General features: G+C 49.2%; 44 protein-coding genes and 1 tRNA gene (2 of these 45 only partly in view). 6 read left to right on the forward strand and 39 right to left on the reverse strand.

The window, feature by feature from the left end:
• The 3 genes in view from C7E00_RS12105 to C7E00_RS12115 are tightly spaced (at most 40 nt apart) and all read right to left on the reverse strand, a layout consistent with a single transcriptional unit that may run on beyond the window.
• On the reverse strand, positions 1 to 1,899 hold the 5' portion of the coding sequence (locus C7E00_RS12105; protein ID WP_105304507.1) for a hydratase. The gene continues 351 nt to the left of window position 1, outside the view; 1,899 of the gene's 2,250 nt are visible here — the first part of the coding sequence; it begins with the start codon at positions 1,897 to 1,899; its stop codon lies off the left edge, out of view.
• A complete protein-coding gene (locus C7E00_RS12110) occupies positions 1,896 to 2,900 on the reverse strand; it encodes an isocitrate/isopropylmalate dehydrogenase family protein (protein ID WP_105304508.1) in 1,005 nt (334 codons plus the stop codon). Before C7E00_RS12110 ends, C7E00_RS12105 begins: the two co-directional genes overlap by 4 nt.
• 40 nt (positions 2,901 to 2,940) lie before the next feature.
• Positions 2,941 to 3,399, reverse strand: coding sequence for a hypothetical protein (locus tag C7E00_RS12115; protein WP_105304509.1), 459 nt, complete (start codon positions 3,397 to 3,399; stop codon positions 2,941 to 2,943).
• Positions 3,400 to 3,509: 110 nt separating this feature from the next.
• Between C7E00_RS12115 and C7E00_RS12120 the strand changes: the two genes are divergently transcribed.
• Positions 3,510 to 4,889, forward strand: a complete 1,380-nt coding sequence (locus C7E00_RS12120; RefSeq protein ID WP_105304510.1) for a citrate synthase — start codon at positions 3,510 to 3,512, stop codon at positions 4,887 to 4,889.
• Between the two features lie 280 nt (positions 4,890 to 5,169).
• Positions 5,170 to 6,168: a tryptophan--tRNA ligase gene (trpS, locus tag C7E00_RS12125; RefSeq protein WP_105304511.1), complete on the forward strand. Its 999-nt coding sequence runs from the start codon at positions 5,170 to 5,172 to the stop codon at positions 6,166 to 6,168.
• Between the two features lie 201 nt (positions 6,169 to 6,369).
• Here trpS and C7E00_RS12130 read toward each other — a convergent pair whose 3' ends face one another.
• Positions 6,370 to 7,626, reverse strand: coding sequence for an RNA-guided endonuclease TnpB family protein (locus C7E00_RS12130; RefSeq protein WP_105304512.1), 1,257 nt, complete (start codon positions 7,624 to 7,626; stop codon positions 6,370 to 6,372).
• A gap of 79 nt (positions 7,627 to 7,705) precedes the next feature.
• On the opposite strand from C7E00_RS12130, the gene tnpA reads away from it, so the two are divergent.
• Positions 7,706 to 8,032, forward strand: a complete 327-nt coding sequence (gene tnpA, locus C7E00_RS12135; RefSeq protein WP_204378622.1) for an IS200/IS605 family transposase — start codon at positions 7,706 to 7,708, stop codon at positions 8,030 to 8,032.
• 467 nt (positions 8,033 to 8,499) lie between these two features.
• Here the strand turns inward: tnpA and C7E00_RS12140 are convergent, their stop codons facing one another.
• Positions 8,500 to 9,627, reverse strand: a complete 1,128-nt coding sequence (locus C7E00_RS12140; protein ID WP_105304513.1) for an IS110 family RNA-guided transposase — start codon at positions 9,625 to 9,627, stop codon at positions 8,500 to 8,502.
• Between the two features lie 290 nt (positions 9,628 to 9,917).
• On the opposite strand from C7E00_RS12140, the gene C7E00_RS12145 reads away from it, so the two are divergent.
• On the forward strand, positions 9,918 to 10,895 hold the full coding sequence (locus C7E00_RS12145) for an alpha/beta hydrolase family protein (protein ID WP_167836586.1): 978 nt from the start codon (positions 9,918 to 9,920) through the stop codon (positions 10,893 to 10,895).
• 137 nt (positions 10,896 to 11,032) lie between these two features.
• Here C7E00_RS12145 and C7E00_RS12150 read toward each other — a convergent pair.
• From C7E00_RS12150 to C7E00_RS12165, 4 genes are all read right to left on the reverse strand, one after another.
• Positions 11,033 to 11,107 (reverse strand) — tRNA-Gln (locus tag C7E00_RS12150).
• Between the two features lie 38 nt (positions 11,108 to 11,145).
• A complete protein-coding gene (locus tag C7E00_RS12155; protein ID WP_167836587.1) occupies positions 11,146 to 11,985 on the reverse strand; it encodes an HAD family hydrolase in 840 nt (279 codons plus the stop codon).
• Positions 11,982 to 12,758 carry an SDR family NAD(P)-dependent oxidoreductase gene (locus C7E00_RS12160; protein ID WP_105304516.1) on the reverse strand — a complete coding sequence of 259 codons (777 nt, stop codon included), beginning with the start codon at positions 12,756 to 12,758 and terminating at the stop codon, positions 11,982 to 11,984. The genes C7E00_RS12155 and C7E00_RS12160 overlap by 4 nt, the downstream gene beginning before the upstream one ends.
• A 51-nt stretch (positions 12,759 to 12,809) precedes the next feature.
• On the reverse strand, positions 12,810 to 14,741 hold the full coding sequence (locus C7E00_RS12165) for a hypothetical protein (protein ID WP_135358223.1): 1,932 nt from the start codon (positions 14,739 to 14,741) through the stop codon (positions 12,810 to 12,812).
• Positions 14,742 to 14,883: 142 nt separating this feature from the next.
• Between C7E00_RS12165 and C7E00_RS12170 the strand changes: the two genes are divergently transcribed.
• Positions 14,884 to 15,687 carry an aldo/keto reductase gene (locus tag C7E00_RS12170; RefSeq protein WP_167836588.1) on the forward strand — a complete coding sequence of 268 codons (804 nt, stop codon included), beginning with the start codon at positions 14,884 to 14,886 and terminating at the stop codon, positions 15,685 to 15,687.
• 49 nt (positions 15,688 to 15,736) lie between these two features.
• Here the strand turns inward: C7E00_RS12170 and C7E00_RS12175 are convergent, their stop codons facing one another.
• From C7E00_RS12175 to C7E00_RS12225, 11 genes are all read right to left on the reverse strand, one after another.
• Positions 15,737 to 16,465: a response regulator transcription factor gene (locus tag C7E00_RS12175; RefSeq protein ID WP_105304519.1), complete on the reverse strand. Its 729-nt coding sequence runs from the start codon at positions 16,463 to 16,465 to the stop codon at positions 15,737 to 15,739.
• Between the two features lie 20 nt (positions 16,466 to 16,485).
• Positions 16,486 to 17,343 (reverse strand): carbohydrate ABC transporter permease, encoded by an 858-nt coding sequence (locus C7E00_RS12180; RefSeq protein WP_105304520.1) that lies wholly within the window; start codon positions 17,341 to 17,343, stop codon positions 16,486 to 16,488.
• Between the two features lies 1 nt (position 17,344).
• Positions 17,345 to 18,229, reverse strand: coding sequence for a carbohydrate ABC transporter permease (locus C7E00_RS12185; protein WP_204378623.1), 885 nt, complete (start codon positions 18,227 to 18,229; stop codon positions 17,345 to 17,347).
• Positions 18,230 to 18,348: 119 nt separating this feature from the next.
• Complete coding sequence (locus tag C7E00_RS12190; protein ID WP_154505801.1) at positions 18,349 to 19,707, reverse strand: ABC transporter substrate-binding protein; 1,359 nt, start codon at positions 19,705 to 19,707, stop codon at positions 18,349 to 18,351.
• A gap of 153 nt (positions 19,708 to 19,860) precedes the next feature.
• Positions 19,861 to 21,570, reverse strand: coding sequence for a sensor histidine kinase (locus C7E00_RS12195; RefSeq protein ID WP_167836589.1), 1,710 nt, complete (start codon positions 21,568 to 21,570; stop codon positions 19,861 to 19,863).
• 78 nt (positions 21,571 to 21,648) lie between these two features.
• Positions 21,649 to 23,070: a phosphohexomutase domain-containing protein gene (locus tag C7E00_RS12200; RefSeq protein WP_105304522.1), complete on the reverse strand. Its 1,422-nt coding sequence runs from the start codon at positions 23,068 to 23,070 to the stop codon at positions 21,649 to 21,651.
• Between the two features lies 1 nt (position 23,071).
• Entirely contained in the window at positions 23,072 to 25,477 is a 2,406-nt protein-coding gene (locus C7E00_RS12205; RefSeq protein ID WP_105304523.1) for a glycoside hydrolase family 94 protein, read from the reverse strand.
• A 120-nt stretch (positions 25,478 to 25,597) separates the two neighbouring features.
• Positions 25,598 to 26,092 (reverse strand): nitroreductase family protein, encoded by a 495-nt coding sequence (locus C7E00_RS12210; protein WP_105304524.1) that lies wholly within the window; start codon positions 26,090 to 26,092, stop codon positions 25,598 to 25,600.
• A gap of 55 nt (positions 26,093 to 26,147) precedes the next feature.
• A complete protein-coding gene (locus C7E00_RS12215; RefSeq protein WP_105304525.1) occupies positions 26,148 to 27,521 on the reverse strand; it encodes an MATE family efflux transporter in 1,374 nt (457 codons plus the stop codon).
• 248 nt (positions 27,522 to 27,769) lie between these two features.
• The gene (locus C7E00_RS16640; protein WP_167836590.1) at positions 27,770 to 29,164 is read right to left on the reverse strand and encodes a collagen-binding domain-containing protein; all 1,395 of its coding nucleotides are present in this window, start codon (positions 29,162 to 29,164) and stop codon (positions 27,770 to 27,772) included.
• A gap of 193 nt (positions 29,165 to 29,357) precedes the next feature.
• On the reverse strand, positions 29,358 to 30,053 hold the full coding sequence (locus C7E00_RS12225; RefSeq protein ID WP_167836591.1) for a FadR/GntR family transcriptional regulator: 696 nt from the start codon (positions 30,051 to 30,053) through the stop codon (positions 29,358 to 29,360).
• Positions 30,054 to 30,703: 650 nt separating this feature from the next.
• Here C7E00_RS12225 and C7E00_RS12230 point away from each other — a divergent pair.
• Positions 30,704 to 31,207, forward strand: coding sequence for a PTS sugar transporter subunit IIA (locus C7E00_RS12230; RefSeq protein ID WP_105304528.1), 504 nt, complete (start codon positions 30,704 to 30,706; stop codon positions 31,205 to 31,207).
• On the opposite strand, the gene C7E00_RS12235 is transcribed toward C7E00_RS12230, so the two are convergent.
• The 19 genes from C7E00_RS12235 to C7E00_RS12335 all read right to left on the reverse strand — a co-directional run.
• Complete coding sequence (locus C7E00_RS12235) at positions 31,193 to 31,735, reverse strand: sortase family protein (protein WP_105304529.1); 543 nt, start codon at positions 31,733 to 31,735, stop codon at positions 31,193 to 31,195. The two genes, C7E00_RS12230 and C7E00_RS12235, sit on opposite strands and share 15 nt — an antisense overlap.
• 39 nt (positions 31,736 to 31,774) lie before the next feature.
• On the reverse strand, positions 31,775 to 32,920 hold the full coding sequence (locus C7E00_RS16375; protein WP_204378624.1) for a Cna B-type domain-containing protein: 1,146 nt from the start codon (positions 32,918 to 32,920) through the stop codon (positions 31,775 to 31,777).
• A gap of 6 nt (positions 32,921 to 32,926) precedes the next feature.
• Positions 32,927 to 33,754, reverse strand: a complete 828-nt coding sequence (locus C7E00_RS12245; protein WP_105304530.1) for a class C sortase — start codon at positions 33,752 to 33,754, stop codon at positions 32,927 to 32,929.
• A gap of 80 nt (positions 33,755 to 33,834) precedes the next feature.
• Positions 33,835 to 35,325 (reverse strand): isopeptide-forming domain-containing fimbrial protein, encoded by a 1,491-nt coding sequence (locus C7E00_RS12250; protein WP_105304531.1) that lies wholly within the window; start codon positions 35,323 to 35,325, stop codon positions 33,835 to 33,837.
• Between the two features lie 273 nt (positions 35,326 to 35,598).
• A complete protein-coding gene (locus tag C7E00_RS12260) occupies positions 35,599 to 42,168 on the reverse strand; it encodes a hypothetical protein (protein ID WP_135358225.1) in 6,570 nt (2,189 codons plus the stop codon).
• Between the two features lie 40 nt (positions 42,169 to 42,208).
• Positions 42,209 to 42,799 carry a signal peptidase I gene (gene lepB, locus C7E00_RS12270; RefSeq protein WP_105304535.1) on the reverse strand — a complete coding sequence of 197 codons (591 nt, stop codon included), beginning with the start codon at positions 42,797 to 42,799 and terminating at the stop codon, positions 42,209 to 42,211.
• A gap of 415 nt (positions 42,800 to 43,214) precedes the next feature.
• A complete protein-coding gene (locus C7E00_RS12275; RefSeq protein ID WP_105304536.1) occupies positions 43,215 to 43,631 on the reverse strand; it encodes an HD domain-containing protein in 417 nt (138 codons plus the stop codon).
• 170 nt (positions 43,632 to 43,801) lie between these two features.
• A complete protein-coding gene (locus tag C7E00_RS12280; RefSeq protein ID WP_105304537.1) occupies positions 43,802 to 44,524 on the reverse strand; it encodes an SWIM zinc finger family protein in 723 nt (240 codons plus the stop codon).
• A 1-nt stretch (position 44,525) separates the two neighbouring features.
• Positions 44,526 to 47,117, reverse strand: coding sequence for a DEAD/DEAH box helicase (locus C7E00_RS12285; protein ID WP_105304538.1), 2,592 nt, complete (start codon positions 47,115 to 47,117; stop codon positions 44,526 to 44,528).
• A gap of 642 nt (positions 47,118 to 47,759) precedes the next feature.
• Positions 47,760 to 48,131, reverse strand: a complete 372-nt coding sequence (locus C7E00_RS12290; RefSeq protein WP_105304539.1) for a hypothetical protein — start codon at positions 48,129 to 48,131, stop codon at positions 47,760 to 47,762.
• Positions 48,132 to 48,387: 256 nt separating this feature from the next.
• Positions 48,388 to 48,768 (reverse strand): hydrogenase maturation nickel metallochaperone HypA, encoded by a 381-nt coding sequence (locus C7E00_RS12295; protein ID WP_239928569.1) that lies wholly within the window; start codon positions 48,766 to 48,768, stop codon positions 48,388 to 48,390.
• A 1-nt stretch (position 48,769) separates the two neighbouring features.
• Entirely contained in the window at positions 48,770 to 51,553 is a 2,784-nt protein-coding gene (locus tag C7E00_RS12300; protein ID WP_204378625.1) for an FAD-dependent oxidoreductase, read from the reverse strand.
• A 3-nt stretch (positions 51,554 to 51,556) separates the two neighbouring features.
• Positions 51,557 to 52,222 (reverse strand): hydrogenase nickel incorporation protein HypB, encoded by a 666-nt coding sequence (hypB, locus tag C7E00_RS12305; protein ID WP_105304541.1) that lies wholly within the window; start codon positions 52,220 to 52,222, stop codon positions 51,557 to 51,559.
• On the reverse strand, positions 52,219 to 52,893 hold the full coding sequence (hypB, locus tag C7E00_RS12310; RefSeq protein WP_105304542.1) for a hydrogenase nickel incorporation protein HypB: 675 nt from the start codon (positions 52,891 to 52,893) through the stop codon (positions 52,219 to 52,221). The genes hypB (C7E00_RS12305) and hypB (C7E00_RS12310) overlap by 4 nt, the downstream gene beginning before the upstream one ends.
• Positions 52,894 to 53,076: 183 nt before the next feature.
• On the reverse strand, positions 53,077 to 53,700 hold the full coding sequence (locus tag C7E00_RS12315) for a V-type ATP synthase subunit D (RefSeq protein ID WP_105304543.1): 624 nt from the start codon (positions 53,698 to 53,700) through the stop codon (positions 53,077 to 53,079).
• Positions 53,697 to 55,118: a V-type ATP synthase subunit B gene (locus C7E00_RS12320; protein ID WP_105304544.1), complete on the reverse strand. Its 1,422-nt coding sequence runs from the start codon at positions 55,116 to 55,118 to the stop codon at positions 53,697 to 53,699. The genes C7E00_RS12315 and C7E00_RS12320 overlap by 4 nt, the downstream gene beginning before the upstream one ends.
• A 16-nt stretch (positions 55,119 to 55,134) precedes the next feature.
• Positions 55,135 to 56,886 carry a V-type ATP synthase subunit A gene (locus C7E00_RS12325; protein WP_105304545.1) on the reverse strand — a complete coding sequence of 584 codons (1,752 nt, stop codon included), beginning with the start codon at positions 56,884 to 56,886 and terminating at the stop codon, positions 55,135 to 55,137.
• Positions 56,883 to 57,488: a V-type ATP synthase subunit E family protein gene (locus C7E00_RS12330; RefSeq protein WP_105304546.1), complete on the reverse strand. Its 606-nt coding sequence runs from the start codon at positions 57,486 to 57,488 to the stop codon at positions 56,883 to 56,885. The genes C7E00_RS12325 and C7E00_RS12330 overlap by 4 nt, the downstream gene beginning before the upstream one ends.
• Positions 57,489 to 57,501: 13 nt before the next feature.
• On the reverse strand, positions 57,502 to 57,671 hold the 3' portion of the coding sequence (locus C7E00_RS12335; RefSeq protein WP_105304547.1) for a V-type ATP synthase subunit F. Its footprint extends 139 nt past the window's final position; the window shows 170 of its 309 coding nt (coding positions 140-309); its start codon lies beyond the right edge, outside the window; the stop codon is at positions 57,502 to 57,504.

A 57,671-nucleotide genomic window follows, 5' to 3' on the forward strand; every position in this document is an offset into this window, starting at 1 on the left:
CTTGTTCGCAAAGATTGCAGAACCGAAGTTCGTATGCATAGGATCATTCGCAATGCCATGATCCGAAAGCTTCTGATATACCTGCTTCAGTTCTTCTGACAGAGTTCCTGCTTTCCGATCTGCATCTGCTTTCTGCACTGCTTCCGCCTTGCCTACATAAGCAGGATCCCGGCGGCTCAGCGTGAACTGCGCCAGACGCAGCGGATTGGAACGATAGCTCGAAGTTTCACCGGATGGAATCAGTTCATCCGTCGTCGTGACCGGATCGGTGATATAGCTGACAATCTTCACCAGCAGATCATCGCTGAGGGCAGGCTGTTCCGGCCAGTCCTTGATGTTCGGTCCGAACCGGAGCTCATAGTCCGGTTCCGGATGATTCCAGCCATCATAAACTCTTCTTGCATAGATGCCCGCATCAAAGTGATACGGAAGTGCCTGAAGCGGTTCTTCCACGATCTCATCTGCTGCCGTCAGAATGCCGCCGTTCCTTGCGGTTGCTGCAATGGAACGCGCATCCATCAATGCCACGCCAGCAATCTGTCCTTCCGTAGGCTTCGAGCCTTCCCGGTTCGGAAAGTTTCTCGTGCTGTGACGGATGGAAAGCTCGCCATTAGCAGGAGTATCGCCTGCTCCGAAACAAGGCCCGCAGAATGCTTCGCGGAATACTGCCCCAGCCGAAATCAGATCTGAAACTGCTCCGTTTTCCACCAGTGCCTTATAGGTAGGCATGGAATCCGGATACACACTCATCTTGAATTCGCCATTACCGCAGTCCTGCCCTTTCAGGATCTGTGCAGCCGCGCAGATATTCTCATAGGTTCCTCCGGAACATCCGGCAATGACACCCTGGTCTACATGAATTCTTCCGGATTCATCAATCTTGGAAACCAGGTTCATCGTCACCTTGCCGTTCAGCTGACGATTTGCCCGGTCTTCTGCTTCTTTCAGATACTTCTCAGGATCTTTCTGAAGCTCATGAATCGGCAGTGCATAGCTCGGATGCATCGGCAGCGCAATCATGCATGGAATCTCATCCAGATTCAGTTCCAGGCATGAATCATAATAAGCACCATCTTCCGGCTCCAGCTTCCGGTAATCATCCGGGCGCATATGCTTGGAGTAGTATTCCTCTGTAACTTCATCCGTCTCCCAGATTGAGCTGAGACAAGTCGTTTCCGTCGTCATGACATCGATGCCATTGCGCTCATCCTGGCTGAGACCATGCACACCAGGACCAGCAAACTCCAGCACCTTGTTCTTCACAAAGCCATCTGCATAGACTGCTCTGACTAAGGCCAGGGCAACGTCCTGAGGACCAACCCCGGACTTCAGTGCTCCAGTCACATGGACCAGGACGACTTCCGGTCTGGCCAGGTCATAGGTTCTGCCGACCAGCTGCTTAGCGAGTTCCCCGCCGCCTTCGCCAATGCCCATCGTTCCTAGCGCACCATAACGCGTATGTGAATCCGAACCGAGAATCATGCGGCCGCAGCCAGTCATCATCTCCCGGTTGTAGCTGTGAATGACAGCCAGGCATGGCGGCACATAGATGCCCCCGTATTTATGAGCAGCACTCAAAGCAAACTGATGATCATCTTCATTGATCGTTCCGCCGACTGCACAGAGACTGTTATGGCAGTTCGTCAGCACATACGGCATCGGAAATTTCTTCATGCCGGATGCCCGGGCAGTCTGAATGATGCCGACATACGTGATGTCATGGCTCGTCAGAGAATCAAACCGCAGGTGCAGATTTCCGGGATCCGTGCCCTGGTTATGAGCACTCAGAATCTTCCATGCCATGGTCTTCTTTCTGGCTTCTTCCGGTTTTTCTCCGGCAATATACTGAACCGTTCTTCCCTGCAGGTAAAAAACGCCGTGGCTGATCTTCTCAATCATTCTGCCGCCTCCAGTTCTGCAATGACCGCATCCGTGAATTCCCTGGTTCCGGCAGTTCCGCCGATGTCTCTCGTGGTGTGCTCGCCCTTGCGGATCACTTCATCGACCGCATGTTCCAGCGCATCTGCCTTTTCGCTCATGCCATGATCTCTTAACAGCATTCCCATGGCCAGCAGTAATGCAGAAGGATTTGCCAGATCCTTGCCGGCAATATCAGGAGCACTGCCATGAACTGCTTCATAGATGACCTGATGATCGCCGATATTTGCACTCGGCGCAAACCCAAGACCGCCGACTAATCCGGAACACAGATCACTTAAGATATCGCCATACAGATTCGGTGCCACAATCACATCGAACTGCGTCGGATCAATCACCAGCTTCATCGTCATCGCATCGACGATCACGGAATTATGCGCGATATCCGGATAAGACTCTGCCACATGATTGAATGCCTCCAGAAACAGGCCATCGGTATATTTCATGATGTTTGCCTTATGCACGCAGGTAACCAGATGTCTGCCATGCGCTCTTGCATATTCAAACGCAAAGCGGGCAATGCGCTCGCTCGCCTGGCGCGTGATCAGCTTGATGCCATGTGCCGTATCCGTACCGATCTTATACTCAAGACCCATGTACAGGTCTTCCGAATTCTCCCGGATCACGACCAGATCCACGTTCTCATATCTGCTTTTCACGCCGATTCTGGAATGAACCGGGCGTAGATTTGCATACGTACCAAACCGCTGACGCAGCTGGACATTGATGGAACGGAATCCCTTGCCGATCGGCGTTGCCGTCGGTCCCTTGAGGGCGATGCCATCCTGTTCGATCGCTTCGATCAGCCCCGGCTCGATCAGATTTCCGCTCTGCTCAAAATATTCTGCCCCGGCATGGAATTCTTCCCATTCGATGCCAGTATTCAGCACTGCCGATATCTGCTTTGCACTTTCTGATATTTCTTTTCCGATGCCATCGCCCGGAATCAGTACTGCTTTCATAAACCTGCCTCCAGTTCCATGCCTATAGAATAATCCTTTTTCAGACCGAAGGGATGTAGAGCACCTTCAGAGAATGATCCGAAACCCTCAGAATCCGATAAGCACCCGGATACTTCTTCCGCAGCTGCTTCTTCAATGCCTCCACCTGATCACCATGCAAGCCTTTCTCGGCATAGAACAGATACTCATAGCTGCCGCTCTCCCGGTCTCCCGACGAGCTGCTGACGGTCACTTGCTGCTTCAGCACCTGCTCTGCAATCGCAGCCAGTTCCTCTGCCGAGGCATGCGGAACCTCCGGCGTATCATCGAGCGGCATCGTCGTCTCATCCATCGGCAGCCCCGGGCCAGTGATGCCAGGCGCCGGCTTCAGCACGATTGCAAGGATCATGCCGGCCATTCCAAGCATGATCAGACCGATGCCAAGCATTCTGCTCATTTCCAGCATCGGAATTCCGGAAACAATGCAGAGCAGAGATAGAAGCTGATAGAACTTTTTCATCTGAAACACACTCCTGTTACCAGAAATCATATCATGCATGCACGAGGAAAGATCCGTGTGAGTTCAGATTGTCCTATAATGGGAACAAGATTGCTGGGAGGCTGACAGAAATGGATCGTTTTTATCCGAACGTAGCAGAACTTGCACCGGAAGATATGGAACTGCTCTGCAGGGAATTCCGGAAGAACAACCGAATCAATGTGGAGATCAGTGAAAAGCTCGGGGTAAAGCGCGGACTGCGCAATCCGGACGGGACCGGCGTGCTGGCCGGCCTGACCAATATCTGCGATGTCATCGGCTACGATCGCAAAGAAGACGGAACTATCACCCCGATTCCCGGCAAGCTCATCTACCGCGGCATCGACCTCAATGACATCGTCAATGAAGCCATCACGAAAGACCGTTTCCTGTTTGAGGAGGTTGTCTGGCTGCTGCTGTTCGGAACGCTTCCGAACAAAGATCATCTCGAACGCTTCTCCAGGATTCTCGAAAGCCACCGGGAACTGCCGGACGGCTTCCCGGAAACCATGATCATGAATGCACCATCTCCGAACATCATGAACAAGATGGCAAGATCCGTCCTGGCCATGTACAGCTATGATGATAAAGCAGACGATACCAGTCTTGAGAACATCATCAAGCAGTCCATCAACCTGATCGCCGAACTGCCGACCATGATGATCTATGCCTATGAGACCAAGCTTCATGTCTATGACCATAAGTCTCTGTACTTCCACTATCCGATTCCGGGGCTGAGCTCCGCCGAGCACATTCTGTCCATCTACCGTCCGGATCAGAAATTCACACATGAAGAAGCCAAGCTCCTGGATCTCTGCATGGTCGTCCATGCAGACCATGGCGGCGGCAACAACAGCACCTTCACGACCAGAGTGATCTCGTCGACCGGTACGGATACCTATTCATCGATTGCTGCTTCCATCGGTGCTCTGAAGGGCCCGAAACATGGCGGTGCAAATCTCAAGGTCATGCAGCAGCTCGACTATCTGATGAAAGAGCTGAATGACCCTTCTGATGACCAGGAAGTTCTGGATCTGCTCCGGAAGATGCTCCGCAAAGAAGCAGGCGATCATTCCGGTCTGATCTACGGCATCGGCCATGCCGTCTATACAATCAGCGATCCGCGTGCGCAGATCCTGAAGAAGCAGTCCCATGAACTTGCCTGCAAGAAAGGCTTCGAAAAGGAATGGAACCTTCTCTGCAGCATTGAGAAGCTTGCTCCGGAAGCCTTTGCACTTGAGAAAAAGAGCACCAGAAGAGTCTGTGCAAACGTCGATCTCTTCTCCGGTCTCATCTACCGCATGCTCAACATCGCAGAAGATCTCTATACCCCGTTATTCGCTATTGCCAGAGTTCCAGGCTGGTGCGCTCACCGCATGGAAGAAGTCGAATTTGCCGACCGCCTGATCCGCCCTGCCTACCGCTATGTCGGCAGCGATCAGCCATATATTTCTCTCGATGATCGCTCTTGAACTACCCGAAAGGATTGAATAGAATAGGGTCATGCATTGACCAGGTGAAAAGTACGGAATCTCCTGTTTCTAAAAGAAGAGAGGCAGATCAGGTGGAAGCTGCCGGAACAGTCCGTATGATGGAACCTGCGAGCACCTTCCGAACGGAAGCGGAACAGAACCGTTATTTCTGAAAGTGATCAGTTCATCAGAACTGATAAGCTGGGTGGCACCGCGCAGAAAGTTCTCTTTGCGTCCCTTCATAAGAAGAGACGCTTTTATTTTTCCGGAGGTAATGAGTATGAAAAAACGCATGTTAAGCGGCATCAAGCCGACAGGTCAGCTGCATCTTGGCAGCTATATCGGCGCATTGAAGCATTTCGTAGACTATCAGGATGAATACGAGGTATTCGCCTTCATCGCCAATCTGCATTGCATCACCGTTCCCCAGGACCCGGCAACCCTGCAGAAAAACCTGCGCGACTGCGTCGCCCTGTATCTTGCCTGCGGCCTGGATCCGAAGAAAGCAACCATCTTCCTGCAGACCGATGTGAAAGAACATGCTCAGCTCGGCTACATCATGTGCTGCCATACGTACATGGGTGAGCTCAACCGCATGACTCAGTTCAAGGATAAGCAGGCAAAGGGCGAAACCAACCTCTCCGGCGGCCTGTATACTTACCCTGCTCTGATGGCTGCTGACATTCTGCTCTATGACCCGGACTATGTACCAGTCGGAGACGACCAGAAACAGCACGTCGAACTGACCAGAGACGTTGCGATCCGCATGAACCACCGCTATGGCGAGCTGTTCAGAGTTCCTGAACCTCTGGTTGCTAAAGTCGGTGCCCGCATCATGAGCCTCGACGATCCGACCAGAAAGATGAGCAAATCTGATCACAACGACAAAGGCTGCGTCTATCTGCTCGATGATCTTGCCAAGGCAAAGAAGAAGATCATGAGCGCCAAGACGGATTCCATCGGCCACGTTCACTTCGACCCGGAGAACCAGGCAGGTGTCTCCAACCTGATGCAGATCTACAGCTGTCTCAATGACAATGAATCCTTCGAACAGATCGAAAAAGACTTCGAAGGAAAAGGCTATGGTGACTTCAAGAAGGCGGTTGCAGACTCCGTCTGCGATACTCTCTCAAAGATCCAGACCCGCTATCAGGAAGTCCTGTCTTCCGGTGAACTGGAAGAAGTTCTGACCGAAGGCGCTGCAAAAGCACGTCCGATTGCGGCCGCAAAACTCGACAAAGTTCAGCGGGCGATCGGCATGGAAATCATTGAGCACTGAATCCCCCAAGCGGCTTCACAGTCTTCTGTCAATTACCCCGTCCCGTAAAGGGCCGAGGCTTGTGACTGCCTCCACCAGTACAAGCGTGCTCATATAAGCCTCCTGGTTTCTGCTAGCGAGGATTATACCTCCTGTGGCGTCACATCGCCGGATGATTGACAACACCCGTTTGATAGCGCTCCGGTATACCGAAGCCTTAGCTTAATTTACTGATACTGATTCCGCAGGCTCGATCAGCTTAATCTTATCAAACTGCGGATTTTCATTTCCGCTGACCCAGAGCGTGCCAAGCGTGTAGATGTTCATTGCCCCGATACGATCGTCGTTGCTGGTATAGCCACATTGCCTGCACCTGTATAAGTGTTCGCTGTGATCACGGTTTCCCTTTACGACAGCACCGCATCTCGGACAGCGCTGAGAAGTGTACTGCGGGTTTACCTTCAGCACACTGGAGCCAGATTCATTTGCCTTATACGTCAGCTTTGTTTCAAGGTCATAGAATGACCAGTTCCGCAGGTCGTGTGTCTGCTTTGCGCCGTGCATGTTTTCTTCTTCAAAAGATACACCGGTTAGATCTTCCAGTACAAACAATGTTCCCGGACCGTATCGCCGGACGAGTGCCTTACTGATGCAGTGATTGACATCACTCATCCAACGGTTCTCTCGCCCGGAAATACGCGCCAGTCTGCGTTTGGCTGACCGTGTTCCTTTTGCCTGAAGCTGTGCACGTACAGCGTCAAATTTATCACGTTTGCGTAAAATCTCTTTGCCACTGAAAAACTGTGTTTTCTGCTGTTCGTCATAGACAGATGCCAGAAATCTAAGACCTCTGTCAATGCCCACAACATGCTTCACATCACCTCTTTCAAATTCATCAACGTTCTTTGTTACGGAAATATGCAGATACCAGATGCCATTCAGTTCCACAAGTTTCGCTGTGCCAAGCGTCCAGCTACTGTCAAAGAATCTCTGCATGGATTCGGGCAGTACAAAATCGCATACAGCCCGTTTGCCGAGCGTGTTGATGGAGAGCTGAATGTGGCCGTCAATTTTGTTATGTACAAAACTGTAATCACGGTTCCGTACCAGATCGCACTGCGGGCGGTTGAACGCAATTGGTTTCTGAAGCCATGTCATATCCCGATGAAAGCTGTAGTGTTTACCATCCGCGGTAAACCGGTACGGATTGTTTCTCATCTGCGTATCGACGGTCTGATATCTGGCAGTAACTGTTTTAATGCACGAGATAGCCATCTGTGCCTTTAGTCCAAACAGTTCACGCAGATCGTAATATACATGTTTCTGAACCTCATTGGAATTGATGCAGAAGTCATGTTGAAAGATCCATTCGGAGACAAAATTACATCCAAGCATATATTGATAAGCGGTCTGAAAAAACAGCAGATTAGTGCCACTCTCAGAAGTCAGACGTACTTTAATCGTTTCGCCTATCTGCATGTTGGACCTGCTCCTTTTCGTGAGAACACGATTTCACTATATAAATATTTTATAATATTTATAGTGAGAAGGTAAGCATATGAATCACATTTATCAGCACCGATGGCATAACAAGAATCTGCTCATGGTACATCTGATCTTTGCGGCAAAGTATCGCAAAGCCTTACTGTTCGGCACGTTCAGAACTGACGTTAAGCAATACATGTTTGATGCTTGCATCGAACATCACTGGTATATCAGGCGTATGGAGACAGATAAGGATCACATCCATATTCTTCTGCAATATAATCCTATGGATAGTATCACTGGTATCGTTTCGGTGTTCAAACAATACAGCACATATCAGGCGTGGAAAAATCATGGGCATATGCTGAAAAAACATTACTGGAAAGAAAAAATGTTATGATCAGATGGCTATTTTGCTGCATCGATAGGACAGGTATTTCAGGAAACCATTGAACATTATATTGAGAATCAGGGCTGTTATGTAAAAGCCAATGTCAAGTGTTAGTTTCAGATTGATTCAATATTTTTCCTTTGCTGTTGAAGGCATGAGGAAAGAGTCTCGGATTTTCAACAGTTCGCGGTATTTAGCCATTCTGTTATACGTGTATCAGGGACAACTGCTCTCCCACCCCACAGGCCAATGGTTTCGCCGCCAGCTCTGCTGTCTAAAATCGTGGATCACCATGGAAAGGTGCCATCATAGCCCCGCCGCAGATAGCTGAACCATCCAGTTCAAATCCGGGCTGCTCCTTCCTGATGCCTTCAATCTAATTCTTATCCTCCTCTTTGTTTTTAGGTCATTCAATGATTTCCTGATCTGAAGTGCTCAACGCAAGTCTTGACTGCCTGATAATCGATAGAATCATTTTAAGCAAGAACAGTATGAATATTGCCTGTCATCATTCCCCATATAAAGCATGCCAGCTCACGTGCTATGGCTACCGTTGCTTTGTTATGGTTCTTTCGATTGTGAAGCACAAGACGCATGTATCTCTTCCGGAGGCGTTCATTCGCTCTGTCCGCATATGCAATGACTTCAGGAGCGTTGCCTTCCTGCCGCTTCTTCAGTGCTTCACTTTTGCCAGATGATGCCCTTGAGAAAGATTGTGCACATTCGACAAGTAGTTTTCTCAAAAAGGTGTTTCCCTGTTTTGTTATTCCCGTCTGATTCTGATCATCGCTGCTGCTGAGTTCTCCTGCAACCAGGCCCAGAAATGCCGCAAAGTTCTTTGCTTTAACGAATCTGGTGAAATCTCCGATTTCCACAATCACAGCCAGAGCGGTAAGTACTTTCACTGACTTAAAGCAGATCAGCTTGTGAACTGCTTCCCGGTATTTATCCGTTTCAGCAATTTCTTCAATGCGTTTGTTCATTTGCTCAATTCGATCAGAAACTGTTTCATATGACAGCAGGTAAGAATCCAGTGTTTCCTTATTGATCCCCTCCAGAGGAAGCTCCTTAAGCCATTTCAGATGTTTCTTTGTCCAGTAATTCCTGCCATCCGTAAATTTGTATCCATGCCTGGTGGTAAACGCACAGATCTGCTGTTTGATCACTCTGAGCTGCTTCTTGTGATCCTGCTGCATACGGATGAAATCACGTACTGATTCATCTTCTTCATCGGGGGTATAGACTTCGCTGTATTCATGATTCTTCAGCGATCTGGCAATCGCTTCAGCATCCCGCTTGTCTGTTTTCTTCCTGCGCCGTCTGTTGATTTCTGTTCCGGTAATCGAAGCAGGGGCAAGGATCTTTACGGTAAGACCCTTCTCCTCAAGATCACGCTTCAGTTTAAACCCGAGGCAGCCCGCTTCATATCCGACAATGATCTCTGTATCATTTCCAATCTTTTTCCTGATCCCCTTGCAGTAGTTTACGATGTTAGAAACAGAAGGAGAATAGGCGTTGGTGTTCACAGGTGCTGCTGATCCTTCAAGATAAGTTGAGAGAGTGTAGTTTGTAGTGTGTGCATCAATTCCAACGTATGCTATCATGTAAAGGCCTTCCTTTCTTGGATGAGGCAACTTCCCCCATCTTTTTAATTAAGCCAATAACAAGTATGCGGGATGATCCTCGAACACACAAGTTAATGGAGGGCTTTTACATATTGTCTAAACAACGTAAAACCGCCCCGTAAAGGGGCGTGGCTTCTACCGAATGACATTTTGTGAAGCTTTTTTTCTGACTCATGATTCAGGATCGTTTTTATCTCTTCCCATGGAAGCCGTTTCTGATTATGTTAGAGATAGCAGCCGGATTCATTCCGGCACAGGGAGGAAAGATAATGAAGAAATTATCTGTTTTCATCGTCACATCAATGATCCTGTTTCCGCTGAGCGGATGCAGCAGCTCTTCAGCTGCAGCATCTCCTTCGCCATCACCATCTGCTGTTCCTTCTGCAGAACCCGCAGAATCTGCAGAACCATCAGCGAGCTCTGAAATCCAGGTCATGGATGTCCAGGTTGATTCAACGCGCGGCACGAAGATTCCGGGAACCGTCGTCATGCCTGCAGATGCCTCTGATGTTCCGTTTGTAGTGCTCTGCCATGGCCATGGCGGAAGCCGGCATGAAAACGGAGGCTTCGATGAGATTGCCGAAGCACTTGCAGAACAGGGCATCGCTACAATCCGGGTTGATTATCCAGGCTGCGGCGATTCCACCGAAGACTTCAGCGAAAACAATATGACCAATATGATCAGTGATACGAAGAGTGCCATCTCCTACCTGGAAGACAATTATCCGGTCAGCACTTCTGATTACGGAATCTTCGGTTATTCCATGGGCGGAAGAATCGCCCTGGAAATGCTGGCAGATCCGGACTACTCATTCTCGGCAGCAGTCATGCTCGCACCAGCAGCTGATACAGAAGATCTGAAGAATCTGTTCGGCGGTTCAGATAACTGGGAAACCCTGAAAGCAGATGCGGAAGCATCTCCAGATCAATGGGTCGAATTCACAACGATCTATGGCCAGGTACAGCACCTCGGCGTTCAATTCTTCAAAGACCTCGAGGCAAAGACCTTCAATGACCTCACCGATGCGGCAGCTTCTGCGTACCGCGGACCTTCCATGGTCATCTACGCGGTCGATGATACTGCAGTTTCTCCTTCGGTCAGCCAGGGTGTCGCTGACAAGCTCGGTGCTGAAGTCGTCAAGACTCCGGAAGACGGGCACTCCTATGGATTCTATGGCGGCCCTGCATACGTCAAACGAATCGTTGTAGAAAATACTGCCGACTTCTTTGCAGCAAATCTGAACTAGAAGGCCTCAATTCATACTGATCCTATTCAGCAGCAGAAATGCTGCTGTTTTCTCTGGCCTTGTGTGAACTTCCCGTCTATTGAGCCAGATGCATTCAAAAACCCGATTCTTTCTCAGAATCGGGTATCGGTTTCTCATGGCTGGGGTGGCGAGGTTCGAACTCGCGCATGAGGGAGTCAAAGTCCCTTGCCTTACCTCTTGGCTACACCCCAATGGCCTTGTTTATTTTACAACAAGAGCCCTCCTGATGTCAGCCGTTCAGGCCAAGCTTCATGAATGCATGGGCAAGCCCATCTTCCTCAATATCATCCGTAACCCAGTCAGCAGCCTCCTTGGCAGCTGCGGCACCATTGCCCATCGCAACTCCGACCCCTGCTGCCTTCAGCATTTCTGTATCATTTGCAGAATCCCCGAAGGCAATCGTATCAGACCGAGAGATGCCATAATACGCTGCAGCTTTCAGCATGCCGGTTCCTTTATGAATTCCCGGTGCAGTGATTTCTCCGCCCATCAGCGAATTCTCTGCCGTCGACAGCATCCCTGCCCAGCTGTATCTTCCTTCAAGTCCCTTCACAAACGAATCCCGATCGCTGTCTTTCCGGAAGAAGACATCGACCATATAGATCGGCTGTCCTTGATACGCCTTCTCATAAAGCTGAGGCAGCTTCGGCAGCTCTCCTTTTCTTCCGAGTTTCTTCCATTGCATGGCAAGTTCGGCAAACCATTCCCGATAGAACGCCAGTCCGCCGGTATTGGTGAAATTCTCATCGAGCCCATGCATCGAAAGATTCGCTCTGCACGCTTCGGCAAGTTCATTCAGATAGGCAGCACTTCCGTCTTCCAGAGGATGACGGAAAATCACCTTTCCTTCCGCCTCTGCATAAGCCCCGTCACAGCATACCTGGCCCTTGATCCAGTCCAGCCTCCGGAACTCTCCGGTCTGCAATGGCGATCTGCCAGAGCAGAGAAAGAGAATATGCCCCTGATCCTGAGCCCGCCGGCATGCTTCGGAAGCAGAATGCGGTATACTCCATGTCTTATGGGAATACAGCGTGCTGTCGATATCGAGAAAGATCATCTTCCGATTCATAGCCTGCTCCAGAGATCCATGATCGGCGTCATGATGCAATGTGGCACGAACTTCGCAAAGAAACGATCTGCCGTCGTCACGATGCCTGGCGTCCATACCCAGAGATTCATCTTCGCAGCCCTGATCGACTGCTTCACTACTGATGCACTGGTGCTCTTGAGCGGCTGATGCCGGTAGTACTTTGCCTGACTGCATGGATCTGCCGTCTTCATGAACTCCGTGTCCTTGACCCAGTAGGGGCAGATGCACGTCACATGAATCCCGGTTCCGATCAGTTCATAATGCAATGCTTTCGTATAACTCTGCAGAAATGCCTTGGAAGCCCCGTAAACCGCAAACGAAGGCATCGGCTGAAATGCCGCAATGCTGGAAATCTCAACGACATGCGACCCCTTCTTCAGATACGGAAGAGAGATCTTCGTCACATCGACTGCCGCCTGGCAGTTCAGCGAAATCATGAGATCATCATCCCTTCTGGACTGATCGCGGATTCTTCCGATCTTCCCAAGACCGGCAGCCGCAATCATCCACGTAATCACCGGCTGTTCTTCCTTCAGCATCGCTTCAAGCTTTTCCATGGATCCTTCTGCAGTCAGATCCATCGCAATGGCCTTCACCGGCTTCGTGCAATGCTCGGCCAGTTCCTTCAGCAATTCTTCTCTTCTGGCAATCACCCAGAATGTGTCAATGTCTTTTTCTCTGTCCAGCTGCATCACAAACTCTTTTCCGAGACCGCTGGAAGCCCCGGTCACAAGTGCAATCCGTTCTGTCATATCGATTAGAATAGCACCAGAACAGAAAATCGGGCAGTGCCCGATTCTCCGTCAGTTATAGAATCTGAATTCCGGATCATCCTCCAGATCTTCTTCCTCATATCCAAGCTCCCGGTACTTCTTCTCGGCAGCTTTTGCAAGCTTCTTGTTATTCACGGCCAGATAGACTTTCCGGATCGATTTCAGAAGATCGCCCGCCGAAAGATCATCATCTGCAATCGGTCCTTTCATGAACTGATCTGCAGCCCGCTTGGCATCCATCTTCTGATTTCTTCGCATCAGAAGATCCAAAATTGTCCGCTGAACCGTGCAGTTCATGCGCATCTTCTGCCATCCTTCCAGCAGGTGATCTGCTTTCTGGGTCTGGTCCAGCTCATCATTCAGCAGGATCTCATATCTCAGGTACATATCCTGATCATCCGGATCCGTGATCTCTATCGTCTGCTTCAGCTGTTCCAGCAGCTTCAGTGCCTTTTCTTCCTGATTCTGTTCAGACAAGGCATCCAGCAATGCAAAGATCGTCTCACCGAAGCAGATTCCCTTCTCAGTATATGCTTCACATAGCTGTCCATAATCCATCTGTTCTTCCTGGATATACTCAGTCAGCTCCGCAAAGAGCTCTTCTTCATGAGCTTCGTAATAAGAAACTGCTTCTTCGCTCCGGTTCTGCATCAGCAGATGTTCCAGCGTCATGATCCTCTCACTGAGACCGCTGAAACTCATCTCCTCCAGAAGCGCTTTCAGCGCCTCATCATCCAGATCCATCAGGTCATTCATTGCCTGCGGCAGCTCCGCCATCAGGTCGGATCCTTCCACAGGTTCATTGTGATCTGTCTTCTGCTGAGCACGGATCAGAAAGCCCAGGGCGATCAGCAGTCTGCTCTGCTCTTCAGAAAACCCGCGTTCCCGGAAATCCTTCAGTGCTTCTTCCGCTTCCGGAACCGGATTTGTTTCCAGCCCCTCTATCAGCATATCTCTCAGCGCCAGGATGGAATGATTCATCAAGGTCTTGCTGATGAGATCGGAAAGGTCAGAACCCTCCTCAGGATCGAGCTCAGGGACCGATTCCAGGAAATCAAGGATGTGTTCCGGGCAATTCAGTCTCCTGGCAGAATCCAGCAGACTCTCAGCTAACTCAGGCTCATCTTCGATATAATCTGAATAATCTCCGATAACCTTGTCCAGGATTTTTTCCGCCCGTTTCTTTGCCTGGTCTGTCCCGATCTGAACCAGATCATGAATCAGCACAGTCATCAGCTCCACATCATCCTCAACAAAAGGAACTCTGACCAGAATCGTCTCAGCTTCCTTCGGATTTCCGGACCGTAACAGTCCCTCGCCTTCTGAAGTCATGAGATCAGCCCGATCTTCCGGTTCCAGAAGTTCTTTTTCCTCGAATTCATCCAGCACCATGCGTGAAAACTCTGCAAGTTCCTGATTATGACCCGTCAGGACCAGATCATCCCGCAGAAGATCAATCAGATCCCAGGCATGTTCAAGCTCAGAATCATCTTCAGAACCCAGATGAGCCAGCGTCGAAACTGCCTCAAGCCGCTCCTCTTCAGAAAGCGCAAGATACCTTCCCGCCCCTTCATGCGGATTGTCAGGCTGATAATCTTCGCCTAAGTAATACAAGAGAAAACTGTTCAGCAGCTCACCTTCCGCATATGCTTCCCCCGAGGATGCTGCAGAAATCTGCTCCAGCTGCTCCTTCAGATCCTGAGCGGAATAATAACCTTTTGCAATTCTGCGCAGCTCATTCCGGTACAGCTGCAGCGAATTGACCGACTCGTCTTCTACCTCTTCACTAATGGAATTCAGCAGATGCAGCATCAGAATCCGGTGTGCCTCATCAGCAGAAAACCTCATCTGAATCAGCTTCTGAAAAGCCGGAATGACTTCTCTCGGATCATGGTCATTAAGCTGAATTCTGACCGCCGAAAGAAGTTCCAGATACAAGTTATCAGTAATCGGTTTGCTCATAATCATATCTCCTCTCCTCCTGCTTTCAGCCATCAGCAGGAATTCAGCCTTTCTCAAATTTTACCATGACTGAATGTTTTCTGCCTGCTCCTTCGGACACCGGTTTCTGGAGTATAATAATTCCCGGAGGACATTTAGCTCCATGCCCAAATTCAATGAAATGATCCGCCTGCATAACGGCATCGAAATGCCAAGCCTTGCGTTTGATACCTATGGTCTGACTGCCGGTACTGCTCATGATGCCGTTCTGCATCACCTGCAGTGCGGCGGCAGACATATCGATACTTCTGCTGATTTCGGCGTCGAGAAACAGATCGCTGCTGCCATCGCCGACAGCGGAATTCCGCGAAACGAACTATTTCTGACCGATGAGATTCCTGGCGGCGAAGCAAATCACGACGCTGCGGTGCGGGCCGTTGAAGTCAGCCTGAAACGTCTGGCCAGCGATTATGTAGACCTGCTGCTCATGGGATGGTGCGGCGGAACTTCCAAAGATGATCCTGATAACACAAAGGCAGATACTGCCTGGTCGGCGCTGGAAACCGTATATAAGAATGGCAATGCCCATTCCATCGGCATCCTGGACTTCCAGCCATGGCAGATCGAATACCTCCTGCAGCGCACCGAGATTGTTCCGATGGTAAGCCTGGTTCCGATCTATCCAGGCTACCCGAGCACCGCAAGCGTGAAGGCCAATAAGGAACATAACTTCTGCACCGTTGCCTATCTCCCGAGAAAGATCCGTCAAGTCCTGGATTCCACCGAGATTCATATCTTCGCCGAAAAATATCACACCGATCCGCTTGATATCGTGACCCAGTATGTGCGCCAGAAAGCAGATGCTCTGACCATCACCGTTCCATTCAATGAAGTCAAGGAAGAAAGTTTCCGCTTCAGTGAACCGGAACTCAAGTATCTCGATGTCATGAAAGACTACGGCGTATGAGCCATCCTATAGGATGGCTTTTCTATAAGAAAAAACTGCCCGAAGGCAGTCAGAGTAAATTCCGGTATTCAGAAGGAGACATTCCTTCGCTCTTGCGGAAAACCCTTGAGAACTGGGCAAGGTCTTCAATGCCTACCTGCCGGCTGATATCCGTCAGCAGCAGCGCAGGATCTTTCATCAGCTCTCTGGCATGTTCCATGCGGATCCGGTTGAGCAGATCCGAGAACGTCTCATGAAGCTCGCTGTTCAGCAGCTTGCTCAGATAGCATGGACTGATATAAACCTGTTCTGCCACATCCGCCAGGTGAATATGTTCCATATAGTGTCCCTCCATGTATTTCAGGGCATTGTTCACCAGGAACGACTTTGCCGCAGCAGGCTCCTGCTTCTTCTCTCTCGGATGTTCTTTCAAGGCAGCGGTCATGGCGGTGATTGCTTCATTGATCTCATCCATCTTGCTCGGCTTGAGCAGATATCTTCTCACCCCGAGCTGAATTGCTTTTCTAGCATACTCAAAATCCCGGTACCCGGTCAGAATGGCGATCTCCATGTCGGCATGTTCTGATTTCAGGCCGGCAATCATGGTCAGTCCATCGATGTTCGCCATCCGGATATCCGAGAACAGGATGTCCGGATCTGTCTTCTGAATCAGTTCCATTCCCGAAGAACCGGAATACGCAGTCCCCGCTACTTCGCAATCAAAAGACTTCCAGTCAACCATGCGCCGAAGTCCTTCGACGATCACCGGTTCATCATCGACAATCACTACTTTATACATATGAAATCTCTGTACTTATTCTATCCCTTCAGAGCCCCTGCTGTCATGCCTTTGATAATATACTTCTGCAGACAGATATACACGATGATCACTGGAATGACCACCAGCGTCACTGCACTTGCCATCAGGCCGTAGTTCGTTCCTTCCTGGGACGTCAGCTCATTCAGCAGTCTCGTGATCGCTCTCATCTCCGGCCTTCTGAGGAAGAACATCTGCGTGAACAGATCATTGTAAGACCAGAGAAACGAGAAGATCGCAACTGTCACAAAACTCGGCTTGGAAAGCGGCACGATGATCCGGAAGAAAATCCTCCAGGTACTTGCGCCTTCCAGATACGCCGCCTCTTCCAGCTCTACCGGCAAGCCCTTGATATAGCCCATCAGAACGATAATCGCAAAGCTCAGATTGCCGGCAATCTGCGGCAGGATGATCGACAGCATCGTGAGGCCCCAGCTGCTCGTATTCGTGATTCCCCAGGAAGCCTCCATACGGAAGACCGGAATGATCGTCGCAAATACCGGAAACATCATGCCGGCCACGACCAGGTTGTAAAGGAACTTCTTTCCCTTGAATTCATACCGGGTCAGTGCATACGCAGCTAATCCGGCAATGATCGTGACAGCCACGGCTGTGATTCCGGAAATGAAGATGCTGTTGCGGTAGGCACCGAAGATATTCAGATTCTTGAAAGCTTTGCGGTAATTAGCAAGTGTGAACAGATCGCCGATCGGCATACGGAACGATTCAGAAAGAATCTTGTCCTTTGCCTTGAAGCTGTTCTCCACAACCCAGAAGATCGGATAGATCGTCGTCAATGCCCAAAAGACCAGGGGAATATATACCCATCTCGGGGTATCGTCTCGTCTTGAACGTTTCATGCTAGTCCTCCCTCTGCCGGAACAGCTTTCCTGCGACTTGTGAAAGCACGATGCCAAGCACGACGATCAGCACTGCCAGCGCAGAACCATAGTCCACGTTCTTGGCTTCCATGGTCTGATAGTACATATACGTGCCAGTCAGGAAAGTCGTCTTCAGCGGCATGCCCTTGGGAAACATCGTCCACGGAAGATCGAACACCTTCAAGGCACCAGTCACTGCCAGGATGAGGCATGTGCATAGAACATTGCGGATCATCGGAAGGCTGATGTATTTCACGCGCTGCCATCTCGTTGCGCCATCAATCATTGCCGACTCATACAGTTCCTGATCGATGTTATTCAGTCCGGTCTCGAGAATCACGAAGTAGAATCCGACATACTGCCACATCACCGGCAGCATCATCGTGACTAGCGCATGCGATTCATCTTTCCAGTCGACAAGCGCTGTCGCCCCGAGCAGTTCCCGGAACTGGTTGACCATGCCCTTGTCATAGAGGAAGATCAGGTTGAACAGAAGTCCTAAGGCAGTTGCACTGATGACAATCGGGAAGAAATAGACTGTGCGGAAGAACTGCGTGCCGCGGTGGATGTTGTCCACCATCAATGCCAGCACCAGAGCCAGTCCGACCTGGCCGGCAATCGTGACCAGAATCATGATGCCGGTATTCTTCAGTGCAATCCCGACAACGGGATCATGAACCATTTCCGCATAGTTTGCATACCATGGGCTGTTCCAGTTTCCGCCTGCCTCGCCGAGCACCCGGATATTCTGGAAACTGCTGATGATATTCATGAAGAACGGATAGTAGAGATATACTGCCATGAACAGAAACGCAGGCAGCAGGAAAAACGGAAGTATTTTCTTATTTCGATAGATATTAGACATGATCAGCTCCTTGAGAAAAAGGAAGACCGGCAATTCTTGAAAGAAGCCGGCCAGTTCAGGAGGAAGCTCCCTGTCCTATGAACAGGAAGGACAGGGAGGAATCCGCTTGTTGATGCAGCTTACTGAGCTGCGTAATACGTATCCAGGCCTTCCTGGACTGCTTCTGCAATATCCTTTCTGCCTGTGACGATTTCCGGCATGCCATCAAACGTCGAGACTCTGCAGTCGCCATTGAAGAGATCCTGCACTGCTCCCGTCAGAGAAGTCACGCCGCTCATCATATCCATTGCCTTGACCTGCAGAGACTTGAAGTTCGAAAGATCTGTCTTCGGAGCATTCTTCAGAGCAGTTGCAGTATGCTGTGCAAACACCGGGACCACATCATCGCTGGTCATATATTCCACGAAGCTGACTGCCGCATCCCGCTTTGCCGGATCGTCCCATGCCTTCTTCGTGATGTAGTAGCCCATCGAAAGCCCGCCGATCAGATCCGTTGCCTTGCGGTCGCCATTGCCAGGCACATAAGTGACACTGAACTGATCCAGCTTATCCTGATCCAGAGTCGTCTCATCCTCCGGATCACTCTGGCATGCAGAGATGATGCCACCTACTTTCCAGGAACCATCGAGCAGGAAGGCAGCCTTGCCGTCCGTGAACATCGCGAACGTCTCATCATCGGTTGCACTCAGCGTATTTTCCGGGAAATAGCCTCTCTCATAGGCATCCTTGATATCGCCAAGACCAGCCACCCAGTCCTGGCCGATCTCATCGTCTGCAGACTGCGGGATCTCAAGATGATTCTCCGGAGACTCATGATTGAAGATGCTGTATTCCCACCAGTAATGGGGAATGTTGCCAAGCGCTGCTGCAATCGGCGTATAGCCGGCATTCTTGATCTTCTCGCAGTCATCCAGGAATTCCTCCCAGGTCGTATCTGCTCCTGGCACTTCCACGCCAGCATCTTCGAGAATCTTCGTATTCACGAATAACGCTTCCCAATAGCCATTGACCGGAACTGCATACTTCTTGCCATCGGCTGGCGAAGCAGCGATCAGATCATCATTCATGTTCGATGCATAGTCCGGATACTCTGCCCGGATATCATCGATAGAAACCACTTTGCCTGCCTTAACGAAATCATTGCTGTCAGAACCATTGAAGAAGAACAGGACATCCGGCTCTGAGCCAGTCTCGAAGTCCGTGACAACTCTGGTCTTGAACGTCTCATCCGAGGTCGCAGAAGTATCCGTGACCGTATTGCCCGTCTCGCTCTCCCAGGCAGAGACTGCATTTCTGAAGTTCTGGGCATTGCCATCTTCACCAGCAAATGTCGTGCATACCGTAAGCTCCACGCTGCCTGCTGCAGAAGCTGCTGGAGAAGCAGAAGTGCTGCTGCCAGCATCTGCGGTATCTGATCCGCAGCCAGCCAGTCCCGCAATCATCGATGCGGCAAGAATTCCAGTAAGAAACCGTTTCATTATTTTTCCCAAGCCTTTCTTTCCTTCTCGTAATTTCAGAACCATACTGTCTCTGATCAGAAGATATCCGGTTCCCTGGAAGCACTGCGCAATACTTCCGATTACTGACTTCAGCTTACTCGAAAGCGCTTTCTTTTAGAATTGCACAGATTGTCATTTTTTGATAAATATTGCAGACCTGGTATTGCCATGTCCATCCGGTCCGATCGTCAATCCGCTCTCTTCGCCATAGATCATCTTCAGTCTCCGGTTCACATTCCTGATACCGATATGGCTTGCATGCGTAAGCTCGGTATCATCATCACTCAGCAGAACCCGGATCTTCTCCATATCTTCCTTGGAAGGCTCACCTTTATTGAGAATCGTGATCAGAAGATCTGCCTGCTCATTCTCGCCGCCTTCAATGGTCAGCGATACTCTTCCTCTTCCGCTTTCATCTCTTCCATGTTCGACCGCATTCTCAATCACCGGCTGAATGATCAGCCGCGGAACAAGATAATTTCCGATTTCCTCCGGAACAGATATCGTGCACGTGAATGCATCTCCGAACCTGCATTGAATGATATACAGATACGCATCCACATATGACATCTCTTCCGACAGCGGAATGAGGGGCTTCCGGTCCCGATCTGCAGTCGCACTCATCATCGTCGAAAGCGCCTCAATCATCTCTGACACCTTGTCATTGCCTGCCATGCGTGCTTCCCAGTTGATGATCTCCAGTGTATTATTCAGGAAATGCGGATTGATCTGGGACTGCAGCGCATGGATATTCGCATCTCTGAGCGCGATCTCTTCCCCGTAGATCCGCTCGAACGCATCCTTGAGCTGCCTGGACATCGCATTGAAATTCTGATCCAGATCCGTGATTTCTCCGTTATTCTCATGGACCTTCACGACAACGCCATACTTTCCGTTCTGGATTTCCTGCGAAGCAGCCGCAAGCTCCTCCACCGGCTCCTGGACCCGCTTCTGAAAGAACCGGAACATGCGGATGATCAGCGGAATCAGAAACAGCAGCAGCATCGCAAAGAGCACCAGCGGCGTCCGGCTCTCTTCAGCAACGGCATTGCGATCAAACTTCACGATATACACAATCGGATGATCAGCGATATCAGAAGAGATATAAACCTCATTCCAGTTCCGGACATGGACCTGTCCATCCTGAATCAGGTCAGAAGGCATTGTCTCTTCTGCCTCCTTGGCTGCAGCAAGGAGCGTATCATTGCTGTAAACCGCAAAGCTTTCATACTGCCATACTGCTCTCAGCGATTCGAAGATCCGGTCGCGGTTCAGATCCATGAACAGCACGGCATACGGCTGAAAGCTGCGGTCCATGATATTTCTGACCAGATATACATGCATGCCATCTGCCACCAGCACGGTCCTGGTATCGATGGATTCTGCTTCTTCCAGAATGTGCTTCTTCGATACCTTATCAAAATAATTTCTCGAAGACCTCAGACTCTGATTGCCAGTGAAATAAACCGTATCCGGATCCTCCGTGAAATAAAGACCAGTCATCAGATAATCCTGGTTGAACTTGTACTTCTCTTCCAGCAGCACGCTGACATCCGCATAGAGGTCAGCGCGATTCCCGGTTTCCTTCCATCTCTGATAGATTTCCCTTAGCTGGCTGTTATAGGAAATCTCCTTGGATTGCGTGATGCAGTCGTTCAGCCGGAGATTGCAGATCTCCGCTGCTTTCTCCATCGTCGTGCTTACGGTCCGATTCATCTGTTCCGAGAGCCTGGCCTCGACAAAAACGCTGATAATCAGCGTGATGACGATAATCGGCAGCAGCCAGCTGGTGATGATCGTGTTCAGCATCGACCATTTCAATGATCTGCGCTTTCGTTTCATGATCCCTCTCTTCCCTATTATCCTTCCCCTCAGAAATGCAATCAAGCCATGCATGAGTGCTTCATGCATGGCCTGATCTCATTCTTCTTCGGAAAGGTTCAGAAAATCCCGGTAGATCCTGCAGATCTGTTCGGCTTCTGATTGTTCCTTCATCTCAGCAAATACTCTGAGCAATGGTTCTGTCCCGCTGAACCTCGCTGATACCCATCCGCCATTGCGGAAATAGAGCTTGCAGCCATCGAGATATGATACATGATCGATCTCCTCCGGCATCTGCGGAATCTCATGTGCCTTCATGATCCGATGCTGGAACTCTGCTTTCTGCTCCGAGCGGAAGCGGTAGCTGTGCTCTGCCATATATGCCGTTCCGGTCAGCTCATCGACTTCTTTCTTGATCTCTGACATCTTCTTTCCAGTCACCGCCAGCATCTCCGTAAGCAGTGCCGCCGCATAGACTCCGTCTTTTCCGCGGATTCTGCCGGTGATCGCCATTCCTCCGGAAGACTCGCCGCCGATGATCGCATGCGTTTCTTCCATCTTAGCGGACACCCACTTGAAGCCCACCGGCACTTCATAGCATTTCTCTCCGAACGATTCAGCCAGACGATCCAGGCGATGCGTCGTGCAGAGATTTCTCACGCATGGTCCATGCATGCCACGGTATTTCACGAGATACCAGTACAGCAGCACCAGGATATCATTCGGACTCAGATATGTTCCATGGTCATCCGTGACGCCGATCCGATCGGCATCTCCATCTGTCGCAACGCCGAGATCATAATGATGCTGCGCCACATATGTCCCGAGCGTCTTCATCGCTTCTGCATTCGGTGCCGGCAGGTGTCCTCCGAAGAGCGGATCGTGTCTGCCATGGATCGTATCCACTTCGCAGCGGGCAGTGATCAGAATGGTTCTGATGCTTGTTTCGCTGACCCCGTACATCGGATCCAGGGCAATATGCAGATCTGCCTTCCGGATCGCTTCCGTATTGATATCTGCCAGAATCGAATCGAGATATTCATTGATCGGCCAGATCACGTCAATCAGCTCCTCACGGACTCCTTCTTCATACTCGATGGTCTTCACCGGCAGCTTTACTTTGCTGAGATAGGATTCAATATCAGAGGTGGTTTCCAGATCTGCGTCTCTGCCTCCGGCAGTGAAGATCTTCACGCCATTGTAGATGGCCGGATTATGACTTGCCGTGACCATCATGCCATACGGAAGATTCCAGTTCTGCACGCAATACATCACTAACGGTGTCGGACATGAATGCAGCATCAGCTTGGTATGAATTCCTCTTGCGGCAAAGACCTCCGCCATCCACTGCATCGCTTCCTTTGACAGGAATCTGCGATCATAGCCGATGATCATTCCGGCCCGCTCCTGATGCTCTGCCTTCATCTTGTCTGCCATGCCCGCTGCTAAGATCTGCAGATTCTCTTTGGTAAATCCATCTCCGATGACTGCCCGCCATCCGCCTGTTCCGAAATGAATCATTCTAGTTCCTCCCCATGATTACCATTACCTGATGCACGGAACCAGGTTCAGCTGCTTCGACCGAAGCTGTCTCCTGTCCATCCACCATAATCTTCTTCACGCCATGAGAAACATGTTCCGGGTTCTTCACGGTAATCCGGTATTCTGCATTTCTCCAGATTCTGCTTATTTCAAATCCATCCCAGCTTTCCGGAATGCACGGATCTATCTTCAGTTCCCGGAAATCCGGACGGATACCGAGCATGTAATGCGTCGCTGCGTAGTATGCCCAGCCCCCGCTTCCGGTCATGAACGGATGATGGGCTCTGCCATAGGTGGAATGGGCTTTGCCGGATACAAACTGGCAATAGCTGTATGGCTCTGCCCATCTCACTTCAATCTGATCATTCTGGTAATAAGGCGTTAATGCATGGTAGTACTCCATAGCCCGATCGCCATGACCCAGCACACACTCTGCTGCCCATACCCATGGATTGGAATGTGAGAAGATCGAACTGTTCTCTTTCAGACCAGGATAGACCCTGGTGATAAATCCCACTTCATCATCCGGCTTCGTATAAGCAGGCGCATTGAGCAGGATGCCATACGGAGTAGCCAGATACTGATGCACCGACTCCATCGCCTCTTCTGCCCGGCCTTTCTCAGCAGCTCCGGATAATACTGCCCAGGCATTGGACTCCAGATGAATCTTTCCTTCTTCTGACGTTTCCGTTCCGATCGGTCTGCCGTTCTCCGTGAACCCGCGCAGATACCAGTGTCTGTCCCAGAGCACGTCATTGCATGTCTTCTTCAATGAAATCAACAGATCTGTATAGTGTCTGACATCCGCTGCCTGATTCTCATACAAAGCAATTTCAAGAAAGCAGTTCACTGCCTGAACAAGCAGGAACGACACCAGCGCTGACTCTCCTTTCCCGAGATTCAGACAGTCATTCCAGTCAGCTCTGAGTCCCCTGCAGATTCCATGTGTGCCGACTTCTTCCGAAGAGAAATCAATGATCTTCTTCAGATGCTCATATACGCTGCCGCTGCCGCCGTCTGCGTATCCGTAAATCTCATCCAGGAATCCGAACTCTCCGGTCTCCTTGACATATTCAGCAATGGTGGGAACCAGCCACAGAGCATCATCTGCACACGCATCGTCCAATCCATGGACATGATCTGCTGCCTTGCTTTCAGGAATCACCGTAGGACTCCTGAAGGGCTTCTTCTTCGGCTTCTCCGTTTCCGGCTCAAACCATCTCGGTTCAAAGAGATGAATGCCATATCCCTTCTTCGTCAAAGCCCGTAACAGCTGAACAATCCGTTTCCTGCACCCTTCCGGATCCGCAGCGATCACGGTCATCGCATCCTGAGCCGTATCCCGGTATCCGAGTCCGGTTCTTCCGCCTACTTCAATGAAGGACGCAAACCTGGAGAACATCACATTGATCGATGCCTGATACAGCGTCCACGTATTGAGCATCGTATTCATGCCTTCATCCGGGCACTTTAGTGCAAAGGTATCCTGTCTCTTCTTCCAGAACTGATGCAGTTCTTCATAGGCATGATCCAGAACGGAAGGGTCCTGATACTTCTTCTTGATCGCTTCTGCTTCGGAAAGGCCTCCTTCGCCAAGGAAATACAGCAGTCTCACCGTCTGTCCAGGCAGCAGGATCAGCTTCTTCTGCAGCGAAGCACAATGATTCCCGCCAAGCTCCGTGCTTCCCGAGCATCTTCCCTTCTGCACTGCAATCGGATCTGTCTCGGTATGATAGGTTCCGAGAAACTGATCTCTGACGCAGTCATATCCAGTCGGCTGGAAGTTTGAAGTGAAGTACTGATATCCCTCTTCTTCATAGAACAGATCATAGAGAATTGTTCCATTCTGATAAGAAGACCCAGCACAGTAAAGGCTCATCTGGAAGTTCTGATTGTCGATCGGAATCTGATGAAACGAAAACTCCGCATACGAGAACACATCGATCACTCTGGTCCGAAGATCATGGTTCGTGATCTTCACATCCCAGACCAGGGCTTTCTCTCCGATCGGAATGCTCAGCTTCTCACTGGCTGAGATCGAGTCATAATCACATTCATAGACGGAATAGGAAAGCCCATGCCGGCACCGGTACTTTGCTTTGCGCAGATCCTTGCCGACCGGCTGCCAGGAAATGCTCCAGTAATCTCCGCTCTCTGCATCTCTCAGGTAGATATAGTATCCCGGCCGGTCCATCGGCACTCCATTCGCCCGGAATCGGGTGATCCGATGATATTCCGGCGACTTGAAAAACAGATATCCGCCAGCTGTATGATTGATGACTGCCGCCATCTCTTCCGTGCCCAGATAGTTCGTCCAGGACTCCGGCAGATCGACCCGGTCGATCACATACTCCTGCTTCTGATGATCAAAATGTCCGTATTGCATGATTCCCTCCGAAAGGATTTCTTCAAGCTTATTCTAGGAAAGCCCTTGCAGAGAGACCATGACTCAGATTGTCAATTTTTGCGGAATCTTATTCATCGTAAAAACCGCATCTCGCGGTTTCTAGATCCGATGAATTCTGGAGGTATCGTATCTGTCCTGCTGAGGATGCCCTTCTGCCGGATACCCGATCGGAATCAGACAGAACGGATCCAGTTCGGAAGGAATATCACAGACCTTGCGGACTGCATCCATACGCTCTTTGTCCGGAGCAACTGCCATCATGACTGCCCCGAGCCCAAGCTCATCCGCCTCCAGCAGGATGTTCTCCGTGCAGATCGCAAGATCCACATCGCCAAGCGAAGGAGCCATCAGCCCATTCTTCCGAACACACGGAACCATGACCAGCATAGCTCCCTTTGCGGCACCCGCATACGGCGTGCTCACAGAAAGCTTCTGAATCGTCGCCTTGTCTGTAACGACATAGAACTCCCAGGGCTGCTGATTGCAGGCACTCGGTGCCTGCATTCCTGCTTTCAGAAGCAGTTCGATCTTGTCTTCCTCAACTGGTTTTTCCTGATACTTCCGGATGCTGACGCGATGGAAAATGCTGTTCATATCATTTCTCCGTTTCTGTTTTTATCTTAGCAGAAACAGAATTTCTTCATAAGCATCATGCCAGCTTCATCTGACTACGGGCACGCTTTTCTTCTTCAATGACCTTCACCGCATTGAGATAAGCCAGCCGGCAGGTCGGAAGAATATAGAGATCTGCTGCAATCCAGGCGGCAGGATCTGCAAAGCATACCGCGGTATAGCCATACTTCGGAACCAGAATCATGCTGACAAGAATCCGGGCAATCATCTCAAATACACCAGAAAGAATTGCCCTTCTGGACCAGCCAAGCCCTTGGGTGCTGTAGCGGAACACATTCAGAAAACCAAGCACGACAAAGAACTTGGAAATCGTCTGCAGATACTGTGCACCTGCCGCAATGACGGCTTCATTATCTGCCGATACGAAGATCGAGACGAAATCCGGAGCAAACAGCTCCATCAAGATGCCGCTCGCGATTCCCCACACGATGGCAGCTGCGGCGCCGACCACGAACCCCTGACGGATCCGCTTCGCATCGCCATAGCCGTAATTCTGCGAGGCAAATGTGCATACCGCAGTGGCCAGCGCATCAAACGGGCACTGCATCATAGTGTTGATCTTCGAACCCGCCGCAAACCCGGATACATATACCGTACCAAGACTGTTATTCGCTGTCTGCATCACCATGCAGCCGATCGCAGTAATGGAATACTGCAATCCCATCGGGATTCCCATATTCAGCATCTTCGCAGCATGGAACTGATCCAGCTTCCGTTCCTCTTTCCGGATATGCAGAACCTCATATTTCTTCAAGATCACGAACAGGCAGAGAACCCCGGAAAGACCCTGCGAGAAAATCGTCGCAAACGCAGCCCCACCGACGCCCCACTTCAATACCAGAATGCAGAAGAAATCCAGGAAGATATTCAGAATGGAGCTGAATGCCAGAAACAAAAACGGAGTTTTCGAATCTCCGATTGCCCTCAGAATCGCGCTCACATAGTTGTAAAGCAGAGTACACGGAATTCCCAGGAAGATGATGAAGAGGTACCAGTAGCTGTCTTTGAAAATCTCTGCCGGTGCTTTCAGCATCGTGATGATCACATTGCAAAGCAAAGCACAGACCACCGTAAGCACCACTGCAAAGATGGCAGTGATCACTGCTCCGTGATATACATACCTGCGCATTTCACTCTTGCGGTCAGCCCCGAATTCCGTCGCAACCGGAATCGCAAATCCACAGGCAATGCCGATGCAGAAACCTAATACCAGAAACTGCACAGAACTTGATACGCCAACCGCAGCCAGCGCATCCGCTCCAAGCGTCTGGCCGACAATCGCAGCATCTGCCATGTTATAAGCCTGCTGGAACAGATTTCCAAACAGCAGCGGCAGCATGAAATTCATGATCAGAGAAAACGGTTTTCCTTCCGTAAGAGATGTCGTCATACCGTATTCCTCCTTGCACGATGAATTATTATAGGAGCTTCCCTTTCCTTGTAAAGAAGAAAACTCATCATTCCAGAAATCCCGGAAAGAGATCCTTTCTTCTATCCAGAGTTCTTTTCATTACGCATAGAAAAACCAGACACTCTCCTCTGCATGCATGCTGCAGAAACTCAGAGCGAATGTCTGGCAACAGGATCTTTGAGCAGACGCTCACAATTATCCTTCTCCAGGAAGAATCATCTCACTGATCATACCTGCCTCTTCAGCAGCTTCCATGCCCATCCTGCAATCAGGAGAGAACTGATCAGACTTAATGCATTCTCTGCAATCCCTGAATGGTCAGCAGTATTCGGCGTATATAACCTTTCAGAGATCACTTTCACATTCCCGTCAGAGTCAGTACTCGTTGTAACAGGTTTCTCAGAAGCACCAGGAGATGGTACTGGCTTCACACTGGGAACTGGCGTCACTTCTGGAGTAGATGTTGGTTCCGGGGTTGCACTGGGTACCGGCGTAGTCTCTGGAGTAGACGTTGGTTCTGGCGTTGCACTGGGTACCGGCGTCACCTCTGGAGTAGATGTTGGCTCTGGCGTTGCACTGGGTACCGGCGCCACCTCTGGAGTAGGCGTTGGTTCTGGCGTTGCACTGGGGACCGGAGTGACCTCTGGGGTAGACGTTGGTTCTGGCGTTGCACTGGGTGCTGGCGTAATCTCTGGAGTAGACGTTGGCTCTGGCGTTGCACTTGGTTCTGGTGTCACCTCCGGGGTAGACTCAGTAAGCAGCTTCTTTCCGTGATAAGCCCACATATGGCCTTCGGAGTTTGTTTTGACAGATGCAGCGATGATGCAGCCATTGTAATTTCCACCACTCAGAGCAACGTGTGCATATGGGGCAACGATATGACCGGTGATCGAATGCCCGTAGCCTTCATTCGTTACTTCTGATGCATTCGGGAAGGCGAATACAATGCCTGCTCCGGATTTCTGATTCTCAATGCTTCGATATTCATTTCCTTCTGAATCCAGAACAAAGGAAGGAAGAGATACCGTTCCTTTTGCATCTGATTCCAGAATCAGATCTTCGGAAGCATTTCCTGATACCTGGACGGAATATCCTTTCAGACTGATCCCTGATTCTATCTTGTAAGTGTGCCCCGTTTCCAGTATGAGGGTCATGGTGTTCTCCAGATCCTGCCTGGAAATGGTACGATCTGCTTCTTTTCCAAGAGATAATGCCTGGGCTTTCAGATCTTCCATTCTGGCAAAGTCTGCATAGCTGTCTGATACTTTTACCTGTTCATTATGAACCATCCCATCCGCACCGAGCTTCCAGTGATGATTCATGTCTACGCTGCTGCCAACATAGGTAGGAACATCGCTGTAGGTACCGAAGTTGCTGGAGGCGATATCCGTTCTGAACCAGGAAGGAACTTCATGAGGATAGCCTGCGACGTTTCCGACCGATAGTCCACCGAAGAAGTTTCTGAAACTGCCTCCGCAGATTACAGGACCTACTACATGCGTCCCATCATAATCGCCGGAAACAAAGATATTGTAGTGTTCCAGGATATAGCCGAGATCATATCTGCCGCCATCTCCTTCAAAGGTATTCGGTCCTTCTTCCGCCCGGACTGTTCTGCTCATCCCTGCAATAAGCAGGAATGCAAGAACTCTGCAGAATCGTTTCCTGAAATGATCGTTCATATTACCCCTCGCTCATAAGAGACAATAAGATGAACCGTCATTTCTTTCCAGACTCTTTCCCCGCTCAGACAACAGGAGTCAAGAATTGCTGAGAAAAGTCAAAAAAATCTCCCGGGATTCCAGGAGATGTCAATCAGTAATCAATCGCCGCCCTCTGCAGAAGTTCCAGATACTGTCTTCTCAAGAACAGAAGATGATAGGACATCGTCAGCTTTGCATCAACTGCTTTCTGATGCTTGATTCCGCTGAGTACCTGACGATAGTTGCGAACTGCATACAGGAAGTCCTTCGGCTGCAGGGTCGACGCAAAGAAACGGATTCCCTGAGTCAATAGAGGTGTCATGCGCTCCATGACAATGTTATGGCTGGAGTCAGCAATCAGCCGATAGAACTCACATTCTTCATCAACACAGGAAAGTCCCTGATCAACTTTCTGAGCCATCAGATTCAAGCAGTCTTCCATGCGTTCAATATCATGCTGGTCACGCTTTTCAGCTGCGATCGCTACAATCTCCGGTTCCATAAAAACAAGAACTTCAAGAATATCACTGGTCAGCCGGTTATGATCCGGATACATATCAAACCCGAACGGATCATCTGCAACCCCGTATTTTTCTGAAATATAGGTTCCTGATCCCTGCCGGATCGTCACGATATTATGGGACTGAAGAATCCGTTCCGCTTCTCGGAGTGTATTTCGTCCTACATTCAGCATCTCGCAGAGTTCTTTTTCAGTCGGCAGCTTCTGTCCCGGCTCATAACGATCCTTCTGGATCATGGCTTTGATTGCTTCTGCAGTCTTCTCCGCCAGTGTCTTTTTCGATGTCATCAGAAATACCTGCTTTCTGCTTAAATGGTAGGACAAATGATACATTTTTTCAACCGGTTCCAGCAATAATACATAGGATCTTCCCGATTGATCCCATCTATCAAGTCACAGCCAGGCAGCTGATTCTTTCTTCCATCAGTACAATCAGCACAGCTCTTCCGTTCAGTCCATCCCTTTCCGCACACTTCGGAAAACCATTGCTGGGAAGATTCTTCCTTTTACGGTCAGTGCTGTTTCTTCCTGACCCTCCGGCAGGATCAGATTTACTGACAGCAGGGTTTCTGCATGAGAAAGATCGGAGGTTCTGCCAAACAAAAAAGCCGACATCAGATCGGCTCTATATCATTCAGAGGTAAAGTGAGCTAGGCAGACTGAAATTGGGGTAGGTATTTCAGCCTGCTTCGCTCTTGGACATTGGACCAACCATTCCTCTGATCAGTCCCTTATTTCTAAGAGATCGAAGCAACTCCAGAAAAAGATTTTTTATTTTCTGTACTTGTTCCTCTGGTAGGATAACACATTTCACATTCAATAGCGAACAATGATGAATGATTTTTCCGAACCGGTTCCAGGCTCTCTTTGTGGAAAAAGAAGTCGGAAATCAGCACTTCAGGTGGTATAAATAATGCATAGACAGAAGGAGAATGACCATGGGTTTATTTGATGCATTCAAGAAAAAAGAGACACTGGCTCCGATTGAGGTTTCTGATGATTCCGTCATCGCACCAGCGGACGGAGAGCTGATCGACATCACGACAGTTCCCGATGAAGTCTTTGCTCAGAAGATGATGGGCGATGGAGTTGCATTCCGTTATGCTGGTGATAAAGTGACGCTCTGCGCTCCGGCAAACGGAGTCTTATCGGTTCTGTTCCCTACGGGACATGCGTTCGGAATCACGATGGCAGATGGAACCGAATTGCTGGTTCACTGCGGCATCAATACCGTAGAAGCAAACGGCGATGGCTTCAAGCTCTGTGCAAAGAAACAGGGAGACAAAGTCAGAGCAGGCGAACCGATTGTAGAAGTCAATCTGAAAAAGCTCGGAGCAAAGTATGATATGAGCACCATGCTGATCTGCACGAACGGTGCTGATCACCCGATGACATTCTCCAAGCCGAAGACCGTCAAACGCGGAGATTCAGTTCTCGGCTGATGCGGCATAGACAGTAGAATTGCTGCTGGAGATCGCCAGATCCCATAAGCTATCATCCAGTTCCTTTACGGCGGTGTCGATGACCTGATAGGTCCAGACATCGCCGTTGAAGTCTTCAAATACAATCAGATCACCAGTTTCCAGAGAATCCAGAAACCCGAACTGATCTGATCTTCTGCTCCCATTGATTACCAGGTCTTTTCCCTTCGGTGAACCTGAAATGATCACCGGGCAGAGATTGATATCCGTATAGGTGCTGCCTACCGGCCAGGATCTGTCATATTCCGGAACCGAGAGCATTCCGACACAATCAGTTCCATCTACTTCCTGTACCGGAAGCACTTCTCCATCTCCATCAGCAATTCCTGCTTCGGTCTGCGCTGGAAGAGCAGCAGAAACCTCTTCTGCAAGCTGTTTTCCCTTTCTGATCCAGTTCTGTCTCTGAAAACCGAGATAGATCGTAAACACTAATGCTGCAAGCACTGCAGCAGATCCCAGGGGGATCAGGATTTCTGTATGTTTCTTCATAATCTGAAAAGAGCAGGTTCTGAACCTGCTCTTATTGTATCATTGATCGTTTCTTAACCGTGCGCCGGCATAGATCATCAAGGCTCCTGCACCTGCAAGCAGGGAGATCCATAATCCCATGTTCCAGTCATCTCTGGTATATGGGGTATATGGCCTTCTCGCAGAAGTCATCGGGGTAAATGGTGTCCTCGTCTGCGGAGTAAATGGAGTCGGTGTCGGGTTATTCTGAGTCGGCGGCGCAGTTGGCGTCGGGGTCGGAGTTACGGCCGGAGTCGGTGTTGGCGTCGGCGTAGTACCTGGAGTCGGAGTAGGAGTTGCGGTCGGTGTCGGAGTAGCAGTAGGCGTTGGAGTTGGCGTTGGCGAAGGAGTCGAAGTTTCGTGATGATATGTATTGGTAATGCGGAACTCCATTCCATTCTTTGATACCGAAGCCGTATAGCCAGCTGGAACATTCACTTCTGTTACTGCCCAGGTTCCTTCTTCAGGCAGATCCTTCCATGTATAGGACCAGTTATCAGACGCATCGAGAGTAACCGGATCTCCGTAAGAACGCATGTCATGGATCAACTGAACCTGAATGGAAACAGGCCTTGCAGCACCGTCACCATCACCAGCCCAGAGCTTGGATACCTTCAATTCAGCAGTATTATGACTCTTCGGAGTAAATACTCCTTTGATCTCTCCGGAGACATTATAATTCCATGATTTTCCTTCCTCTCGATTCGGAACGCTCAGAATCATCGTTGAGGCAGTAAAGCTTCCCTGGTCATTCGAATAAGGTTCACCTAAGATCAGATATACACCCTGTTTCAGACTGCTGAAGATCGCTTTTCCTTCCTTGATTTCTGCCTTCTCATAGGAAAGGGTTCTTGGACCGATATAGCCAGCAAGCGTTTCTGCAAGCTTGGCCATATGATCTTCTTCCCCATCATAGAGACTGATATCAACCCCGGATTCATAGTACTCGCTTGCCAGGGCAGCTTCTCCATTTCCTGTCACATCAGCAAACCTGTAAGCCCGGAATACGGCTCCATCAATATTCAGCCCATCTCCAGCCGTCAAGGTAATACTGCAATCATCATGCGGAACAATCTCTTCCGCAAGTATCTTCAGAGGCTGAGCAAGCATCAGCATCCCTGCGAAGAATGCTGTCAGAATCAGCCGCAGCTTATATCCTATATTCATTTCTGCTCATTCCCCTTTCTTATGTTTCTTTCCAGCAAAGATCATTCTCACCAGCATGACAATCACAAGTACCGGCAGACCGATCACAAGTGCAACGGTCATCGGCTCAACCTGCACGGCATCACTCACAATCCGGACATGATTCTGTTCTACCGTATCTACCCGATGCCCTCTTACAAGCAGCCTATGAGTATTGACTCCATAAGGCGTGCAGGTAACCAGCGTGCACAGATCCTGTCCCTCTTCAATCTCGATATCTTCCAGTTCATCCGGAAGAACTACCTTGATCTGATCCACCTCATAGGTCAGGGTATCTCCCAGAACCTCGAGCATGAACTGATCCCCTTCCTTCAGCTGATCAATATCTGTAAACAGCTTGGCAGAAGGAAGACCCCGATGTCCGCTCAGCACACAATGCGTACTCTCTCCCCCGACCGGAAGAGAAGAACCCGCAATATGCCCGATCGCAATTTCCAGAACCGAAGGATCCGTTCCGTGGTAGATCGGAAGCCTGACATTGATCTTCGGAATCACGACATAACCCATGATCCCGGTACCAGTAACATCCAGAAGACTGTTATATTCCGCAGTCTCTGCTTCATCCAGGATATACCGATCCTCTTTTCCTACCAGAGTCTCGTTATACGCTCTTGCCTGCTCCAGCATCGTCTCATACTGTGCATCATCCAGTGAATTCACCTGATCCACATAAGATGCAATTGCACGCGACTGATGCATGGAATTCCACCAATCGCTGAAGGTCGGGTACACCAGGAGGGATACACCTGTCAGGAATATCAGGAACAATATGAAATTGGAAAGCTTCTTCTTCAAAGGAATCCCTCCGAACCATCAGACATGGAAGAGAGATCTCTCTCCCATGCATTACTCTAAACCTATTTTACTGCGAAAACTCAGTTTGCTTTCTTTCTTGCAGTAATCATCACACCAGCAAGAACTACCATTGCACATCCTGCTACATAGAAGATCGTGGTACCGATACCGCCAGTAGAAGGCAGCGTGGAACCCTTCTTGTTGACAATATTCGTGGTAAGGGAGCCCTCTGTTATGTTCGCTGCAAAAGTAATAGTGGTATCAGCAGAGCCTGTCAACTTGTCACCGCTGAGTTTAGTAAGCTCAGGAACATCTGCAGTTTCAGAATGCTCAGCATCAATGCAAAAGTACTGATCCGCAATGGTGTTATAACCTTCCGGAGTTTTTGTTTCTTTTAGTACATATGTACCATCATCAAGACCTGCGGAAGTAAAGGTCGTTGCATCTTTTTCTTTATTACCCGTCAGAGTAAATGTTTGTACAACTTCTTCCGTTTTATCTGATTTTACTTTGCTGAGAGTAAACTCTGCACCTGCAAGAGGCTGAGTTTCCTCATTAACCTTATTGACAACAACTTTGTATGTGAAAACGATGTTCTTGTCATCCGGAGTCTTGCCAGTATCTCCTTCACCTCCCTTGTTCGGGTTGTTGGAGTAGGTCAGGTTGACAGTATTCGGGTTGCCAGCAGAACCGATGACTGCGTTCTCGTTGAGCTTTGCGGAGTAGGTGACAACTACCTTTGTATCCTTATTAAGCGTGACACCCTCGATTCCTTTCAGGTTTTCGCAGGTCCAGGTTACAACCGTGCTGCCGTCTTTTGTGGTTACTTCTTCTTTGAAAGAACTGGTAACATCCGTATTACCGATGGTGATCTTTGCATTTTTGGCAGTGTAGGTGAGGCCTTTGCTCATGGTATCAGTGAAGACATACTTATAAGTCGTGTAATCGGCAATATTGGACGGCATTGAACCTGTGATCTGGTAAGGAACAACATCGCCGATATCATAGTCAGCGGAATCCTGCCAGCCTGAGGTTTCGCCTGTGCTATCGTTCTTATCCTGAACCTTCTTCACAACCGTCGGCACATCAGACTTAATCTTTACTTCTGCGTCGCCTACAACCTGGACAATAAACTTCGTGTAGGCACCGGATTTATCCGCCTGTGAACCATTCTGATCCTTGACGAGATAGTATCCTGCAGCAAGACCATCAATGACCGTCTTGTCTTTTGCTGAGGTAACTGTCTTTACAGGCTTTATCAGCGTAAGCTTTTCCTCGAGCTGGGCGATCGTCATCGTTCCACCGCCCAGGGCTTTCGCGACATCCGCTGCACTTTCTGTCCCATTATAGGTGACGCCAGTGCCCCACTTTACATTGGACAGTACCTTGGTTCCATCTTCTTTGGTGGAAAGATCACCTGTGAAAATCTGATAAGCTTCATAGGTATGCCCGGTCGCGGTTCCAGTAAGAGTAAGGGAATATCCTTCTGCAAACGCTGTGAGCCCCATTGATAGAGCCATAAGCAGTGATAAGAAGAATGCCGTGAAATGCTTTGTAATCTGTTTCGTCATAAATGTTTTCCCCTCGTTTCGGGAAGCCCCTCCGTTACATTAATCGGAAGAAGCTTCATGCTAATGAATGATGATTCTTGATGTAAGAGCAGCAGTTTGGCCGGTCTGCTATCCGGTGGTAATCTGTCTCTTTTCAGACTGCGACCTGAATCATGTAAGCATTGTCCGAAAGTCTTTCACTCCGGCGCTCTGGTCTCATAGAAAAGGGATGTTCTTGAACGTTTCACCTTATTCGGAACCGCCCCCTTTCCCTGCATTCCTTTGAATCTGCAATTATCTCACCGCAAAAACGGTTCCTGCCAGAAGCAACAGCAACATTCCCGGAGCCATCCACGGCAAATCTCCAGGACCGCCGGTGGAAGGAAGGACGAAAGACTGCTCTTTACGATTCACACATCGGATATTAAAACTGCTATTTCTCTGATACGTAAAAGTACAATAGATCTGGTTTTGAGTCAGCGTCACTCCGTTCACTTCAAATCGTGAAGTTTTGTACCCGGCAGCATTATCTTCAATAATAGTGTACTTCTGTCCTTCTTCGTAGAATCCCTGTTCTTTTCCATTTACTTTTACCTTGGGCTTGAGCTCGTAATAGCCTCCTTGTGTAACACTAACAGTTTCAAAAGGAGTTTTATTCAATTCATCCTGTGTTGTTTCTGGTGTAACCTCGCCTTTGTATATCTTAAAGGTGAAGCTTACAGTCTTATCCTCCCCAAGAACATTTCCTTTACTATCTTCAACAATCTTCTTAATGATAGGTTCTGCCGGGATCTTCACTCCTACCTTGGGCGGTTCTGCAGTAAGATAACTTCCGGAATCATTTAGATTGCTCATATAAGCGTATCGGTATCCGAAGGAATTCCATGCGATATCTCCTGGCGCTGCACCTTCTCCCGCTGTACACGTGAATGACACTTTCAGATTCCAGTTGCTTGGAAGGACAGCATTGTTCGTGCTCACAGCATCATCGTTAAGTATATTGCCAAGTTTATTACCAACTTTGTCCGGTATTAAAATGATGCGGAAGGATTTAGCTGCCTCTGGTTTTGCAATTTTCCAAGCATCACTCTCGCCGCCTGCCCAATCAGCACTGGTGAACGTCGTTTTATCAGAGTAATTCAGCTGATAATCGTCCGTATCGAGTGTTATTTCTTTGGTTTGTCCACTACGATCCTTGCCTGTCAAAACTATCGCAAAATTTGGATTTTCTGACAGGTTTATAGTATATTCGCTGTCTCTCCGTTCACTCGCATTGACCACGCCAGTATCATTGGGAGCAGGAAGTGTATCAATCATTGTGTATGAATAGAGTGAACGTTTCGAAACATTTGTCACGCTCGCAGTATAGCGGAAAGTGTCCAACTTATCGGAAATCGTAATGAAGTTATGTCCTGTGGAAATATTATATCCATAGGCTGTATTCGAAAAATCATCTTCCTCCGTTACCTGCTTGTAGGAAATGGTCGCTCCATCTCCGTACATGTTCACGTAGTCTCCTGAAGAAACGCCAATATACTGACTTCCTTCTGCATTCTTCTCCAGCTGGCCTCTTTGGACGCCGTTGTAATCGCATTCCTGTTGAGGTTCGAAATAGGCTTCATTTGTAAGTTGTCCCTGGAAACCAGCCGATGTATATTGTGTGATTACAGTAATCTCTGCGTAATCACCGGCGGGAATCGTATATTGATCATCTTGAGCTTTCCATACGGCAATGTTTAGACCTCGATTTTCCTCTTTCGATGCACTTACATCAAGATTGATTGTTTTGCCTTCTTCCCATGGTTTGCTGCCCAATTTCCATGTTGCAGTAACAAATTTGTGTTTGTTGATCAGCTTATCCCGGAACGTGTAATTTGTAATAGGAACCGTACCATCGTTATAAAGCCTTATTTTCCATTCGATCTGGCACTGGGAACTGATATTCTGGGAATGATCTGCCGGCAAATCAACCCAGTTCGGCCAATTTTCTCCTGTACTATCCAATGATTCTCTATAGCTGACAGCCGTCTTCTGAATCCCTGGGATCGGCATGTTAATTGGATAGATGGTCACAGTTGATTCAGCAGTTTTTGTGGTATCGCCCGTATCTATTTCTGTACAGGATCCATTATTCTGAAAATCATCATATGGAGTATTTCTAGTTTCTACTGTTACCGGGCTCAGTTCCGCATCCTTATCTACCTCTGCACGAATAACATTTGTGACCGGCTTACCAACCTCCATTGTGGATTTCCCGTTCACATTTTTAACCTGGCACCAGACGTTAAATACAATTGCCTGCTTTGACGCTAGATCTACACCTCTTCCTCCATTAATGGAAAAAGTAATGGCCTGTCCATCAGCTGATGATGATGAAATCTTATTCTTATCGGCAATCGAATATCCATCAGGCAAGTAAAAACTCGAGCCACCGATACTTTGCTGTTGGTAGATTAATGAATCGATCGATTGTGTATTTTTCGGATCTGAACCCTTATTATAGTCTCCATTCACTATTCCGTAATAATTCAGTTCCTCTGGAAGAAGATCTGTCAGTTGCGATAAATGAAGAATGCTCTTTCCTGTGTTGGCAAAGATAACGCCATATTCTACATACTGGAGCTGATCTTTACTAAAAGTTGTTTTTCCCGAAATGCATTTCCCATTCCCATAATTCAGAGCGACAACGCTTTTCTGTAAATAGTATTTTTTCTCTATATCTGGGCGATGCTCAACATGATCTTCCATGCCATCAGCACGGAAAAAATTCTTGGAAGAGCTGTAATTAGGTTCCGTTAATGTCTTCCCATACCATTCTGCAAGAGCATCACTGTCCGGCCATGTAAGTTTGACAGTCTGTTCCAATATATCCATATCTGTTTTGATATTGATATCAGGAAAGTGGATTTCCCCATCTGAAACTTGATATGGGTATCGCCAGTCACCTGTTACTGCGTTGGTACAAAAACCGCCTTCCTTATCGACGAAAACAGTTTTGTCATTCCAGTAACTTTTCGGCAGTCCTTTAGAGCTGCCAGCATATGGAAGGACATCACTCACATTCTTAACAACTGCGTCAACATGATTTGGATTATGAATAACAAGCTTATAGGTATATGTTGCCCCCGGTTTCACCTTAATATTTTTTACCCATTCGTTCGTCTGATCATCTTTGACAAATTTTTCAATTTTAATCTCGTTTCCCTTAACCTTGATGTCTTTACTGGCTTCCGTCTTGCCGGAAGTTGCCTTATTCGTCAGAGTTATTGTCTCTCCATTAAGATCTGAAATTTTTGACTGCTGAACCTGAGCTCGGTAACAAATATCTGCACTCTTAAACTTTCCATCCGCATTGGAAATTGTCCATGACAAACGAAAATGATCTGCAGCATATGTGATCGTGACTTTACGTCCCTTTTCATCTTTTAACACTGCACCGTCGTTGGCAAGTTTAACCAAATCATCAAAATTATTGACTTCCGTGCCGCTATCATTTTTAAATCCATACGGCATCAGACCATTCGGCAGGTCATCATAAACTTCGATATCTCCTGTCTTGGGATTCGTTTCATCATTTTTGACATGAATCGTATAAGAAACAATCGTTTGATCTTCGTAAGGTTCATCCGCATGGTTCTCGTCTAGTACGGCATCAGTCACCTCTTTGGAAAGGGTCACCCTTCCTGTCTGCCCCCGGAATCCGCTCTGTCCCTGTGTCCCGTCATCAAGCGTTGCCACATTCTCAAAATAGACATTTCCTTCGCCGTCTGTATTCGCACCCGATGCTTTTGATGCATTAAATACAACTTCATATCCCAGTGTCTCAGTAGTCTTTGCCGGAAAGCCATCCGTATACTTATAATTTTTGGTTATCGTGGCTGTGCCATCAGCATTTATCGTTACATTTACCTGGTGACTGTTTCCAGCCGAATCTTTTACATAGACACCTTTCTTTTCAATATTCTGTCCATTATATAAATCATCGATAGAAAGCGGATTCTGACACTGTCCGTCACTGTAAAGCTTAAGCTGCAAATAAGCAGGCAGAGTATCTGTCAGATTGTAATCCTTATCCGCTGGATAATCGGTATCATTTTTTACAGTCACTGTAAAATGAACGGTTTTCCCATTTTTCGTTGCTATAATGTTTCCCCATTGATCTTTGTTATCACCGGTCTTTTTGACGGAAAGATGCCCATAATTCAAATGGCTGATAACCGTATCGCTTACATCTTTATAAGAAGCAGTGTTCGATACATCAGTCGAAACATTTTCCTCTTTCAATGCCTTCACATCCTTAACTTTGGCATTGATACTTAGCTCTATTTTGCCTTTGGCAGGAATAGTTTTCTTATACTCGATTGAATACGTATCGTCGCCATTTTTCGTAACAGTTACACCCTCGATGTTATTCAACCGGTCGAATTCATTCTGGTCCAGCATCAAAGCTTTCGGAAGTTGATCCAGAATAACGGAATCCTCTCCTGTAATCTCGGTAGAACTCTTATTGGATACCGTAATTGAATAGTCCACAGGATCACCGGGCTTTAATGTCTGACCTTCTTTAGTGCTTGTCTTGTCAATCTGATAGCTGGTGTATTTCGTTGTTGTAGTAACTGTATCCTCCGAGGAAGGTCTTTCATCTCCAACGATAGGATACTCGCGGATAACCACTTTATTTGAAATATTGTTGTTTTCATTACCGCTGATTACTATATTGATATAGCCAGAATCTAGCACTAATTGATCCGCGCTGAGCACTCCAGACCATGAAAGGTTTTCTATCTCTCCATTCAATCTATTATCCTGACTATTCTTGTTTTCATTGTTAATTTTCAGGTTATAGGTAATTGAGCGCCTGTCATCAGAAACCTGAATATTCGTGATCGACATATTCGGTTTCAGACTCAGCTGCCAAATTGTCTTCCCACTCCCGTCCGTAATCTTACCGGAACCTTTGTCGATGTCACAATTTTCTGGCAATGTGACTCCTTCCGGTAGAGAAACAGTGTCATCCACTTCTGCGTATTCCGTCCACCTCATCCCACTGGTGTCCCGGTTTTCAGAATTTGCCGAATACGTATACAGAAGATCCCCTGTCAGCTTCGGACTGGACGAATTGCTGTCATCGATCGATATTGTGTTAGTATCCGTGCCATTTACTTTTTTATCGATATCATCCCACTGAAATGTTGATGTCCAAGTCCCGGTCGCAGGAGTTCCGATATTATCATTGTCGGACAGCGGAATCTCCGTTCCATGCTCATCACATTTTTCTGGCGTCAGTTTCACTTCTGTATTGTTTGGCGTTATTCCGTTGTTCGTTTTGAAATCAAGTGGAACAATTGCTGTAGCACCAGCCGGAACGCGATAAATAACAGACTTCGAGGTCTCATCAAAATAGACACCGATCTCTATATTTTCATGCGAATAATTGTCTTCTATTGTGATGGTATCCCATGGCTCGGTCTTTATATTATTCTTCAATGTTACATATTGTCCAAGCCCGCCGATCGCGACTTTAACATAGGAATTATCTCCCGTATTCGCGCTGGAATTTGTCAGTCTGACTCTTGCATTCAGTTCCTCACCAGAATTAGTTGATATCTTCGAAGTGCGGTTGCCACTATTATCCAGAAAATATACTTCGCAGGTTGTCCCCTGATTTACCTGATTCCCCTGCTCATCCTTCACATCTACCAGATACTTGCTGCCATCATTCATAGCAATGGTCAGTGTCTCATCAGAAGTAAAAGGCTGAAGGCTTGTCAGCATATAGTCATTATCCCGCTGCTCAATGCTAACCAGGCTCGGATCAGAGAAAGAGACACCTGCAACTTTATTGATATCGAAGTCTATATCATGTTCGCTGTCATGCAGACCAAGCTGACTTGCCAAAGAAGAAAGCAGAATAGAGCTGCCGCCTTCCATGGAATACGTATAGCCGCTGAAGGTGAAGTCTACCGTATATACAATCGCATATACAGAGAACTGATCTGCATCAAACACCACCTGGTCTTCTGCAGGCTTTTCTTCTTCTGAGAGATTCTGATCCGGAACCTGATCTACGACTGCAGTAGAGGTATCTTCAGTCTGATCCGGCACATGCACGACATCAACACTCTCAGCCTGGCGGATGACATCAGAAGTCATCGTCACTCGGATCTGCTTCTGAGGTTCAATGATCGTTCCTTCAGGGTCTCTGAAGGTAATGTCTACTGCTACTGCAGAAGGATTCTGCAGCTCAGACGCCTGCTTGGCATCTTCCAGAATGCTCTGATCCTCTACCGAAGAAAGCTCCATGGTGGTTCCTTCCGGGAAGGTGCCTGCTTCTGCTTTCACCGATACGGTGATGCCAGTAGTCTCTTCTTTCCGCTCGAAAGACATCTCAGACATGCTTGCAGGTGCTTCGGTGGCGGCTGGTGAAGAAACCGGTTCCGCCGTTTCAGGAAGAACCGTGCTTTCTGCGGATGGCTCCGGAGCTGCTGTTTCGGGAATCAAAGTGCTGATTGCGGACGGCTCTGGTGCAGCGGTCCAAGTAGGAGACTCTGAGGGCTGCGTACTTTCAGAAGGAGCAGGTGTCATTTCAGTCACTGCATAAGCAGCTGCTTCAGGAGAAGGAGTGCTCTCCGGAGATACTGAAAAAACCGGCTCTTCCGAAGTCTCAGTTTCCGGCTCTGATGTTTCCGCAGGGATCTCTGTAACCTGAACTTCCCCGTCATCTGCGGTAACAATATAACTGCCGATATTGCCCGTACCAAGGATCATCGAAACGCTTAATCCCCAGGCACAGACTTTCCAGAATTTTCTGAGTCTGCGTGTTCCGGTTTTCCGGCTTTCGCCACGTTCAAAATTTCTATTCATGCTGCTACCCCTCAAGCTTTTGGACCGCTTTGCTGCTGCGTCAGCTCAGCGTTTCCATTTCATCCAGCGGGAAGATGCGCAATACCAGTTTTCCTGCAATCATTTCTTCCGGAATGCATCCGATTGCAGAACTGCGTGAATCGATGGAGACGCTGCGATTGTCTCCTAATACAAAATACTTTCCTTCCGGTACCTCAAGCGAAAATCCGATATCCGCCTGTCCGGTTCCCGGATTGCTCACATATGCTTCCGGAACGACCTCTCCGTTGACACGGACTGTTCCGGACTCATCTATTTCGATCCGATCGCCCGGCAGACCAATGATCCGCCGCACGAGAATCTTGTCACTGTACCTGATAGCTGCCAGATCGCCTTCCTTCAGATCCTTGCTCTTTAAAGACAGCACGATGTTTCCTGCCTGCAAGGTCGGATCCATCGCATCCCCGGTAATCCGGAACACCGGAAGCACCAGCCATGCCAGCAGAAGCACACCGGCAAACGTGGCTGCCAGAATCAGAATCGTCTTCCGCAGTTCTCGAAGATACTGCTTCCGGGACACCTTCTGTTTCTCTTCAGGCCTCTGATCAGAAGACTCCTTTTTCTCTGGTACTCGCACGTTTTTCTTCCCCATCGGTTTCCGAATACGCCGGGATCTCAGTCATCTCGCAAAGCCAGACAAGATCCAGGATTGATTCCAAGTCATCCTATCTATTCAAGGTTGCGATGCATTTATCAACCTTTGGTCAGCTTTCGTTGTCATTGTAGCACAATCATGCAGAGAATCCATATTCTGAGCCAATATTCCGCATCATTGTCAATGAAAATAAAGCTTCCCCGAAAAGTTTTCAGTCTTCGGCTGAAACCCTTCTCTTATGCTGGAAACGTTTACAGAAGCACTGAAATGCCATTTTTTCAGTCATTTTACAGATTGAATCGTTATTTTGTTTTCACAATTCATCCCATCTATTACTGAGCATGATTTCTTCCGTTTCTCAGCCAGGTGATCCCATCTATTCCTGAAACTGTTTCAGGTTTCCAGTGCCTGCTTAAGGCTCCAGCCAGCCTGCTTCGACTGCACGATCCAGGTTTTTCGTGATCCAGTCATAGACTTCCGGCATAAACTCCCGAATGATTCTATTTCTTCTTTCGACATCTTTTCGATGTACTTTCCCTGGTTCCCAGGAAGATCCATGCGACAGAATGCTGTTCAGAAATGGCTGAAGACGATCCATGCAAGCGGCATATTTCGCATCAGGAGCCTGCATTGCATCAAACTCTTCCCACAGCCTGCGCATCATCTGCCCCTGATCCTCGGGCAGCTGTGCAAACACCAGATCCGCAGCTTTCTTCTCCCGTTCCGCCTGTGTCCGGACTCCTTCCGGATCATATGCAAAGGTATCCCCTGCTCTGATCTCAATGAGATCATGAATCAGACACATCTGAACCTTGCATCTTGCGATCATAATGAGAAAGAAGTTCGTTCCCCATGCAGACGTTCATGTGCAATGTGCTCCATGTCATGCCGCGCATAGAGATGATTCTGCAGTTCATCGGCGGATCATTCGTCCGGATCCGGAGCCGGCTCTGAATCAGAAAAAGACCTTCTGACACACATCAGAAAGTCATTTCTTCCTCAGATTCTTCCGAATACCTGATCGATCTCAGCATCATCCATCATTCTGGAAGTATGGTTATCGGCATGTTCGAGAAGCGTATCGACATGATCCTTCAATGAGACATCGATGAAGCGGCTCACTTCTACTCCTCTCAGCACGAAGAACAGCATCGGATCTTCATCGAAACGCGCCCCGACCCCATACAGCACTGCTGCCACATGCTTGCACATGATGGCATAATCCGGACAGCTGCACGAAAGACTGATCTCAGCCGGACTCGGGAATAATCCGTTCTTCTCGAAGAACAGTTCTTTCATGTCATCCGGAAACTTCCCGGACAGAAGAGTCTCAAGGTCATCCAGCTTGCCGCAGCGATTCAGGATTGCCTGGCATTTCTCTTCGGAAAGCGGGCTCACCTTGATCTCAACCTTATAAGGAGCCTTGCGGCTGCCCTGCACCCGGGCATGAACCCTTCCCTTCTCTATCTGCAGATCGATGACCGAGCCATTGCGCACATAGCGCTTGCCCCGTTCAATCCGATTTTCATAGTCTGCATAACGCTCCAGATTCTCGCACCAGGAAATTCCCCACCAGGACGTGCAGATCTTTCTGCCGCTGATCAGCACCGGATGATAGACCACTCCCTTGCGCTTCGCCTTCTTTGTGCTCTCGTCTGCACGCTTCTTCAATTCCTCTGCAGTCGGCTGACTATAGTATTTTGTTTCATAATATCGTGCCATGCTATTCCAGCCTCAGAAGATTCATCAGATCTTCATTGCTCATTTCCGTGATCCAGCTTGTCTCAGAAGCACCGATCACATTCTCAGCCAGTTCCTTCTTGGAATTGATCAAGGTATCAATCTTCTCTTCAATCGTTCCCCTAGAGACCAGCTTATGGACCATGACATTCTTATCCTGGCCGATCCGGAACGCCCGGTCGGTTGCCTGATTCTCCACTGCCGGGTTCCACCAGCGATCAAAGTGAATCACATGATTTGCCCTCGTCAGATTCAATCCCGTTCCCGCCGCCTTCAGTGAGCAGACAATAAACGGCACATACAGATCAGACTGGAACGCATTGACGATCTCCGTTCTCTTCTTTGCCGGAACTCCGCCATGAATCACATATCCTTCTGCACCGAATATCTCCGACAGATACGCTGCCAGCGGACCCGTGATTTCCCGGAACTGCGTGAACACCAGAACCCGTTCCCGCTTATCCCGGATCGTCTCGCAGAGATCTCTCAGCATCTGGAACTTGCCGCTTTCTTCCGGGCTGAACCCGCTGTCGCCAAGATACTGATCCGGATGATTGCACACTTGCTTCAGCTTCGTCAGAGAAGCGAGCACCAGACCTCTGCGCTCCATGCCCGAAAGACCTTTGACACTCTCGGCAAGATGATCCGTGATCTGCCGGTACAGCACCGTCTGTTTGGCAGAAAGCGAAGCATAGTCAACCATCTCGATCTTATCCGGCAGATCATGGATAATCGTCTTATCCGTCTTCATTCTGCGTAACAGGAACGGACTGATCATACCCTTGAGCTTTGCATACTCCATGCCATCCGAGGAATCCATACCCGCACAGAACTTCCGGAAACTGTCTGCACTTCCAAGCAGTCCCTTGTCCAGGAAATCAAACAGACTCCAGAGATTGCCAAGATCATTTTCAATCGGCGTACCAGTCAAAGCCAGCCGCATCCTGGCAGGAATCTTCTTGACTGCCTTGGTCTGGCGGGTCAGCGGATTCTTGATGGCCTGGGCTTCATCCAGAATCAGACAATCCCATGTTTGATCCGCTAGACTCTCCAGACGATTCACCATTCCATAAGTTGTAAGATTCAGAAAATGAGGCTCTCTGATCTCCTGCTCCAGCTGCTTCTTCGGCTTTCCATGCAGCACATTCACATCCATATCAGGAGTGAACTTCCCTGCCTCTTTGACCCAGTTGCCGATCAGAGAAGCAGGCACAACCAGCAGCACCTTTGCTTCAGGATTGCGCGTCCTGAGCTGTTCCAGATACGTCAGCACCTGCAGCGTCTTGCCAAGACCCATATCATCTGCCAGGCACGCTCCGAACCCTAAAGACCCCATATAGCTCAGCCATTCATACCCGACCTTCTGATACGGCCGCAATACTGCATGAACGCTTTCCGGAACCGGAAGATTCCGGATCTTCTCCGGATGACGCATCTGATTCAACAGACCGCTCAGCCACCTGCCATTCGTGATGATCTCACCATTATCCGGGTCCCGGTCATCCTGTTCCATCTGCATGCGCAAGGCCTGCATCAAGGTGACCGTATCCTGGGCATGGTCCATCTTCTTCAGCAGTTCTTTCAATCTGGCATGATCCACATGAACCCATCTGCCCTTGATCATGGCAAGCCCATCGGACTGCTCCAGCAGCTTTTTAATATCTGCCCTGGTCAGCTTCATGCCATCGACCGTCAGCTCCGGTGTCGTCTCCATGATCGAATCAAAGCCAAGCAGAGAAGGCTGCTTCTCGCCAACCACCATCTGCAGCGACACATTCATCAGCTTCTTGCGCCACCAGTCCGGGATCCGGCACAGGATTCCGCACTTTTCAATATCTTCCACCTGCTGCAGAAACGAAAACGCCTCTTCGGCAGTAAAGCGAAGCGGATGAAACAATTCTCCGCTTTCCACCATCGTCTTCACTGCCGGCGATACTTCAGAAGCCCGATTGAGGCAGGACAGCAAGGCAATCAGTTTCTTGCGATCATTCCCATACTGCGTCAATGCATACTTCAGCGGATAATGATGCACCTTGCCATCCTCTCCTGCCGAAGCATATGTAGCCATGAACGCAAACGGATACCCCTCTTCCTCATTCCGATTCTCAACCAGATGAAAGAAGATCCTCTCCGGCACATGGAGATTCTGATTCTTCTCGGCAAGATACATCTGCACCGTGCCATCATAATTTCTGATCTCACTGCGGAATATCTTCAGCAGTTCCTTATAAATCGCCTTGATCCACGAAGCTGTGACATTCTCTGCTCCGATTGTAAAAGGAACAGAATTCAGCAACGCATCCATCCGTGTCTCACTGATCTTTACTTTTGCCCTGGAACGATCCAGTTCCAGCTGCGGCGAATCCGTCAGACATTGGAAGAAAGAAGAAGAAACCTGATACAGAAACGCAGCCGAAGGAGAAAGATTCTCCGGCCTTCTTCCCGCTTCGAACGCATAAAGCGCAGGAATGCCTCCCTGCTCAAACCATTTCCGGTTCTCTTCACTGTACCCGGACGCATCCGGATGAAATCCCTCCGGAGTAAATACAAAGCGCAATGATTCCGTCTGTTCCATTCTGTTCTCCCTTTTCAACAGTATAGCATTCACAATCTGTTGTATCTCATCTGGCCGCTTTCAGAAATCCGCTTCATGGGGTTTCTCATACTTTTCAGAGAAATGCCTCATCTCTCTCTGAGTAATCAGCACTTTTATCAGCCATCTTTATGCTGATCCTCAGGCAGGTGAATTTTACTGACATTTTTCAGAAAACCTATCACTGGTAAATGCACTGATGGGGGGGGAGCGGTCATATTTTATTGATTTCGACTGATAAAAATCATGCTCGCTGATCTGTGCTTGAGAGAATGAACTCCTTGAAAGCAACGGAAGCAGCACAAGGGGCGAAAGACTTACGGCAATACAACCAAACGATGGCATTTACGCGGAGATGGTCACAGAAGTCATTAACATTTCTTCTTCAGCATTCGTTTCAATAGGGTATACCTTAATAGCAGACAATGTGCCGGAATTTTCGACAGAAGAATTTATTTACATAGCAACGCATTTGATGCGGAAAAGTTAAATGCGGTATAATTTATACAAATCTATGATGCAATCACAGATTTGTATAAAGCTTCCTATCACACTTTAAATGTTACAGGAAGCTTTCTACTTAAATGATACGATCACAGCGGCCTATCATCCCATGGCTGAAACTCATGGGTTTTCCCGGCCGTTTTCAATAATTGGCGAACCTTCTTCAAGCCATGCAATTTTATTTTCAACTTGCCAGAAGGTTTTTCCATCAAAAATTGAAGCTTCAAGGAATCGTTTCTTTAATCTATCCATGCTGCTGTCATACATATCCAGAACAGTAGCATATCCATGGGGATCGCCATTATTGTCGATGATGGAACGATAAAGCTTATTTTCTTCTGTTTCAGCTCTCCACCTATTTACCCAGAAATGTGAAATACCTGTTTCAGGGTTAGTATCACCCTCACACCAGTAAATATAGCCACTAAAGTAAATGGTTTCTTCGCTATACCATCCGGTATCCAGAAATTGGCTGAGATTACCGTTGATCATAATCCGTATTCCTCCAAATACATACGTATTTTTTATAAATATCACTATTCATAGTTTTCGAAACTTTTCCACCCATAAATCGATTGATATTCTTATCAAAAGTATGGAAATGCAGTATTTTCTTGATCTTATTCCCTGTAAGATTCGGCTCAGGATGATATCCAATCTCCGGTATTGGTAAACCATGTTCATCATATTTCCTCAATTCCCGAAGACTCGAATTTTGTAAGTGTAGCTCCACCGGAAAAGAAAAGAATCAGTCCCTGATCGGAACTGACTCCTCTCCCTGCCGATCGTCTTCCGTCTCGGCTTCGATTTCCTTGATGATGCACTCATTGCCAGTCAGAAGATAGGTCTCTTCGCTCTGGCAGTACGGACACGTTCTTCCGTACTTTACCGTTTCATAGGTCTTGCCGCAATGCTCGCAGATCGTCACGGCTGGCAATGTCTCCAGCTTCAGCTCGGAATCCTTCAGCACCGGATGGCGCACCTTGAAGTAATTCCAGCAATCCACGAAGTAATCCGTCATGATTCCGGAAACTTCGCCGACCTGCAGCGTCACTGAGCCGATCCGGGTAATATGCTGCTCTGCTGCCAGCTCATCCAGCGTCTTCGCCAGATGAGTGACAATGCCCATTTCATGCATCTTTCTTCTTGCCGAAGAGAATCTTCATCTCACGCTTTGCCGCATACGGCGCAATCGCCTTGAACTTATCTTCAGCCTTGTACATCTTCGATGCATCCGGCAGATCTCTGCTCAGATGAATTGCGTCAAACTCACACCGCGTCGTGCACAGACCGCATCCGATGCAGCGATTCAGATCCACATACGTCGCTCCGCAGCCCAGGCATCTCTTCGCCTCTGCCTGCACCTGCTCTTCCGTGAACGGCAGACGCTCATCATGGAAGGTTCCTTCCAGTTCCTTCACCTTATGCGGAACCTGACGCTTCGCATTGTCATAGGACTCGACAACGATATCTTCCTTATTCAGCTCGATGAACTTGCGCAGATCTCTGGCAATCGTCTGAGACTGACCAGGATGCACATGACGATGCATCGATTCGCATGCCATCTTTCCAGCCGCAATCGCATCAATCGCAAACTTCGGACCAGTGAACACATCGCCGCCTGTGAAGATATCCGGATCTGCAGTCTGATAGGTAACCGGATCCGCGATAATGCCGCCGTTCTTTCTCGTCTCTACCTTCGTTCCCTTCAGAAGATCGCCAAGCACCACCGACTGGCCGATGCTCATCAGCACATTGCTGCAGGAAATCGTGATCGTCTCATTCTCGTCATACTGCGGGTTGAATCTGCCGCTGGCGTCCTTGACCTGCGTGCACTTCTTGAACACGATGCCGGTCACCTTGCCATTCTCAGTCAGCACTTCCTTCGGGCCCCAGCCATTGCGGATCGCAATGCCTTCTGCCTTTGCTTCAGCTACTTCATCCGGAGCAGCAGGCATTTCCAGCGCACCTTCCAGGCAGACCATCGTGACCTTGCCATCCGTAACTCTTAATGCAGTACGGGCGACGTCCACAGCGACATTGCCGCCGCCGACCACCACGACGTCACCGCTCAGGCGGCTGCCCTGGCCCTGGTTCTCTTTGCGCAGGAACTCGACACCAGTCTGGACACCCTCTGCATCTTCGCCCGGAACACCAGCCTTTCTGCCGCCCTGGCAGCCGATGGCAAGATAGAATGCCTTATAGCCTTCCGCCTTCAGTTCCGGAATGGTAACATCTTTTCCGACTTCCACACCGGTACGGAATTCTACGCCCATCTGCTTCAGCACATCGATTTCTGCAGCAATGACATCTTTCTCAAGACGGAAGCTCGGGATGCCGTTCATCAGCATTCCTCCGAGGTTCTCTTCCTTCTCGAAGACTGTGACATCATAGCCTCTGGTTCTGAGATAATACGCACACGAGAGACCAGCAGGACCGGCACCGATGACCGCCATCTTGTAATCAGGTCCCCACATGCCGCCATCATCCTTCTCACAGATCGGCACAAAGCGATTCTCTGCCTTGAGTTCCTGAGCAGCGATGAACTTCTTGATTTCATCAATGGCAATCGGCTGATCAATCGTACCGCGGGTGCACTCATCTTCGCACCGGCGGTTGCAGATGGCACCGCAGACTGCCGGGAACGGATTATCCTGCTTGATCAGCTTCAGCGCATCGAGATATCTGCCCTCGCCAGCCATGTGCACATAGCCCTGAACTGCAAGATGGGCAGGACAAGCAGTCTTGCATGGTGCAGTACCAGTCTCATAGCAGTTGATCTTCGCATCTTCCCGGTAATTTGGATTCCAGTTATCTGCGGTCCACTTCGTCTCATCCGGAAGCAGCGTCATCGGATAGGTCATCGCACCATGCTTCGTGCAGAGCTTCTGACCAAGCTTGGCAGCCCCGACCGGGCAGACTTCCACGCACTTGCCGCAAGCCACGCACTTATCTTTCTCAACATGCGCACGATAAGCGGAACGGCTCATGTTCGGCGTGTTGTACAGCTGCGACGTACGGATCGCATTGCAGACACCCGGAGCGCAATTGCAGATGCCGACGATCTTGTCTTCTCCATCAATGTTGGTAATCTGGTGCACGAAACCATGCCGCTCAGAACGCCTGAAGATCTCCATTGCCTCATCATAGGTGATATAGCGGCCAGTTCCGCGGTCAACGCAGTATTCTGCCATATCTCCGACGCCGACGCAGAACTCGCCGTTAATCTCTCCGGAACCTTCTCCTCGTATCGACTGCTGCTTGCGGCATGTGCACTGACCAACCGAATATTTGTCATACTTGTTCAGCCAGTGGCTCAGATGTTCGACAGAAACACTCTCGCTGCACGATTCAATTGCCTTTTCTACCGGCAGCACATGCATGCCGACACCTGCTCCGCCCAGCGGAACCATCGGCGTCACACCTTCCAGCGGCATCTGCGTCATCAGGTTGAAGAACGTAGCCAGATTCGGATGCTCTTCCGTCAGCTTGTCCTGCATCATCATGAACTCTGCCGAACCAGGAACAAAGACCGGCACATCATACTGCAGATGCTTATCTGCATTCTCGCGGTTCTTTTCCAGCACGCCGATCCACAGGAGATGATCAATCATCTTCTGCGTATCCTCAATGCTCATGTGGTTCATCTCGGCAAGCTGTTCCAGATCATAGTTGACTCTGGTCTTCTTGAAACTGAGCAGGAACTTCGCCTCTTCCTTGGTCAGCACTTCATCCAGCGCCCAGTACTCCGGATCATCCGTCTTCATCGTATGCGTGAACTTCACCGCATAACGATCCGTGATCATCTCGCCAAGCCGCTTGATGGCCTTCTCCTTTTCCTTGTCTGGCGCAACGTAGTTGGGATTCTGTTTGTAATCCCGTTCGTTTGTCATCCGATTCTTCTGGTCCTTCATTTCCTATCTCTCCTCCTGCTTGATTTCATTCACTGCCTTCCGCAGCCATTCTTCCCATTCCTGCATGCCTTCTCCGGTCTTCGCACTCACCGGGAAGATCTGTATGTCCGGATTCAGATGCTTCACCCTCTCCACGCACTTCTCTATTGAGAAAGTGAAAAATCCCTTCGTATCCATCTTCGTGATGACTAGCACATCGCTCTTCTGAAACATCAGCGGATACTTCAGCGGCTTGTCATCTCCTTCCGGAACCGAAAGAATCATCACATTCTTCTGCGCTCCGGTATCAAACTCCGCCGGACAGATCAGATTGCCGACATTCTCTAAGAATGCCAGATCCACATCCTCCAGGCCCATCTCATCCAGGCCTCTCTTCGTCATGCCTGCATCCATATGGCACATGCCATCGGTATGTACCTGGATCGACTTCGCCCCGGCAGCTTCCATGCGTTCCGCATCTACTGCTGAATCAATGTCTGCCTCCAGCACGGCAATTCTCTGATCGCTCATATCGCTGACCGTCTTCTTCAGCAGCGTTGTCTTCCCTGATCCTGGCGAAGACATCAGATTGATCAGCAATACTCCCTTGCTTGTAAGCTCTTCTCTCAGCGCATCTGCATCCCGGTCATTGGAAGCCGTCACGCTTTCCTTTAATTCAATGATCTTCATGCCCTGCTCTCCTCAATCCGGTTTCTGAGCCACGCAATCCATGCCTCGAAGCCTGTTCCATTTAACGAAGATACCGGCAGAATCGCAATGTCCGGATTCAGCTTCTTCGCCCGCTCTTCAAGTGCTTTCATATCGAAGTCAAATACTTCCATGGCATCGATCTTATTCACTAAGAGACAGTCGCTGACCGTGAACATCAGCGGATATTTCAGCGGCTTGTCATCTCCTTCCGGAACCGACAGGATCATGATCCGGACATCTGCCCCGACATCAAACTCCGCCGGACATACAAGATTCCCGACATTCTCCAGGAAGACGAGATCCAGTCCATCCAGACCCATCTCCTCTAATCCCCGCTCTGTCATATCAGCATCCATATGGCAGCTGCCGCCTGTATGAAGCTGAATCACCTTCACACCCTCTGCAGCGATTGTTCTCGCATCGACATCCGAATCCACGTCTGCTTCCATGACGCCGATCCGATAATCCTTCTTCAGTTCCCGGATCGTCCTCACCAGTGTTGTCGTCTTTCCAGCTCCTGGCGAAGACATCAGGTTGACTAAGAACGTATGATGCTGCTTCAGCGATGCTCTGACTTTCTCTGCTTCCTTCGCATTGTCTGCCTGAACACGCTCTTTTGTTTCAAAGATCTCAAAAGCACGATCTTCCATAAGTCCCCTCCGATTGTGCACCAAATTCACAAGACAGAACTATCATACACGAGAATGAGCGAAGGAAACCACACTTTTTTTGATAGTTTCCGCACAATACTCTGTTTTCTGGTTAAACCACATGAAAAAATGAATGATTTTCTGAAAAGAAGGCTAAGAAAAACGCCCGCATCACTGCGAGCGTCAGGCTCTGGCCTCATTCTTCGAAGCTTTGATGACCTTCATGCGGGAGAATTCTTCCCGTTCTTTCTCTTCGAGCTGATCCGAGATTTCGCGGATCTGTGATTCGTATCTAGGAATCACGATATTTTTCAGGGCATTTGCCCGTTTCTGCGTCTTGGAAATGGCATCGGCCAGGCGGTAGACACTGCTGTCTACCTCTGCCAGCACCATCGTCAGCTCCTTGACCTTCTGAAACTGAAGATAGGCTTCATCAATCCGGGAGTTCGTGGATTCCAGTCCATAAGGAATCTTCACTTCTTCCGGCTTCTGCCAGATGACATGCGGCACTTCAACACCCATGACCGAGCGATACGTCATCTGAATGCTATCTTCTACCGGAATCTCATCCAGCACGCTGCCCAGCTGGCCGGTATACAGGTTTGCCTGTTCCAGCAGGTAATAGGCAAGCTTATAAGCCTCTGAGATCTGATCGCGGACGAGTCTGACCTGATCGGCCTGCTTCATCATCTCGCTGATCAGAATATTCCGTTTGCGGTCCATCAGCTCATAGCCGCTCTGCGACAGCTTCAGCGCTCTCTTCAGGCGGATCAGGTTTCCTTTGGTAGCCGCAATCTGCGTGCTCATTTCTGCTCTCCCTGCAAGACGAGCTTAATCGTTTCCTCTGCATGTTCCGGATGATAGTTTTCCTTGATCAGCTGCGGATCCAGACGATCCAGAGCAGCCTCCGGAAGCGTGGAAAGAAGAGCCCAGCCCAGATTCAGGGTCTCCTGCATCGAGCGATTCGTATGGAAACCCTGGCCAATGAAGATCTGCTCAAATCTGCGGCCGAACTTCATATACTGCTGGTCCATCTCGGACAGTTCATCTTCGCCGATGACGGAAGCCAGCGAACGCGCATCCTGCACCTTTGCATAGCATGCAAACAGCTGGTTGGCAACATCCTGGTGATCTTTTCTCGTATAGCCTTCGCCGATGCCGTCTTTCATCAGACGGGACAGAGAAGACAGCACGCCGATCGGCGGCATGATGCCGTTCATGAACAGATCACGGTCCAGAACAATCTGACCTTCGGTGATATAGCCGGTTAAGTCAGGTACCGGATGGGTAATGTCATCATTCGGCATCGTCAGAATCGGCAGCTGGGTCACGGAACCCTTGCCGCCCTTGACGATTCCGGCTCTTTCATACAGAGAAGCAAGATCCGAATACAGATAGCCAGGATATCCTTTTCTGGAAGGAATCTCTCCGTTGGAAGAAGAAAATTCACGCACCGCCTCGCAGTACGCCGTCATATCGGTCAGAATGACAAGCACATTCATGCCGCATTCATAGGCCAGATATTCAGCAGCCGTCAATGCACAGCGCGGGGTCAGAATACGCTCGATGATCGGGTCATCCGAAAGGTTGACATACATCGCAACCTTCTCCATGACACCCGTCTCTTCAAACGAACGGCGGAACATGTCCGCGACATCATTCTTGACACCCATCGTGCCGAACACGATGCAGAAGTTGCCGGCATCTTCGCCCGTCAGCTTTGCTTGACGAACGATCTGCACGGCCAGCTGATCATGTGGCAGACCGGAGCCCGAGAAGATCGGAAGCTTCTGGCCGCGGATCAGCGTATTCAGACCATCGATGGCAGAAATGCCGGTCTGGATATAATTGCGCGGATATTCTCTGGAAACCGGATTCAGCGGTCTGCCGTTGACATCTGCAAACTTGCTTGCATACACCGGTCCCATGCCGTCAATCGGCTCGCCGATGCCATTGAATGTACGGCCGAGGATTTCCTTTGACAGCCCGAGTTCCATCGGATGTCCAAGCAGTCTGGTCTTGGTATTCGTAAGCGAGAGACCATCCGTGCCCTGGAACACCTGGATCACGGCTCTCTCTCCTTCAATCATCGTGACTCTTCCGGTTCTGACGGATCCATCTTCCAGGGTCAGTTCCACCATCTCTTCATTGGAAACCCCGCTCACATGATCCAGGGCAACCAGTGAGCCCTCGATCCGATCGAGTCCGAGATATTTCAAGCTCATTTCAGGTCCTCCCTTTCTACAGAATCGAATTCAGTGCCTCATCGATCTTCGCATCATAGGAATCGAGAAGCGCAATGTTGCTGTTGGGTACATCATATTTCATCTTGATGACGGTTTCGAAGATGCCGGTCTTCGCAATCAGAGAGACCGGGATCTTCTTCGCAACCTTATCCTGGCAGGCTCTTCTGAGATACGAAATCACTTTCAGCATCTTGTACTGCTTGGCAAGCGGGACCGACGCATCATCCGGGTGGAACGCATTCTGCTGCAGATAGCCGACTCGCACGACTCTGGCAATTTCGAGCGTCAGTTTCTGATCTTCCGGGAGCACATCCGAGCCGATCAGCTTGACGACTTCCATCAGCGTATCTTCCTGATGCAGGATTTCCCGCATCTCTGCTCTTAAGCTCATGAAGTCACGAGCCACATTCTGACCATAGTAATGGGCCAGATCATCTGCATAATCCGAAGAACTCTCATTCCAGTTCACAGCCGGATAATGACGCGCATAGGCCAATGACTTATCGAGTGCCCAGAAGCATCTGACAAACCGTCTCGTATTCTGCGTGACTGGCTCTGAGAAATCACCACCTTGCGGTGATACAGCACCGATCAGCGTGACGCTTCCTTTCGCCCCGGACAGCGTATCCGCATAACCAGCCCGCTCATAGAACTGCGCGATTCTCGAAGGCAGATAAGCCGGAAATCCTTCTTCAGCAGGCATCTCTTCCAGACGTCCTGAGATCTCTCTCAGCGCTTCTGCCCAGCGGGACGTGGAGTCTGCCATCAGCGCCACATGGTATCCCATATCACGATAGTATTCGGCAATCGTGACACCGGTATAGATGGACGCCTCACGAGCAGCCACCGGCATATTCGACGTATTTGCAATGAGTACCGTGCGATCCAGCAGGGAATTGCCGGTCTTCGGATCTTTCAGTTCGCTGAATTCCTCGAGGACCTGGGTCATCTCGTTACCGCGCTCTCCGCAGCCGACGTAGATGATGATATCGGCATCGCAGAACTTCGCGATCGAGTGCTGCAGCATCGTCTTGCCAGCACCGAATCCGCCCGGAATCGCAGCCGATCCGCCCTTGGCAATCGGGAACATCGTATCGAGTACTCGCTGACCTGTGATCAGCGGAATCGTGAGCGGTTCTCTAGCCTTGATCGGACGCGGCACACGCACCGGCCACTTCTGAGCCAGGGTGACCGGAATCTCTTCGCCAGTCTCTTCGTTCTTCACTTTCAGCAGAACATCATTCACCGTATACGAACCATCTGGTACTGCTTCAGTGATCGTTCCGCTCACATGAACCGGAATCATCGAGCGATGCTCAATGACAGGTGTTTCCTGGCAGGTCGCAAAGATCTCGCCGCCATTGACCGTATCGCCCTGCTTCAGGACCATATGAACGTCCCATTTCTTCTCTTCATCAAGAGATGGAACACTCTTTCCTTCGGAAATGAATGCACCCTGCTGCTCATGAATCTTCTCGAGCGGCCGTTCGATGCCATCATAGATATTTCTCAGCATGCCAGGGCCGAGCAGTGCATTCAGCAGCGAACCGGTACCCTTGACTTCCTCGCCCGGCATCAGGCCGGTCGTGGATTCATAAACCTGGATCGTCGTCACCTCGTCATTGATCCGGATGACTTCGCCAAGCAGCTGCTTTGTTCCGACGTAGACCATTTCCCGCATGGAGAAGGAATTGGTATTGCGGACCGTGACAACTGGTCCGTTGATGGAATAGATGACATCGCTCATGCCTGTTCCTCGCTTTCATCCAGATTGAATCCGGAATGTTCACGGAACCACTGCTCGGCATCCTGAAGTCTGTCCTTCAGCATGCAGGTGTATTCCATGCGTGCATCCGCATCCACATACTGGAAGCCGCCGATCGGCATATAGACAGCCTTCAGCGGATTGGCAAGGCCTTCTTCTTCCAGAATCTTCTTCATCAGCGCTTCATCCTGCACGCGGACCACGAAATATCCGGACGGCGTCGTCTTCAGCTGTTTCACATTCTTCCGGAGATATTCTTCGTAAGCAGGCGTCTTCGTGAATGCTTTCAGATCGCTGCGCACTTCTTCAAACAGCTCCGAAACCAGCTGCTGACGCAGCTCAAGAAGCTGTTTTCTGGTATTCATCCTGTCGGTCGAGCTCTTGGTAGCCGCATACTGCCTCAGATCCTGCAGCTCCCCTTCCAGATACGTCTCGTTCTCTTTTTCAAGACCCTTCCGGAAGAACTCGATCTGATCTTCCTGCATCGCCTTCGTCTCCGCATTGACACGCTCTTCGACCAGATCTGCATTGGCCCGCACGTCTGCCTTGATGGCCTCCAGGATTTTCTTCTCTTCTTCTTCCATGAACTACCTCTTCTTACAACTTGATGCCAATGGCCTCGCTGATGCTGCGGTTGATCGACTCGCCGATCTCACCGCTGCCATCGCGGTCCGGAATCTCGACAATCAGCGGCTTTGCGAGATTCATCTTGTAATCCGATACCACATCGCTGCATAAGGAGATCACTCCAGTCGTCATCAGAATCA

The sequence above is a fragment of the Anaerolactibacter massiliensis genome, from assembly GCF_900290205.1.
GTDB classification, from domain to species: Bacteria; Bacillota_I; Bacilli_A; order Erysipelotrichales; family Erysipelotrichaceae; genus Bulleidia; species Bulleidia intestinalis.

Excerpts from the sequence above, each read along its gene's own strand:
- C7E00_RS12110 (WP_105304508.1), bottom strand. The coding sequence starts at position 2,900 with ATGAAAGCAGTACTGATTCCGGGCGATGGCATCGGAAAAGAAATATCA.
- C7E00_RS12115 (WP_105304509.1), bottom strand. The coding sequence starts at position 3,399 with ATGAAAAAGTTCTATCAGCTTCTATCTCTGCTCTGCATTGTTTCCGGA.
- C7E00_RS12120 (WP_105304510.1), top strand. The coding sequence starts at position 3,510 with ATGGATCGTTTTTATCCGAACGTAGCAGAACTTGCACCGGAAGATATG.
- trpS (WP_105304511.1), top strand. The coding sequence starts at position 5,170 with ATGAAAAAACGCATGTTAAGCGGCATCAAGCCGACAGGTCAGCTGCAT.
- C7E00_RS12130 (WP_105304512.1), bottom strand. The coding sequence starts at position 7,626 with ATGCAGATAGGCGAAACGATTAAAGTACGTCTGACTTCTGAGAGTGGC.
- tnpA (WP_204378622.1), top strand. The coding sequence starts at position 7,706 with ATGAATCACATTTATCAGCACCGATGGCATAACAAGAATCTGCTCATG.
- C7E00_RS12140 (WP_105304513.1), bottom strand. The coding sequence starts at position 9,627 with ATGATAGCATACGTTGGAATTGATGCACACACTACAAACTACACTCTC.
- C7E00_RS12145 (WP_167836586.1), top strand. The coding sequence starts at position 9,918 with ATGAAGAAATTATCTGTTTTCATCGTCACATCAATGATCCTGTTTCCG.
- C7E00_RS12155 (WP_167836587.1), bottom strand. The coding sequence starts at position 11,985 with ATGAATCGGAAGATGATCTTTCTCGATATCGACAGCACGCTGTATTCC.
- C7E00_RS12160 (WP_105304516.1), bottom strand. The coding sequence starts at position 12,758 with ATGACAGAACGGATTGCACTTGTGACCGGGGCTTCCAGCGGTCTCGGA.
- C7E00_RS12165 (WP_135358223.1), bottom strand. The coding sequence starts at position 14,741 with ATGAGCAAACCGATTACTGATAACTTGTATCTGGAACTTCTTTCGGCG.
- C7E00_RS12170 (WP_167836588.1), top strand. The coding sequence starts at position 14,884 with ATGCCCAAATTCAATGAAATGATCCGCCTGCATAACGGCATCGAAATG.
- C7E00_RS12175 (WP_105304519.1), bottom strand. The coding sequence starts at position 16,465 with ATGTATAAAGTAGTGATTGTCGATGATGAACCGGTGATCGTCGAAGGA.
- C7E00_RS12180 (WP_105304520.1), bottom strand. The coding sequence starts at position 17,343 with ATGAAACGTTCAAGACGAGACGATACCCCGAGATGGGTATATATTCCC.
- C7E00_RS12185 (WP_204378623.1), bottom strand. The coding sequence starts at position 18,229 with ATGTCTAATATCTATCGAAATAAGAAAATACTTCCGTTTTTCCTGCTG.
- C7E00_RS12190 (WP_154505801.1), bottom strand. The coding sequence starts at position 19,707 with ATGAAACGGTTTCTTACTGGAATTCTTGCCGCATCGATGATTGCGGGA.
- C7E00_RS12195 (WP_167836589.1), bottom strand. The coding sequence starts at position 21,570 with ATGAAACGAAAGCGCAGATCATTGAAATGGTCGATGCTGAACACGATC.
- C7E00_RS12200 (WP_105304522.1), bottom strand. The coding sequence starts at position 23,070 with ATGATTCATTTCGGAACAGGCGGATGGCGGGCAGTCATCGGAGATGGA.
- C7E00_RS12205 (WP_105304523.1), bottom strand. The coding sequence starts at position 25,477 with ATGCAATACGGACATTTTGATCATCAGAAGCAGGAGTATGTGATCGAC.
- C7E00_RS12210 (WP_105304524.1), bottom strand. The coding sequence starts at position 26,092 with ATGAACAGCATTTTCCATCGCGTCAGCATCCGGAAGTATCAGGAAAAA.
- C7E00_RS12215 (WP_105304525.1), bottom strand. The coding sequence starts at position 27,521 with ATGACGACATCTCTTACGGAAGGAAAACCGTTTTCTCTGATCATGAAT.
- C7E00_RS16640 (WP_167836590.1), bottom strand. The coding sequence starts at position 29,164 with ATGAGCAGAACAGTCCGGGCGGAAGAAGGACCGAATACCTTTGAAGGA.
- C7E00_RS12225 (WP_167836591.1), bottom strand. The coding sequence starts at position 30,053 with ATGACATCGAAAAAGACACTGGCGGAGAAGACTGCAGAAGCAATCAAA.
- C7E00_RS12230 (WP_105304528.1), top strand. The coding sequence starts at position 30,704 with ATGGGTTTATTTGATGCATTCAAGAAAAAAGAGACACTGGCTCCGATT.
- C7E00_RS12235 (WP_105304529.1), bottom strand. The coding sequence starts at position 31,735 with ATGAAGAAACATACAGAAATCCTGATCCCCCTGGGATCTGCTGCAGTG.
- C7E00_RS16375 (WP_204378624.1), bottom strand. The coding sequence starts at position 32,920 with ATGAATATAGGATATAAGCTGCGGCTGATTCTGACAGCATTCTTCGCA.
- C7E00_RS12250 (WP_105304531.1), bottom strand. The coding sequence starts at position 35,325 with ATGACGAAACAGATTACAAAGCATTTCACGGCATTCTTCTTATCACTG.
- C7E00_RS12260 (WP_135358225.1), bottom strand. The coding sequence starts at position 42,168 with ATGAATAGAAATTTTGAACGTGGCGAAAGCCGGAAAACCGGAACACGC.
- lepB (WP_105304535.1), bottom strand. The coding sequence starts at position 42,799 with ATGGGGAAGAAAAACGTGCGAGTACCAGAGAAAAAGGAGTCTTCTGAT.
- C7E00_RS12275 (WP_105304536.1), bottom strand. The coding sequence starts at position 43,631 with ATGATCGCAAGATGCAAGGTTCAGATGTGTCTGATTCATGATCTCATT.
- C7E00_RS12280 (WP_105304537.1), bottom strand. The coding sequence starts at position 44,524 with ATGGCACGATATTATGAAACAAAATACTATAGTCAGCCGACTGCAGAG.
- C7E00_RS12285 (WP_105304538.1), bottom strand. The coding sequence starts at position 47,117 with ATGGAACAGACGGAATCATTGCGCTTTGTATTTACTCCGGAGGGATTT.
- C7E00_RS12290 (WP_105304539.1), bottom strand. The coding sequence starts at position 48,131 with ATGATCAACGGTAATCTCAGCCAATTTCTGGATACCGGATGGTATAGC.
- C7E00_RS12295 (WP_239928569.1), bottom strand. The coding sequence starts at position 48,768 with ATGGGCATTGTCACTCATCTGGCGAAGACGCTGGATGAGCTGGCAGCA.
- C7E00_RS12300 (WP_204378625.1), bottom strand. The coding sequence starts at position 51,553 with ATGAAGGACCAGAAGAATCGGATGACAAACGAACGGGATTACAAACAG.
- hypB (WP_105304541.1), bottom strand. The coding sequence starts at position 52,222 with ATGAAGATCATTGAATTAAAGGAAAGCGTGACGGCTTCCAATGACCGG.
- hypB (WP_105304542.1), bottom strand. The coding sequence starts at position 52,893 with ATGGAAGATCGTGCTTTTGAGATCTTTGAAACAAAAGAGCGTGTTCAG.
- C7E00_RS12315 (WP_105304543.1), bottom strand. The coding sequence starts at position 53,700 with ATGAGCACGCAGATTGCGGCTACCAAAGGAAACCTGATCCGCCTGAAG.
- C7E00_RS12320 (WP_105304544.1), bottom strand. The coding sequence starts at position 55,118 with ATGAGCTTGAAATATCTCGGACTCGATCGGATCGAGGGCTCACTGGTT.
- C7E00_RS12325 (WP_105304545.1), bottom strand. The coding sequence starts at position 56,886 with ATGAGCGATGTCATCTATTCCATCAACGGACCAGTTGTCACGGTCCGC.
- C7E00_RS12330 (WP_105304546.1), bottom strand. The coding sequence starts at position 57,488 with ATGGAAGAAGAAGAGAAGAAAATCCTGGAGGCCATCAAGGCAGACGTG.